Raw genomic sequence first — 57,671 nt, 5'->3', positions numbered from 1 at the left:
GGCTGCACCAGGGTGATCGCCTTGTGCAGCGTCGTGGGCGCGTCGATGGTTCCGGGGTTGTCCTCCGCGCCGTCGGGGGCGACGTAGAGGTCGTCGCCCGAGGGCGGCTGATCCATGCCGCCGACGCCCGTCGAGGAGCTGGCGCCGGAGGAGACGGCCGGCGATCCGCCCGTTCCTGCGGAGGTGGCCGCCCCGCCCCCCTGTCCTGCGGTGGTCGCCCCCTGGCCGCCGCCTCCCGTGACCGCGGCGGGGCCCGCGCCGCCGGTCCCGCCGGAGCTCGCTCCTTCATCTTCAGCGCCGTCGCTCGCGCTGCTCGCGCTGCTACCGCACCCGAGCCCGGCCACAGCCACGCTCAGCACCGACAAGACGATCGTAAGCAATTTCATAAGTCGACTCCTTGCACGACCGCGCGCCGGCGCTGACCGTCCGGCATCGCGACACCGGGATCGCGCGTGGTCCCGGGCTTCCAAGCACGCGGGATGCCACGGCGCGCGCCCAGGACCGCGCGTCCTCGCTGCTCGACGCGACGGCATCATCGGTCGGCATCGGCACCTGGCCCGGCCGTGAGGCGCTAAGGGGAAAAATGCCCCCGCCCCGCGGCACCTCATGATCGGCGCCGCCGCCGGGCTGCACCTTTCGGGCGCCATCGACATTGCCGGCTTGAGCATTGAGACGGTCAGGGGACCCGTGAGGAATGCGGCGTGGCGGTCCGTGCAAGACCTCGCTGTCACGCCGCTGTTCGATCCGGTGCAGGGCGGCGCGATCCTGGGTCTTGCCGGCTCCCTGTGACGATCGCGCTCTCTGTGCGCGAGAGATGCGGAGCGTGCTTGGACACGGCTGTCTGACACCGGCCAGCTGTGCCCAAGTCGAGGCTACTTCACGGGCGCGACATGGGCGATGAGGACGCCCATGTTCTTGATGAAGCCCTCCACCGAGATGCCCGTCGGCGACTCCTCGGCCGGGTAGGTCGCCGGCGCCTTGGTCGGGTCGTAAGGCGAGGTATCGTTGCGATCGCCGACGTGCGTGGTGGCGTACGCGTCCTCGAGATAAGGCTCATCCGTGCCAGGGCCGACGTAGGGGTTCGTGATCATGGTGATCTTGGTCGGCCAGTATCCCTCCGCGTTGAGCTCTCCGACGAGCTTCAGCGCCTCCTCCTCGGTCACCGGCGCGGTCGTCATCGTGGCGCCCGCGTACAGGTCGTCGAGCTTCACCTCGCGCAGCGAGAAGTACCGCGGGAGCTCCACCGGCCCCGCGATCCTGAGGGGCGAGCCCGCCGCCAGCTCCTCGGGCGACATCGCCGCGAGCTCCTCGTAGCGGGCGCGCATGGCGTCCACGTCGAGCTTGCGCGCCTGCCCGTAGTGGCCGATGGGCTTCGCGGGGTCCTTGTCGAAGTAATACTCGCCGTTGACGACGTTCGAGCCGCGCCGGTGGACGTAGAGCGGCACGTCGGTCCCGATCTCGATGTACGTGGGGTGTGTTCGGTCGGGGAAGATCTCCACGAGCTCCGGCGGCAGCTTGACCTTGTCCAGCCAGTCCAGCGCCTCGGGCACGCGGGCGATGTACTTCTCGTCCCCGGTCAGGTTGTAGAAATTGAGCAGCTGCTGGATGTTGTTGGCCGTCGTGTGGGTGGTCAGCGCCTCCGGCTCGTAGGTCCGCGCCCCGGCCGGCTTGCCGTCCTGCGTGAACTGAAGGCCCCACGCAGGCTGCGGCGCGGGCTGCTGCAACGCGACGAAGTTGTCCATGGCGCGCTCGATGTTCCCGAGCAGCTGCGACTCGCCCAGCGCGAGGTTGCACATGATCAGGAACTTGATGTTCTCTCCGGCCACGTCGTCGTTGAAGGTGATGTAGCTCGTGTAGTCGGGCTGGCCGCCCTTGCCCATCAGCGGGAAGCGCTGCGGCCAGCCGCCTCCCTCGTACTGGCTCTCGGTGACGAAGCGGATCGCCTTGTAGAGGGGCTCGCGGAACCGCTCGTCCTTCTTCTCGAGGTACATGCGCAGGAGGAGCTGCGAGGCCACGGCGGTGCCCGCGTCGTCGAACGTCGCGTTGCCGTAGTAATGCTGGAACTCCTCGAGCCGCCAGCCGTTCTTGCCGATGGTGTCGTACCAGTCCTTGAGCGACTCCTCGCCCGCGAAGTCATAGATGTAGTTCCAGCCGCCGGCCTCGTGCTGGGCCTCGATCAGGGCGAGCGTGACCTGCTCGGCAGCCTTGTAATAGAGCTCGTCGCCGGTGGCGTGGTAGGCGTCCAGGTAGAGGTGCCCCATCGACGGCGTGCCGGGCGGCTGCACCCACAGCATGGTGCGCTTCGCCTCCATCTCGCCCCAGCTCCGCGAGAGATCCGGGAGGTAGCTCCAGACGTAACCGCCCTTATACGCGACCTCCTCGCTCATGAAGGTGGCCGCGCGCTTCATCGCGTCGACGTACGGCGCCATCTCGGCCGGCACGTCCGGGCCGGGGCCAGGACCAGGCTCCGGCTCGCTGTCCCCGCCGCACGCGGCCAGCGCGACGGGCAAGAGAATCGACATCGCGAACGTTCTGCGTTTCATAGGCTCCTCAATCGCACAGGGCCGCTGCGTCGGTCGCAGGGCCCGTCGAAAAGACATAGGATGTTCTTGGTGAACTGAAAGGCTGACCGGATTCCCGCGCTCAGGGCATGTACTCTTCGCGCGCGGGGGTGAACACGTCGAGCACGACAGAAGGCTCGAACGCCCAGGCCTGGTGCTCGACGCCCCCGCGGACCACGAAGCTGTCCCCGGACCGCGCCTCGAACTCCTCGTCTCCGCAGGAGAACTTGAGGTGTCCTGAGATGACGTAGACCAGCTGATCGTGGGGGTGGCTGTGGCGCGCCCCGGCCCAGCCGACCTCCATGTGGTGCTCGACGAGCATCAGGTTGGGGTTGTGGGCCAGCACCCGGCGCTTGAGCCCCGGCTCGGGCGTGAAGAACTCCACCGCATCGCCCGACACGCGAGCCAGGCTCGGGACATCGCTTTTCTTCAGAATACTCATGCTTCCTCCTGCGCCTCGCGGGCAGCCTCGCTCAGGCGCGCTCCTCGATCCCGGCCCGCGCGGACCGGACCACGGACAGGAACTCCCGTGCGCGCTCCGTGATGACCTCGTCGCAGCCCGCCTCGAGCGCGGAGGCGTCGACGAGCTCACCGCCAACGCCGAGCGCGACGGCGCCGGCCTCGATGAACTCGCGCGCGGTGGCGAGGTTGACCCCGCCGGTCGGCAGCAGCTTCACGTGCGGGAGCGGCCCCCGCAGCGCGCGCAGGTACTTCGCGCCGCCCATCGCGGAGCACGGGAACACCTTCACCGCGTCGGCGCCGGCGCTCCACGCGGCGATCACCTCGGTCGGGGTGAGCGCCCCGGGGAAGACCGCCTTCCCGAGCTCGCGCGCCGCGCGGATGACCTCGAGGTTGAGCCCCGGGCTCACGATGAACTGCGCGCCGGCCTCGATGCACCCGCGGGCTGCGTCCGCGGTGAGCACCGTACCCGCGCCGACGAGGACGTTATTCCCCATCTGCGAGGTGATCTCATGCATCACGGCGAGGGCGTCCGGGATTGTCATCGTGATCTCGAGGACCTCGATCCCTCCCGCGCACAGCGCGCGACCGGCGCGCACGGCGAGCGCGCCGCTCGACGCGCGCACCACGGGGACGACGCCGATCTCCTCGATGCGGCGGACGACGTGCTCTCGGTCCAGCGCCTGCTTCATCGATCGATCCTCGCGCTGGCCCCGCTCATCGCCCGCCGCACCTCGGCGAGCGACGCCATCGACGTGTCTCCCGGCGTCGACATCGCGAGCGCCCCGTGCGCGACGCCGCACTGGAGCGCCCACTCCGGGCTCTGCTCCGAGAGGAGCCCGTAGATGATCCCCGAGGCGAACGAGTCGCCCCCTCCGACGCGGTCGAGGATCTCGATGTCTCGCTGGGCGACCTCGTGGAACTCGCCCTTGCAGTACAGGATGCCGCCCCAGCCGTTGACGCTCGCGCTCCTGGCCGTCCTGAGGCTCGTGGCCACGACCGAGATGTTGGGGTACGTCGCGACGACCTCCGAGATCATCCGGCGGAACCCCGTCGTGTCGAGCTGGCGATAGCCCTCATCGACGCCGGGCACCTCGAAGCCGAGCGCCGCGACGAAGTCCTCCTCGTTGCCGAAGAGGCAGTCGACGTACGGCATGAGGGCGCGGTTGACCTCGCGCGCCCTCGCCTGGCCGCCGAAGTTCTTCCAGAGCGAGGGCCGGTAGTTGAGATCGTAGGAGATCCGCACGTCGTTCTCGCGCGCGGCCTCCATGGCCTCGCGCGCCACGCCGGCCGTGCTCTCCGAGAGCGCGCAGAAGATGCCGCCCGTGTGGAACCAGCGGGCGCCGCGCTCCCCGAAGACGGCCTTCCACGGGAGATCGCCGGCCTTCAGCCTGGAGGCCGCGCTGTGGCCGCGATCCGAGCACCCCACGGCGGCGCGCGGCCCGAAGCCGCGCTCGGTGAAGTTGAGGCCATTGCGTGCCTCGCGGCCCACACCGTCGTAATCGACCCAGCGCACGTGGGAGGTGTCGACCCCGCCCTGGAGCATCAGGTCCTCGATCAGCCGCCCGACCGGGTTGTCCGCGAGCGCCGTGACGATGGCTGTCCGGAGCCCGAAGCAGCGCCGGAGCCCCCGCGCCACGTTGTACTCCCCCCCGCCCTCGCCGATGTCGAACGCCCGCGCGGTGTGGATCCGCCGCTCTCCCGGGTCGAGGCGCAGCATCACCTCCCCGAGGCTCACCTGGTCCCACGCACAGCTCTTTGCATTTCGGATCTTCATCTTCACGCTCCTCAACGGCTCATCCACCCGCCGTCGACGACCAGCACGTGGCCGTGGACGTACCTGCTCGCCTCCGAGCACAGGAACAGCGCAGCTCCCGCGATGTCGCTCGGCTCGCCCCAGCGCCCCGCCGGGATGCGATCGAGGATCTGCCGGCTGCGCGCCTCGTCGGCCCTGAGCGCCGCCGTGTTGTCCGTCGTGATGTACCCCGGGGCGACCGCGTTCACGTTGACGCCCCTCCCGGCCCACTCGTTCGCGAGCGCCTTGGTCAGCTGCGCGATCCCACCCTTGGACGCCGCGTAGGCCGGCACCAGGATCCCGCCCTGGAACGAGAGCAGCGACGCGATGTTCACGATCCTGCCCGACCCCTGCTCGAGCATCTGCTTCCCGGCGAGCTGCGACAGGCGGAACGCGGACGTCAGGTTGACCTCGATCAGGAGGTCCCAGTCCTCCTCGGCGTACTCGACGGCCGGCGACCTCCGGATGAGACCTGCGTTGTTCACGAGGATGTCGATGCGCCCAAGCTCGGCCTTCGCCCTCCGGACGAGCTCGGCGTGTGAGGCGCGATCCGCGAGATCCGCGGCCATGCCGGTGGCGCGACGCCCGAGCTTCCGCACCGCCGCCATGGTGGCCTCGCCCGGCTCGTCCTTGCCGTGACACGCGATGTCCGCGCCCGCCGCCGCGAGCGCCGTCGCGATCGCGGCGCCGATGCCCGTGGCCGAGCCCGTCACGAGCGCGACCTTGCCGTCCAAACGAAACGGATCGTTCGTCATTGTCTTATCCCTGCTGGAGCCGCGCGGGCTCGAGCCGCGGCACGAGCGCGTGAATGATGGCGAGCGCGAGCACGTAGGCAGACGCCGCCATGATGAACAGCGTTGAATAGCTCCCGGTGAGCTGGAGGACGCGGCCCGCGATCTGCGCGATGAGCATCCCGCCGATGGCCCCGGCCATGCCCCCGAACCCGACGGCCGACCCCACGGCCTGCGACGGGAACATGTCCGTGGTGAGCGTGAACAGGTTCGCCGAGAAGCCCTGGTGCGCGGCGGTCGCGAGGCCCAGGAGCAGCACGGCGACCCACAGCGAGTCGGTGCGCGTCGCGAGGAAGACGGGCGCCACGCCGAGCGCGCAGGCGAGCATCGCGGTCTTGCGCGCCGCGTTCGCCGTCCAGCCGCGGCGCATCAGCATCGAGGAGAACCAGCCGCCGGCGATGCTGCCCACGTCGGAGAGCAGGTAGATCGTGACGAGCGGCGGGCCGATCTGGAGGAGGTTCAAGCCATGCTTGCGGTTCAGGAAGTCGGGGACCCAGAACAGGTAAAGCCACCAGAACGGGTCGGTCATGAACTTGCCGATCGCGAACGCCCACGTCTGGCGGTGCGGGATCAGGCTGAGCCAGCCCACCTTGCCTGGCGCGGGCGACGGCTCACTCGTGATGTAGGCGCGCTCCTCCGGCGTGACGCGCGGGTTCTCCGCGAGGGGGCGATACAGGATCATCCAGGCGACGATCCACAGCGCCCCGATCGCGCCGGTCAGCGCGAAGGCGGCGCGCCACCCCCAGGCCACCGCGATCCATGGGACCACGAGGGGGCACACGATCGCGCCGATGTTCGTGCCGGAGTTGAACAGGCCGGTCGCGAGCGCGCGCTCCTTCCTGGGGAACCACTCCGCGATCGTCTTGAGGGCGCCCGGGAACATGCCGGCCTCGCCGATGCCGAGGGCGAACCGCGCCGCGGAGAGCCCCCCGGCGCTGCCGACGAGCGCGTGCGCCGCCGCCGCGAGGCTCCAGAACCCGACGGCGAACGAGAACCCGCGCCGCGTCCCGATGCGATCCATGAGGCGGCCCATCGTCAGCATCCCGATGGCGTAAGCGGCCTGGAACGACGTGACGATGTTGCCGTAATCGATGTCGTTGTAGCCGAGCTCCTTCTGCAGCGTCGTCTTAAGGACGCCGAGGACTTGCCGGTCGACGTAGTTGATCGTCGCGGCCGTGAACAAGAGGGCGCAGATCACCCACCGATAACGCCCGATGCCGGCCGAGAGCGACGCGGCGCCGGCGTCCGCGACGCGCGGCACCTCCGCGGGCGCGTCGGCGATGGCCGTCGTGGGCTCCGTGTTCATCACCATGAAGCTATCCTCCTGAGTCCGACCCGCCTGACGCTGGCCGACTCCCCCATTGCCTACTTGAGGCTCGCCTCGAGCCCGGAGCCGCGCTGGGCGAACTCCGGCTGGACGTTGACCACCCCGAACACCCGATCTTCGCGCTCGCGGTGCGCGGCCATGAGCCAGACGAAGTTGATGGAGTGCCCCGGCGCCGCGACGTTCGGGTGATACCCCGCCGGCATCAGCACGGCGTCGCCGTCCCGCACCACCGTGACGACCTCCGGCGCCTCGGGGGCCGTGTAGACGAGCTGCACGCCGAACGCCGGCGGCGGCATATCGAAATAGACGTACATCTCCTCGAGCAGGTCGGTGTGCTCGTGCGGCGGCCAGCTGGTCCAGTGCCCCGGCGCCGAGCGCGTGAAGCCCGCGACGATGCGGCCGGCCTGCACGTTCTTGCCGAGCAGGATGCTGAGCTCGCGCGTCGTGGCGTCGCCGCCCGCCTTGAACTTGAGCGACGGGTTCTGCTCGACGTCCTTGTAGCGGACGATCTGGAGGGGATAGTCCCCTTCGACCTCGGCGCCGCACTCGACGAGATCGACCGACGAGCTCGTGCGCACCTCGACAGCCGACCCGCGAGGCACGTAGAGGGCGTCGTACCGGCCGAGCGCGATCACCTCCCCGCCGTTCACCTTCACGGCGCACTCGCCGGCCATGCAGAGGAGCCCTACCTCGCGTCCGGAGGTCTCGAACCGCGCCTCCGGCGTGGTCCTGTCGAGCAGGATCCGACCGTAATGGAGGCGCTTCATCGGGCCGTCTGCCGGCGTCACGGAGAGCTTTCGGCCCCTGTGCGACGCCGTCGCGCGGACCACGACCTGACCAGGGTTCACTGGCTTCATGGACAAAACCCTTCCCTTGCTTCGTTAACGGAATTTACGAATGGACGCGGTGAATCCCCGGAGCCCCGCGGCTGCGTCAGAACGCCGGGCTGGCCTTGATGTTCCACTCGACGTTCAGGCCGATGAAATGCTCCCACGTGCGCTGGCTGAAGACGTCATCCTGCGGATAGAGCGCCTTCGCGCCGTCGTCGCGCCGGGTCACGAGCCAGATGAACCGGAATTGCGGGCGCTTGAAATCACCCTTGCCTGCCACGTTCAGGAACGGCACGAGCCCGAGGCGCACGAGGCTCGCGCTGTGGTGGCTCGCCGCGGGGTGCGCTCCCGCCGCCGCGGGGTCGGCCGGCGGCGGGACCCTCCCCCGCCGCTGCGCCTGATACGAGGCCTCGACGGCGACGCCTCCCCAGTCGCGCAGGTAGAGATGCGGCCGCACGAGCAAGATGCCCTCGTCCAGATCGGCGAAGTCGAACGGCTCGCTGGCGTTGCGGAAGGAGCGCGCGTATCCCGCGGCCATCAGGCCGAGCGGCCCCGTCTCGTAGTTGCCGCTCAAGGTGAAGAGGAGCTCGTGCGCGCCGGTCGCGGTGCCGTCCGGCGCGGGCTGGGTGGGAGCGCCGAACTCGCCGTAGGCGGCGAGGCCGCCGGCGTACCGGAGGAACAGGTGCAGGTGCCCGTTGTTCACCCCGGTGAACGGGCTGATCTGCGCGCCGACGACGTACCCGGAGTCGCGCGGCAGGCGCTCGACGATGCCAGCCTCCGCCGTCTCGCGCGCGCCCGACGGCAGCTGGTGCAGCTCGCCATACAGGACGCCCTTGACGCCGCTCTTCTCCCCGACCGGGACGGTGTGGCTCGCCTTGACGCTCGAGATGAGCCGCTGGCGATCGAGGAGGTTGACGTTCGCCGCGCCAGGCTGGTTGAGCGCCGGCGGGCGCTCCACCGTCTGGAGGTAATACGGAGAGAGCGGCCGGTTGACGCCTGCGTGCGCCGCGAAGTACGTGCGCTTCGAGGGCAGGTCGTAGCGGACGCCCCCGCCCAGCGTGTTCAGCCAGTCGAGCGGCCAGAAATCGAGCAGCTCGGCGTTGTCACCGCGGTACAGGCGCGAGCCGACCCATACGGACAGGCCCTTGACGCCGAGGTCTCGCTCCTCGACGAACGCGTTGCGCACCGACATGTTGATGTTCCACGGCCGCGCGTTGTTGTAGTGGAGGACGGGGGCGTCCACGACCAGGCGGACGGCAACGCGCGTGGTGGCGCCGGTGGACTCCCAGTGATCCTGCCGCTCCAGGTCCATCTGGATGAACGTGGACTCGTCGAGGCGCGAGCCTCTCCAGACGATATCGGCGTCTCGCCCCGGCCCCATCTCGGCGTCCGTGGCCGCGACGACGCGGCCGACGCCGCCGAAGAAGAACCCGCTCTCCGGCACCGGCGTCGTGGTCGTGGGCGTAGTCGTGGTCGTGGTCGGAGGGGGCAGCGGCTGCCCGTTCACGACCGCTGGAGACACCCAGAGCGCCGCGCCGAGCAGGACGGCGACTACCCCGCGCCGCGAAGCGCGGCGGACATCGAGCTCATGGTCGTAAAAGAGATGGATGATGGGATTCAAGGTGCGCCGATCTCGTGGTGTGTTGGAGCCGCAGCAGCGCAAGCCGCGGCTTGTCGTCAGGGCGAAAGGAGCCCGACGAGCACGCTTGGCGTGGCTCGCTCATCGATTGGAATTCTCGCAGCGCTCGCGCTCAGGCGCGCTCGCCCGCGTCCGTCGACGTTCACAACGCTCGTCGATGTTCGTCAACGCTCGTCAACGTTCAAAGCAAGCGATGGGCCAGAGACGATCGGCTCGGTCGCAGCGCCACGATCCAGGCGTCCTCGCCGCGGCCAGAGTGCGAATCCCGATTCAGATCGGCAGCTGCCGTGGAGAGCCCGTAAACCTCGGGTTGACACGGTTGACGTGACCGACACCGGCGGTGGACGCGCGACTCCCGCGAGGAGCCCGCGCGGGCCGTTCGCACGAGCAAGGCGACGTGGAGCGATGCGCGCCTGTGGCATGGAGTCGTGATGGTCGCGGGCGAGCGCCGGCGAGCCCGTCGTTTCCAGACGGACCGCGCCGTCGCGAGCGGAGGCTGTCAACCCGACGTTGACCGCGTGGACATCGGTTGTTGCGCGACCGCCGCGCGGCGGGGGGGGCACGCCGCGGCGGCTCCTCGAGCGGGGCGCGCCCGCCGCGGTGGTGGTCGTCGAGCCTCCGGATCTCGTGCGCGGCCTGGCGCCAAGGAGCCGGGGCGGCGCGGGAGGTCAACGTCTTGCGTTGCCATGGCCTTCGCGGTAAGGGGGCGGCAATGAGTGGTCCCGAACTCGGCCGCCTCATCGACGAGGTCGATCGCACGGTGGACGTCCAGTTCGCCGCTGCCGGCGATCTCGATGAGCTGAACCGCCTGTATGCCAGCCTGCTCGGGCGCCGCGGGTCGCTCAATGCGCTGATGAAGCAGCTGCCCGGCGCGGCGCCCGAGGAGCGCAAGGCGCTCGGCCAGCGCCTCAACGCCGTCAAGGGCCGCGTGGAGCGCGCCCGCGAGGAGGCGACGGCGAGGATCAAGCGCGCTGCGCGCGATCGCGAGCTCTCCGCGCCGCCCCTCGATATCACCCTGCCCGGCCGCTGGCGCGCGCCCGGGCGGCCGCACCCGATCATGCGGACCCTCGATGAGATCGTCGATATCTTCGTCGGGCTCGGGTTCGACGTGGCCGAAGGGCCGCAGATCGAGCTCGCGCGCTACAACTTCGATCTCCTCGGGTTCCCGGCGGATCACCCGGCCATGGACATGCACGACACGTTCTACATGGCCGGCGATCCTGGCCAGAACGTGCTCCTCCGGACGCACACGAGCCCGGTCCAGGTGCGCGAGATGCTCTCCCACCCTCCGCCGGTGATGATCGTCGCGCCCGGGGTCGTGTATCGCCGCGACGACGACGCGAGCCACAGCCCCATGTTCGTGCAGATCGAGGGGCTCGTGGTCGACCGCGACGTGTCGCTCGCCGATCTGAAGGGCCTGCTCGAGGTCTACAGCCGCCGGATGTTCGGCGAGGCCACGAGGACGCGCTTCCGGCCGAGCTACTTCCCCTTCACCGAGCCCAGCGCGGAGCTCGACGTGTCCTGCCTCGTCTGTTTCGGCGAGAACCGCGCCTGCCCGCAGTGCAAGGGGACGGGCTGGCTGGAGGTGCTCGGGTGCGGCATGGTCCACCCGACGGTGCTCCGGAACGTCGGGATCGACCCGGAGGAATACACGGGGCTGGCGTTCGGCATCGGCGTGGATCGCACGGCCAACATGAAGTTCGCCGTCGACGATATCCGCGCCTTCTACGAGAACGACGTCCGCTTCCTCGGAAGCCTCTAGGCCACTGCCCCTCGCCCGCAGCCCCGATTCCCCATGTTGATATCCTACAAGTGGCTTCAAGAGATCCTCGGCGCCGATCCCGGCGTCGACGCGGTGACCTCGGCGCTCGGCCGCGGCGGGCTCGAGGTCGACCGCGTGACGCACGTCGGCGCCGCGCTGCGCTCCGTGGTCCTCGCGAGCGTCGTCGCGACGCGGCCGCACCCGGCGGGCAAGAAGGGCCTGACGGTGGTCCGCGTGGACGCGGGCGGAGGCGGAGAAGGCGTCGAGGTCGCGTGCGGCGCGCCGGTCATCCCGGCGGCTCCGGCGCTCGTCTGTTATGCGCCCGTGGGAGCGCAGGTGCTCGACCGCACCGGCGCGCTCGTGACGTTGACCGAGAAGGCCGTCGCCGGCTTCACGTCGCCCGGCATGCTCTGCGCCGAGGACGAGCTCGGGCTCGGGTCGAGCCACGAGGGTCTCCTGACGGTGGAGGGCGGGCGTCCGGGGCAATCGCTGCTCGACTGGGAGCCTCGCCTCGAGGACTGGATCATCGAGCTCAGCGTCACCCCGAACCGGCCCGACGCGCTGGGGCACCTGGGCGTGGCGCGGGACGTGGCCGCGGTGCTCGGCCTACCGTTCCGTCCGCCCGCCGTCGCCGCGCCACGGGCGAACGGCGCCGGAGCGCCCGCGGCCGTGCAGACACGCGCCGCCGTGGAGGTGCGCGACGGGGACCGCTGCCCCCGGTATGACGGGCAGGTGATCGAGGGCGTCGGCGTCGGCCCCTCGCCGCTCTGGGCGCGGGTGCGGCTCGGCCGCCTCGGCGTCCGGCCGATCACCAACATCGTCGACGCGACCAACCTGGTGATGCTCGAGCGGGGGCAGCCGCTCCACGCCTTCGATCTCGACGCGCTGCGGCTCCCGATCGAGATCCGGAGGGCCAAGCCGGGCGAGGTGTTCGTCGCGCTCGACGGGCAGAAGCTGTCCCTGGACGAGGACGACCTGGTCATCGCCGACGCGGACCGCGTGGTGGCCCTGGCGGGCGTCATCGGCGGCGCGGACAGCGGCGTCACCGCGACGACCCGGAGGGTGTTCCTCGAGTCGGCGTACTTCGAGCCGCGCGGGATCCGCAGGTCGGCGCGCCGGTACGGCTTCCACACCGAGGCGTCGCACCGCTTCGAGCGGGAGGTGGACCTCTCGGGGGTCCCCCTGTCGCGCGACCGCGGGAGCGCGCTCATCTGCGAGCTCGCGGGCGGCGAGGCGGCGGGCGAGCCGATCGACGTGTACGTGGCGCCGCGCGCGCCGCGCCGCCTGACGCTGCGGCTCCCGCGGTACCAGCGGATCATCGGGGCCGAGGCCCCGGCGCGGGCGCGGGAGATCCTGGAGACGCTGGGGCTCTCGGTGCTGGAGCAGAAGGCGGACCGGCTCCTCGTCGAGGTGCCGGAGCACCGGCCCGACATCGCGGAGGAGATCGACCTCATCGAGGAGGTCGCGCGCATCGCTGGCTACGACCAGATCCCGAGCCGGCTGCCGCGCGTCGGGGCCGCGCCGGCGGGCGCCCGCGGCGATTACCGGCTGCGGCGCAGGGTGCGGCAGATCTGCACGGGGATCGGCCTGCACGAGGCGGTGACGTACTCGTTCCTGTCGCCCCAGGAGCTGAAGGCGGCGCGCTACGACGACGGATCGCTCCTGCGGCTGCTCAACCCGCTCTCCGAGGAGAAGTCGGTGATGCGGCCGTCGCTGGTCCCTGGGCTGCTCACGGTGGTGCAGCGCTCGCAGCGGTACAACGTGCCTCGGGTGCGGCTGTTCGAGGTGAGCCAGGTGTTCCTGCCGTGGCAGGGCGAGGCGAGCGGCGCGAGCCAGCTGGCGCGGGTCGAGCGGCCGCCGGTGAACGAGCCGACGCGGCTCACGATCTTCCTGGCGGGGCCGCGCGACAGCTACCTGACGCGGCCCGAGGACGTCGATTTCTACGACGGCAAGGGCGCGGTCGAGGCGGTGCTGGCGGAGCTCGCGGGCAGCGTGACGCCGGCGTTCGACCTCTCGGGCGAGGCGCCGCCGTGGGCGCACCCGAAGAAGGGGGCCCGCGTCCTGCTCGACGGCCGCGAGGTCGGGTACGTGGCGGAGCTGCACCCGGACGTGCGCGAGGCGCTGGAGATCACGAGCGGGGCCGTCGTGGCGGAGCTGGATCTCGCGGCGGTGGCTGCGGCGTACAAGGCGCCGGTGGCCGCGAAGCCGAGCCGGTTCCCGGCGATGCGGCACGACGTGGCGCTGCTCTTGCCGCTCGACGTGCCGGCGGGAGAGGTGCTCGAGGTGCTGCGGACCACCGCGGGGGAGCGCTGCGAGAAGGTCGAGATGTTCGATCGGTACCGCGGCGAAGAGCTCCCGGCGGGGACGCACTCGCTGGGGTTCGCGCTGTGGTTCCGGTCGGCCGAGCGGACGTTGACGGACGACGAGGTCGACAAGTGGACGAAGGCCGCGGTGGACGCGGCGAAGGCGCGGTTCGGGGCGCAGCAGCGCTGAGGGCCGGCGGCGCGCCCGCTACTTCAGCGTCGGCTTGATCTTCCCCGCCGTGCGCTCGATCAGCTGCTCCTGCTCGCGCTTGCTCCGCAGCGCCTCCTCGCTCGCCAGCGCCTTCTTGAGCGTGTCCTCCGTTCTCCGGATTTCCTCGAGCTGCTCGGTGATCACCGTGTTCTGGCGCGTCAGCTTCACGATCCCCGCCCCCGCCGCGACCACCAACAACGAAAGCGCCGCGATGATCCCGGACACGAGGCGCCGCCTCCCGCGTTGCTGCTGGTCGGCGAACCGGAGCACCTCGTCCAGATAGAGCCTCTCCCGCTCCGGCAGCTCTCCGCGGTAGCGCTCGCGAAAGCCGCGCGCCTCCTCGGCGACCTTGCCGCGCCAGAGCGTGTCCGCGGCGCGACCGCTCGCGTCCCAGAGCCTCGCCGCCGCGCGCAGCCGGTCCAGGAACGCGGCGTCTTCCTGGTTCTCGTCCAGCCAGCGCCGGAGCGTCGGCCACCGCTCGATGAGCGACTCGTGCACGATCTCCACCGTGCTGCCCGCGCGGTCGCTCCCCGTCTCGATCGCCAGGAGCCGCGCGTCGGCGAGCAGCTCCACCACCCGCTCGATCTCGCCTCGCTCCCCGGGCAGCTCGCACAGCTCGCCCAGGCTCGCCACGGCCCGCGTCCGCTCCGGCGTCACCAGGCGCTCCAGGACCACCCGCGCGTGCTTCGCCCGGTGCCCGCTCATTCCGGCCAGCACCGTGTCGGCGTGGCTCGCCAGCGCGCCCGCCACGCCCCCGAGCGCCTCGTAGCTCGCCCGCGTGAGCAGCTTGCGCCCCCGATCGCGCATCTCCCACAGCCTGGCCGCGGTGAACTGCAGGAGCGGCAGCGCCCCGCGCGTCGTCTGCAGCGCGTCGAGGATGCCCTCGATCATCGCGGGATCCTCGATCTCGTGCCGCGCCGCCTCGATTGGCCTCATCAAGGCCTCCCGCAGCCCGTCGCGCCCCATCGGACGGAGGAACACGAGGCCTCGCGTCATGATCGCCATGAAATGCTCGTGCTCGGCCATCCGCTCGAGGAAATCGGACCGCACGGACAGGACGACCCGGAGCGGCGAGGAGGCGTCGTCGGCGATCCCCGCGAGGCACGCGAGAAACGCCGCGCGCTCGACGGCCGGGGCGCCGAGCGTGAAGAGCTCCTCGAACTGATCGATGAACAGCACGAGGCGCCTCTGCGCGCGGCTCGCCCCCCCGCGCAGCGCGGCGCCGAGCAGGCCGGGCTCGGCGCGCAGCCGCTGGATCAGGGCCCCGCGCATCGCCGCGCCGCCCTGCGGGGAGAGCGCCTTCAGGTCGGTGTTGAGGGTCACGGCGGGGTGGTCGAACAGGTCCGCCAGCACGGCCATCGGCTCGCGCCCGGGCCGCACGACGAGCGCCTCCCAGCCCTCGCCGGAGCGCTTGAGCGCCGGGATCACCCCTGCCCTCACGAGCGACGACTTCCCCACGCCCGAGGCGCCGGCAATCGCGAGCAGCGGCTGGCTCCGGAGGCGCGCGACCACGCCCGCGAGGTCCTGCGCGCGGCCGAAGAAGCGGTCGGCGTCGGCCTCCTGGAACGACGAGAGCCCTGCGAACGGGCTCTCGTCGGCGCCGAGGAGGATCTCCCGGCGCCCGGGCAGCAGCGGCAAGAGCTCGACCAGGAGCTCCTGCGCGGACGCGAACCGCTCGGACTTCCGCTTGCGCAGGCAGCGATCGACGATCGCGCCGAGCGCGCCGATCTCCGGGTGGCGCGCGCCGACGGTGGGCATCGGCTCGTCGAGGGCCGCCACCGCGAGGAGGTCCATCCGGCCGCACGGGGCGAGCGGGTGCGCGCCGAGCAGGAGCTCGTGGAGCATGATGCCCACGGCCCAGACATCGCTCGACGGGCCGACGTCGAACCCTCGCCACTGCTCGGGGGACATGTACGCCAGCGTGCCGATGATCGCGCCGTCGCGCGTCAGGCCCGCGTCCCCGGCGACGGCGCGATCGCCCGAGAGGATCACCTCCTCCTCGAGCAGCTTGGCGATGCCGAAATCGACCACCTTGATCGCGCCCGACGCGTCCAGCATGACGTTCTCCGGCTTGAGGTCGCGGTGGACGATGCCGGACGCGTGCGCGCTCGCGAGCGCGCGCACGATGGGGACCACCATGTCGACGGCCAGGCCGGGCGGCACCGGCGCCGTGGACACCGCCTCGCCCGCGTCCGCGGGCCTTCGCTGGTTCATCCAGGCGCGGAGGCTCTGCCCCTCGATGTACTCGAGCACCATGTACGGGGATCCGTCGTGCTCGTTCACCTCGTGGATCGTCACGATGTGCTCGTGCTTGCAGCGCGCGGTGGCCTGCGCTTCGACCAGGAAGCGCTGGACCCCGGCGCTGCTCAGCATGGTGAGGAGCTTGATCGCGACGAGGCGAGCGAGGCGGGTGTCGCGCGCCAGGAAGACCACGCCCATGCCGCCCCGGCCGAGCTCGCGCAGGAGCTCGTAATGGCCGATGCGGGCGCCGGCCGAAGGCGCCGGCCTGGCCTGCGCCAGCAACGAGGGGGGCGGGTCGGCCGTCGTGGTCATCGCGTGGCGCTGCGCCTCGCGGGTGCCCGCGACCACGCCGTCAGCCGTGGCCGGCTCCATGGCGGACAGCCCGGCCGCGGGGGGCGCTGCTCCGGCGATCACCGTGATGGCGTAGCCCGCATCCTCTGGCGAACTGCCGCTCATCGCGGGATGCTTCTCGTCATCGTGGGGCGCCGCACCGCCTTGCGAGCATAGCCGTGTCCGAGTTCACCAGCACAGCCTTTGCGCCGGCGGCTCCGGCCCGCCTCTCTGCGCCGCGGCCTCCTCGTGGCCGCCGGGCGTCCCGGGTATCCAACAGCACCCATGGCGCCAGCCACTTCACAGGAGGACCAGCACGGGTGTAGCCTGAACCACGACGTCTGCTCGTCGCGCCCAGGGCGACCGGCGCGAGCGCGCTCGAAGCTCAGCAGCGCTCCGGAGGAGAGGCACTTGGCTGTCACCACGACGACCCGCAAGCGACCCGCTCGGGTCGGCGTCTCCTGTGTGAAGCACCTCGTGCCCATCGCCCTCGTGGCCCTGTGCGCCGCCCCTGCGGGAGCGCAGGCAACGCCGCCAGCGGCGGAGTCGTCATCGCCGTCGGCGATGGGGGCTCCAGCGCCGCCAACGGCGGAGTCGCCCCCATCGCCGCCGACACCAGCGCCGTCGCCAACGGCGAAGTCGTCATCGCCGCCGCCATGGCACCGAGGAGTCTCCGAGGATCGGAAGCAGAGAGCCCAGGCGCTGTTCGAGGAAGCGCGGGAGCTGCAACGGCGCATGATGCTCGCGGAGGCGCGGGCGAGTACGAGCAGGCGCTGATTTCCTGGGAGCACCCCGAGCTCCGGCTCTACCTGGGACGGGCGCTCGCGAGCATCGGTGTGCCGTTGCTGGCCTACGACAATCTGCGCATGTCGCTGCAATGGGGCCCGGGAGCGCTCGATCCCGAGACGGAGCAGGAGGCGCGCGCGGCGATGCGCGCGCTCGTGGAGCAAGAGCTCGCGGTCATCGAGATTCGCTGCGACGAGCCGGGCGCCGCCCTGCTGGTCGACGGCAAGCCCTGGTTCGTCGGCCCTGGCACCCGGCGCCGGATCGTGACGCCAGGAGAGCACGTCGTCACGGCGAGAAAGACTGGCTACTTCACGGTCGTCAAGCCGATCGTCGTGCTCGCCGGCAAGGAGGCTTCGGGCCAGCTCGCGTTGAGCCCCGATACCGTCGTCACCAGCCAGAGGTGGCCCGCATGGATGCCCTGGGCCACGCTCGGGGCCGGCGCCGCCCTGGGCTCGGCCGGCGCCGTGCTGAAATGGCACGCTACGACGGCTCACGATGAGGCGGATGAGCGCTTCCAGACCAGCTGCACGCCGTCGTGCGCGCCGTCCGCCCGCGATGAGTACGAGGGCAGCGTCCTCGAGGACCGACTCGCGATCGGCGCGCTCATCGCCGGCGGAACGACCGCGATCACGGGCGCGGTCCTGCTCCTCATGAACAGCCCTCAATCGTACCGCACCGACGACCGCGGCGGAGTGAAGCTCGAGATCCTCCCCGCCGCGTCGCTCGACGCTGCGATGCTGTGGGCCCGTTTCGTGCTCTGATTCAGTTGCGCGAGAGCGCACCTCGTGCGGCGAGCCGCCCAGGCGCCGCGTCCGTCCGGCGTCTGCCTCGGCGCAGCGCACGTCGCGGCGATGTTCCCCTCCCCGGCCCGGAACCTTCGCGCCCAGCGCCTGTCTGGAGCGGTATCCAAGGAGGTACTCGTCATGGTCGAAGCCTTCCACATGGGCGGCTGGGGGATGTATCCCACGCTCGTCTTCGGGCTCCTGCTCCTCGCCGCATCCGTCCGATACGCCATCTCCCCCGAGCGGCGGTTCGTGCCGCTCCAGGTGAGCCTCGGTATCCTCACGCTGGTGTCCGGCGGGCTCGGGTTCGTCACCGGCTTCATCAAATCCCTCACCTACATCGGCGCCGTGGCGCCCGACACGCGCTGGATCTGGCTGGTCGGCCTCGGCGAGTCGCTGAACAACATCGGGCTCGCGCTCTCGCTCCTCGTCCTCTCGTCCATCGCCGCCACCGTGGGGGCTTATCGCTTCTCGCAGATGGAGCCTGCTCGCTGACGCGAGAGCGCCTGGCGGCGATGCCATTCTCATCCAGGTGACCACGACGTCGGCGCCGAGGCGCCACAGGCGAGCTCGAGCGCCGCATAGCGCCGTGACCCGCGGCGCGACGACTACGAGCGCCCCGTAGCCACCAGCGCGACGCGCCGCTCGATCCCGAGGAACAGCAGCGGCAGCGCCACCGTGAACACGATCGACAGCCCCGCGACGACCGGCATGCCATCGAGACGGTGGTCCGGCAGCTCGTGGAGCATCCTGGCCGCCGCGAACGCAGCGATCGCGGACGACATGTGCTGCACGGCCGACTGCATCGAGGTGAAGCGCGCCCGCTCGGCGGGGCGCGGCACCTTCGACGTCAGCGTGTTGTACGAGACGTTGCGGAACGTCATGCCCAGCATGAAGACGATGAAGATCGCGAGCACCGGCAGCCCCGGCGTATACGAGACGAACCCGGCGTAGAGGACGCCCGCGAGCACCGCCGCCCCCACCGAGCCCGTCTGAAACGCGCCGAAGCGGTCCACCAAGGGTCCCACGGCCCGCATCGCGGCGAAGCTCACCAGGCCTCCCACGAAGTAGAGCAGCCCGAGCCGCTCGCGCGGATACCCGAGGTTGTACTGCACGTAAGCCGAGATGTTGGGGATCACCAGGAACGACGCCACCGTCAGGATCGCCGTCGTCGCGTACGAGAGCAGCACGATCGGCCGGCCGAGGAGCGCGCCGAGCTCGCCGAGCGCGCTGCCCGACGGCGGCGCGCCGGTCAGGTGATCCCGCATCGACGGCAGGAGGAAGATCGCGAGCCCGGCGACGAGCAGCCCGAGCGCCGCGACCGCGAAGAACGGCAGCGGAAAGCCGCCGCGGCGGGCGAGCTCCAGCCCGGCGGGGACGCCGAGCACCGAGGCGACCGAGAACGAGCCCATCACGACGCCCATCGCCTTGCCGCGCCGCTCGGGCGGGATCACGTCGGCGACGATCGAGAACGCGACCGAGGTCGCGGGCCCGCCGAACGCCCCGGCGAGCACGCGCGCCGCCATGAGGCTCGGGAGCCCCGTGGCGAAGCCCCCGGCCGCCGTGCCGGCGACGAGGCCGAGCATCGCCACGGCGAGCGCGCTGCGCCGGTCGAAGCGGTCGAGGAAGAACGCGCCCGCGAGGCCCGAGACCGCGGCCGCCGCCGTGTAGCTGCCGCCGATGAAGCCGATGCTGGACATCGGGATGCCCAGCGCGACCGCGAAGTCGGGCCCGAGCGGCATCACCATCACGAAGTCGAGGATGTTGATGAACTGGACCGCAGCGACAAGGAAGATGATGCTCGATTCGGAGCGCCGTTTGGACACGAGGCTCGACTCTAGTCGACTCCAGGCGCGCCCGCCCCGCCTCCGCACGAAAAAGCGCCGCGCTCACGCCCAGACGCGCCCCTCACCGCTCCCCTGCTCTACCCGGCCCGCGCGGCGGCTCGCACGTCGCGCGCGTTGCTGCCGGCGCAACGCCACGTTGCGCGCTCGCACCGTTGTCCCTCCATGAGGTCCACCTTACGATGAGACGATGAGCCCCATGGATCGCCGCACAGCCCTCGGCGCCCTCGCCGCAACGCCCGTCGTCGCCGCGTGCGACCCCTCCACGCCCTCGCCCGGTCGTGGCGACGAGGCCGCGCTCGCCGCGGAGGACGTCGTCCGCGACGTCGCGCCGCTCGGGTTCCCCTGGGAGACGCTCGATCCCTTCCTGTTCTGCGTCCACCACGACGACGCGTACCCGGCCGGCGACGAGCGGATGGGTCCGGCCGCCTCGCTCGCGGGCCGCGCCATCGGGCGCGACTTCGCGGGCAAGGACGGCTGGCGCATGTACCACGGCGACGTGGTCCCCGGCTTCCCGCAGCACCCGCACCGCGGCTTCGAGACCGTGACCGTCGTGCGGCGCGGGCTCGTCGATCACGCGGACTCGCTCGGGGCGGCCGCGCGCTACGGCCGCGGCGATGTCCAGTGGCTCACGGCGGGGAGCGGCATCGTCCACGCGGAGATGTTCCCGCTCGTCGAGAAGGACGGGCCCAACCCGCTCGAGCTCTTCCAGATCTGGCTCAACCTGCCGCGCGCCGACAAGCTCGCCGAACCGCGCTTCGTGATGATGTGGGGCGACACGATCCCCAGGCAGATCGCGCGCGACGCCGCGGGCAGGACGACCGAGATCACGATCGTCGCCGGCCGCCTCGGCGAGCTCCGCCCGCCGGCACCGCCGCCGAGATCGTGGGCGGCGCGCGCCGCGTCCGACGTGGCGATCTGGACGCTCAAGATGGCCCCGGGCGCGCGGTTCACGCTGCCGGCCGCCTCCCCCGGCACGAACCGCGCGCTCTACTTCTTCCGCGGCGCCGAGCTGCGCGTCGGCGCCCGCCGCGTCCCCGCGGCCCACAGGATCACGCTCCGCGACGGCGCCACAGCGCTGCTCGAGAACGGCCCCGACGAGGGCGAGATCCTTCTCCTCCAGGGCAAGCCGATCGGCGAGCCCGTCGCGCAGCAAGGCCCCTTCGTGATGACCTCGATGGCGGAGGTCCAGCAGGCCTTCCTCGACTACCGGCGGACGGGCTTCGGCGGATGGCCGTGGCCGAGCGACGGCCCGGTCCACGGGCGCGCGGAAGGCCGCTTCGCGCGCTACCCCGACGGCCGCATCGACAAGGCGGGCTGAGCCCCTCACCTCGCGTCGAGCTCGGGCTCCTCGCTCCAGCAGTCGTTCGCGCTCGCCCGGTGCCGCGCGCGGTACTCCGAGGGGCTGACGCCCTCGGAGCGCCGGAACTGCTCGGCGAAGCGCGACGCCGAGTCGTAGCCGCAGGCCGTCGCGACCTCCAGCACGCCGTGGCGCCCCGAGCGCAGGAGCCCCTTGGCGAGATCGAGGCGCTCCTTCCACAGGAGGGCCCTGAACGAGACCCCCTTCGCGCCGAGCCGGCGGCGCAGCGTCGCGTCGCTCACCCCGAGCGCGCGCGCGACCTCCGGGGCCGCCCACGGGCGCGCCGGATCGCGGCGCACCAGCGCCCGCACCGCGAGCGTCGGATCGAGCGCCAGCGTCGAGGAGGCGGCGCGCGCCTCGTCGAGCTGCTCCCGGTGCTGCAGGAGCAGGGTCAGGATGAGATCCTCCAGCCGGTGCTCGATGAGCAGCGCGTGCGCGCCGGGCAAGAGGAGCGTGTTCACGAGGTGGATCAGCGCCTGGATCGACGGCATCGCGGAGCGCAGGAGGTGCGGCCGATCCGCCTCGAAGCCGCCGAGCCCCCGCTGGACGCAGAGCGTGGGATACCGGCGCTGGAGCCGCTCGTCGACCTCGCTCAAGAGCTCGATCGTGAACGAGCGGTACGCGCCGCGCTCGGGATCGGGCTCGTTCACGAGCTCGAGGGGGATGCCCTGCGGCACGAGCAGGATCTGCCCCTCCCGGGCGACGAGGCGCGTGTTGCCGTCCGGGCCGTCGAGGAAGATCCGCTTCGCGCCGTCGAGGATGAGCACGACGAGCGGCCGGGAGAGCCGCTGTATCGTTATCCGATCGCGCGTGCGGGTGAAGACGCCGACCCACCGGGCCAGGCCGGCGCCGCTCGCCGAGGACGTGCGCTCCAGGCGGGAGATGGCCTCTCTGAGCGCGCCCCAGGCCTGGGCTTGATCGGTGGGCTCGAGCAGTCGGGTGAGCTGGGTCTTCATCGTCGCTCCTGATGGAAAAGGGCGCGTCTCTCGCCGCGGAGACACAGCGCGGGGCCGGCCGGGGCGGCGCAGCGTAACCGCGCCGCCCCTGGGCCCAAAGCGCTGTTCCGCCGGCTCACTTCACGTCGAGCAGGACGATCTCGCCGTCGTTGAAGAGCGGGACGAGCAGGCGATTCCTGGCGCGGTCCCAGCCGAGATCGGCGGGGCTCGGGAGATCCTCCGCGAGCGTGGAGACGCGCGGCGCCGCGTCCCCGGCGGGGTCGATCTCGAAGACGGCGCCCGCGTCCCAGCTCGACACGAGGAGCCGGCCGTCATCAAGGCGCACGAGGCCGTCCAGCGTGCCAGCCGGCAGGGAGATCTCGCGCCGCGGCTGCGCGGAGACGTCGAGCGCGTCGAGCGCGTCGACCCGCGCCGCGCCGAGGTAAGCCACCCAGATCTCGCCCTCCGCGCACGCCACGCCGTTCGGGTGCGGCAGCGCGGGATCCGCGATCAGCCGGGAGACCTCCCCGCCCGGATCGACCGCGACGAGCGCGTCGGTGCCGATCGGGGTGAACCCGCCCTCCCCGATGGCCACGCCGGAATCCGAGACCACGATCGACCCGTCGGGCATGGCCGCGACGTCATTGAGCAGGCCGGCGCCGGCGACCTCGATGTCCTCGATGGGCGCGCCGTCGCTCGCGTCGAAGACGCGGATCACGTCGATATCGGCCACATAGAGCCTGCCGCCCGCGATGGCCATGCCCTTCGGGGCGCTCAGCGTCACGCCCTCCGACGCGCCGTCGATCCATGTCAGGTCGAGGATCTCGCCGTCCGGCGAGACGCGCGAGATGAACGCGCGGTCGTCCTTCTCGACGGGTGAGCCGACGATGTTCGAGACGAGGTAAACGTCGCGCTCCTCGTCGTGGAGCACCGACTCGGGTGTGCTGAAGCCGGCGACGCGGCGGAGCTCCGGCGCGGCCGGGGCCTCGCTCTCGGCGCACGCCGGGAGGACGGCAGCGAGGCAGGCGAGGACCGCGGCGAGGCGTTTCGGTTGCGTTTTCATTGTGCGCTCTCTCGTGTGAACGGGCCGGCGACGCGCCGGCTGGTGCGCCTACCCTGCGCCCGCGCGCCGCGCGGCGCGCGCCTGCGGCGCTCATTGGTACGCCCGAAACGCTCACGCGCCGCGCTTTGCGCCGCAGCCGGCCAAGACACAAGGCCTCGCGCAGGCGGCGGGGCCACCCCCGGCCATGGCGCGTATCGACCAGGGAAGAGCCGATCGTTCAAGGCGCCTCCGTGGTCCCACTCGACCGGGAATCGAGAACCGCGAGACAACGAATCTCACGTCCACGCCGCTTCATCGGCCACGCGCAACGCACAATCATCGTCCGCGTTGTACGAGGTAGATTCCCGCCCTCCGCAGATCCTGTCCTGACAAATGAGCACGGGTCCAGCTTGAACGGCGCGTCAACGACGGGTAAACGGCGCGTCAACGACGGGTAAACGGCGCGTGACGGCGCGTAACGGCGCGTAACAGCGCGTAACGGCGCGCGCTCGCCCTCCGCACGGGCGAGGAACGTCTTGGTCGACATCCACGGGACCTGCCGGCCCACACCGGCGACACGCGGTGAGTCGACAACGGACATCGAGCGCTTGACAAGTGTTGCGCCCCCGACAATCATGCGGCCACCGTGGCCCGGCCGACGCGTGGTACCCTTTAATGCAGTGTCTTTCAGACCCAGATAGCGAGACGTCGCTGCACGAGCAGGTCGCGGCGCTCCGCAGGCGCGTCGCGGACCTGGAGCAGGCCCTGGCCGAGGCGCAGCGACCGAGCTCGGTCGTACGCGAGGCGCGGCCCGCCGCACGGGAGCATGAGCTCCTGGCCAGCTTCTTCGCGGCGGAGGCCTCGGGGTACGCCGCGATGCTCGACGCGATCCCGGCGATGGTGTTCTTCAAGGCTCGGGACCACCGGTACCTCGCCGTCAACAAGGCTTATGCGGAGCACTATCGCCTCTCGAGCGACAGGATCGTCGGGAAGCGCGACGAGGAGATATTCGTCGACGAGGTCGCGCGCAGCTACCGCGAGAACGACGAGATCATCATGTCCGAGGGGATCCCGCGGATCAACGTGGAGCTCCGGTGGAAGCTCGAGGACGGGAGCGACGGCTGGACGCTGGAGAACAACGTCCCGTTCCGCGACGCGAGCGGGCGTGTGATCGGGATGGTCGGGGTCGTGGTCGACATGACCGCACGAAAGAGGACGGAAGAGGCGCTGCGGAGCACCGAGGCCGATCTCCTCGCCATCCAGTCGCGCCTCCTCGAGACGATAGCCGCGCTCTCGACGCCGGTCCTGCCCATCGACCACGGGGTCATCGTCGTGCCGCTCATCGGCAATCTCGACACGATGCGGGGCACCCAGCTCATGGCGGCGCTCCTGCAAGGCGTGGAGCGCCACGACGCCGAGTTCGTGATCGTCGATCTCACCGGCGTCCCGATGATCGACAGCGCCGTCGCGCTCCACCTCCTGCGCGCGGTGCAGGCCGTGGGCCTGCTCGGCGCCGAGAGCGTCCTCGTGGGGATGTCGGCCAGCACCGCCGCGGCGCTCGCGAGCCTCGGCGAGACGCTGGAGGGCATCGTCCTCCTGAGAGATCTCCGGGCCGGCGTGCGTTACGCGATGGCGCGGCGGAGAAAGTTGACCGGCGCGCAGCCGATGGCGCCACCGTAGACGTCAGGCGACGCCGAGCGGCGCCGAGAGACCTCTCCTCCTCCCCCTCGCACCTTGTTCCACACAGCGGGCGACCTCACGCCCTCTCGAAGTGCTCACGCACCCAGGTCTCGCTTGACCCTCCGGCGAGGCACCCGCTAAGTTCCGTTCAGCCTTTTAGCGCTGCATTCCCGGCTGATGTAGAGACGGTCGGTTCACCACTTCACCACACCTCAGCGAGCTCGACGCGCCCGGTGTCCCCTGCGCGTCGAACGTCCAGACCAGCGATGACGCCGCGTATCCGCCCGTTGCCCCTCGACCAGGTCCGCCCCGCCACCACCGCCCTCCTCGTCATCGACATGCAGCGGGACTTCGTCGAGGAGGGCGCGCCCTGCGAGGCGCGCGGGGCGCTCGATATCGTGCGGAGCGTCAACGCACTCGCCGCGTGGGCGAGAGGGCACGGCCTGCCGGTCGTCTTCACCCAGGAGATGCACAGGGCCGATCGGTGCGACTTCGGCATCGAGCTGGAGTTCGAGCCGCTGCACTGCCTCGAGGGATCCCGCGGCGCCGAGATGGTCGATGGGCTGCGGATCGAGCCGCAGGATCATCGGATCTTCACCAAGCGGCGCTACGACTGTTTTCTGGGCACCGACCTCGACCTGCTGCTCCGGTGCAAGCGGGTGGAGAACCTCATCTGCTGCGGCGTGTGCACCAACATCTGCGTGCTCAGCACCGTGCTCACCGCGAGGAACCTGGATTACCGCGTGCTGCTCCCGGTCGACGCCGTGGCCGGGACCTCACGGGAGCTCCACGACGCCGCGATCCTCTGCATGAGCAACGCGTTCGCCTACGTCACCGAGAGCGCCGCGGTGATGCAGCTCTTCGGCTGACGGATGCCCGGCGACCGAGCGCCGCGAGCCCCGTCGCGACAGTGCGAGCGACCACCGTCGCGCTGGCTCGCGCTCGGCCGCCCCGTTCCCGCCCGGGTCCGTCTCGCGCTCGGCGCGGCGAGCTTCCTCGCCACCCTCGCGGCGTACGCCGGGCTCGCGGGCCGCGACGGGGTGAACACCGCCCTCGCTCCCACGCTCGCGAGCATCGGGCGGGCGACGGCCGACGCGCTCGGCTCGGCGGAGCTCTGGCTCGACGTCCGCCATAGCTTCCTGCGGGTCACGGCCGGGTTCGTGGCCGCCGCGCTCCTCGCGGTCCCGCTCGGCGTGCTCGCCGGCGCGTTCCGATCGATCGCCGCGCTGATCGAGCCGCCGACCGAGTTCCTCCGCTATGTCCCCGTGCCGGCGCTGATCCCGCTCGTCATGATCGCGGCGGGCATCGGCGAGGGCGCGAAGGTCCTCCTCATCTTCCTGGGGACCTTCTTCCAGCTGCTGCTCATGACCGCGGACGAGGTACGGCGGGTCCCGGCGCCGCTGCTCCAGGTCAGCCAGAGCCTCGGAGCCACCCGGCGGGAGATCGTCTGGCGCGTGCTGGCCCCGGCCGCCCTCCCCGGCATCTGGAGCGCGCTGCGCATGTGCAACGGGTGGGCGTGGAGCTACGTCGTCGTCGCGGAGCTCGTGGCCGCCACCGAGGGCCTCGGCTTCCGCGTCCTCAGGTTCTATCGCTTCATCCAGACGCCCAGCATCTACGCGTACCTGGCGGTGCTGGGCGCGATCGGCCTGGGGCTCGACTGGGCGTTCGGCGCAGCGCACCGCCGGCTCTTCCGCTGGGCCAGGGGGCGCGACGCGTGACGCTCTCCGTGCGCGGCGTCAGCAAGGCGTACGCCGGCCGCCGCGGCGAGACCAGCGCGCTCTGCCCGCTCGACCTCGATGTCGGCGAGGGCGAGTTCGTGAGCCTCGTGGGCCCCTCCGGGTGCGGGAAATCGACGCTGCTGCACATCGTCGCGGGGCTCGAGCCGGCGACCACCGGGGCCGTCACGCTCGGCGGCGAACGCGTCCTCGGCCCCGGCGCCGAGCTCGGCGTCGTGTTCCAGCAACAGACACTCTTCCCGTGGCTCAGCGTGCGGGAGAACGTCCGCTTCCCGCTGACGCTGGCCCGCCACCGCGGCCGGGCGCGGCAGGCCGGCTCCGAGCGAGAGGCGGACCGCGTCGAGCGCCTGCTGCGCCTCGTCGATCTGTGGGACTTCCGCGACGGCGCGCCCGCGGAGCTGAGCGGCGGCATGCAGCAGCGCGCCGCGCTGGCGCGGGCGCTCGCCGCGCAGCCGGAGGTGCTGCTGATGGATGAGCCGTTCGGCGCCCTCGACGCCCAGACACGTGAGGAGATGCAGGGGCTCCTGCTCCATGTGATCCGACATCACCGGATCACGACGCTCTTCGTCACCCACGACGTGGATGAGGCCCTGATCCTGTCCGATCGCGTGGTGGTCTTCTCCGAGCGCCCCGGCCGCGTCGTGGCCACCATCGACGTGCCGGTACCCCGGGCGGATCGCTCGCCCGACCTCAAGCTCGACGAGGCGTTGCTGCGCCTCAAACGGGATATTCTCTCGCTCCTGCGGGGGAAGGCCCGCCCCGAGGAGCAGCGCCGCCGTTTGCTCCTCGGGCTCACGCATACGCCGAGGGGAGAGGATCCATGAACCGAAGGACCGTCGTGCTAGAGCTCGGGGCAGCGCTCGCCTGCCTCCTCCTGTCGCCAGGCTGCTCGAAGAAGGACGAGCCAGCGCGCGAGATGCCCGCCGCCGCCGCGCCGGGCGAGAAGCCCGGGGCCGCGGCGAACGCGCCGGTGAAGCTGACCGTGGGACACGACCTGTGGATCGGTTATGCGGGCGTGTTCATCGCGAACGAGCTCGGGCTGTTCAAGCAGGCTGGCCTCGACGTCGAGCTCAAGCCGTTCTCGAACCCCGGGGACACGCTGCCGGCGCTGGCCGCGGGGAAGCTCGATATCGGCCTGACGACCCTGCAGAACCTGGCCGTGCTGAGCGGCAACGGCGACACGGATATCGTGGCCATCGCGCTCATCGACAGCTCGAACGGCGCGGACGCGGTGGTGGCGAAGGAGGGGGTCGCGTCCATGGCCGATCTCAAGGGCAAGACGGTCGCGCTCACCCTCGGCGAGGTCAATCACATGCTGTTCCTCGCCGGCCTGAAGAAGTCCGGGCTCTCCACGGACGACGTGAAGCTCACGAGCATGAGCGCAGACGATGCCGGGGCCGCGTTCGTGGCGGGGAAGGTCGACGCCGCGGTCACCTGGGAGCCGTGGATCACCAAGGCGACCAAGGGCGGCGGTCGCGTGATCTTCTCGAGCGCCAGCGTCCCCGACACCATCATGGACGCGGTGGCCGTGCGCCGATCGCGGCTCGCCGAGTCCGGCGACGCCTGCTCGAGGTTCATCGGCGCCATCGATCAGGGGGTGCGCGTCCTGCGCGGCGAGCCCGACAAGGCGATTCCCATCGTCGGCAAGTACTTGAGCGCTCCGCCCGAGGACGTGAAGGGCATGCTGGGCGGCGACAAGATCTACGATCTGGCCGACAACAAGCAGCTCTTCGGCACGGCGGAGAAGGCCGGCCCCGTGTACGCCTCGATGAAGGCGGTGGTCGACTTCGCGGTCGAGTCCAAGCTCGTCAAGAAGGCGCCGGCGCCCGAGTCGCTGCTCGACCCGAGGCTCGTCCGATGAGCCGCGACGAGGCGCGCATGGCGCGCGCGCTGGAGCTCGCGCGCGGCGCGCAGCGCGCGGGCGAGCCGCCGTTCGGCGCCCTGGTGGCCGCCCCCGACGGCACCGTCGTGGCCGAGGCGACCGACGAGGTGAACGCCCAGCGCGACTTCACGTGGCACGCCGAGGTCGGCGCCGTCCGCCGCGCCTGCGCGGCCGCCGGGCCGGACCTCACCGGCTACACGCTGTACACCACCGTGGAGCCCTGCCCGATGTGCTTCACCGCGGCCTGGCTCGCCCGGGTGAGCCGCGTCGTCTTCGGCTGCACGATGCAGGAGGTCACGGCGGCGACGGGCGGCGCGCAGCGCGAGCTGGCCGTCCCCGCGCGGTGGATGAACGAGAGCTCCGGCGCGCCCGTCGATCTCGTCGGCGGCGTGCTCGCCGATCGGTGCCTCGCGCTCTTCAACGAGTCGTGACGCGCTCGCCGACGTCGAGTCCCGGCGAGTGGACGCGAGGCTCGCCGGCGTCCGCGCGTCGTCGAGGGCGCGGAAGGTCTAGAACACGTGCGCCGGGGGCGTCGATTGGACCTTGGTCCCATGGCGGCCCGCCGGGAGCTGATGTAATGCGCCGAGCATCGCAACGAAGCGCGTGGAGATCGGTGCCGGGCGAGTCAAACGGCTGGGGAAGACCTCGCTTCCCTACTTCAGCAAGAGTGCGGGAGAGCCATTTTTACTGACGCTCTACAGGGTCCAGCGAACGGCAGTCAGGTCACGGTGTCACGTGAGACCCGGCGTCCTGTCGGTCGCACGCTACATCACACTTTAATGCGGTCGCCCTCGCCTGGAGCCGACTCTTGTACTCTGATTTGACGCTCTTTAAGGCTGAGCGGGAAATGAAGGCTTCGCTCTGGCAGGTTCATGGTTCCGTGCTTTTGTGGGCGCATGAGCTCGCGGCGCTGGTACGAGCTCGCGTGCGGACTTGTCCGCGCGCCGAGCCACGTCCTGGAAGAGTGTTTTCAGATGAACAAGCAGACCGGTGCCATCTGCGCGCGATTGCACGGCTGCACCCCTGCCGGAAGCCGGCGACGCTGCAGCGCCGGCTGCTGCGGGCGATAACGCGCGCACCCTCGACGAGGTCGTCGCCGAATAGGCGTCGTCCAGAAACCTTGCAGCCGCATTCGGCCGACCGCTGATCGTAAGGGATCAGGGGCCAGGGTCGCCAGCGCCGGTGATCCGGCTTCCGCCGGCCGGCGCCTGTTCTCCGCGCTCGGCCGCGACCAGCCGCGCGCCGAGCGCGCGGACCCGGAACTCCTCGGCCAGACCGCGCACCTCCCGGATCCACGGCGCGAGCCGCGGATCCTCCGCCTCGAGCGCGGCGAGCCGCTGCAGGAGATCCTGGAGGCGACCCCGCTCGACGAGATCGGCGAGGCGCGCGAGCTCCTCCGGGGGCGGCGAGGGTACCGCGCCGTGCAGCGACGCCCCGTCGCCGGCGCCGCCAGCGACGTCGGCGACGCCGTCCACGCCGCGTGCGCGCTCGGGCGCCGCGCGCACCCAGGTGAGCGCGAGGCGGCGCTCGAGCTGCTCGAGCAAGGCGCTGAGATCGATCGGCTTCGGAAGGAAGCCGTCGCAGCCGGCGGCCTCGCTGCGCGCGCGCTCGGGCGCCTCCACGCTGGCCGACGTGGCCACGATGGGCAGGCCGGCGAGCCCCGGGATCCGGCGGATCCTGCGCGCGGCCTCGTCGCCGCCGAGATCGGGCAGGCGCAGGTCCATCAGCACGAGGTCCGGCCGGCGCTCCGCCGCGAGCGCGACGGCCGCCTCGCCGCCCGCGGCCTCGACGACCTCGAAGCCGAGCGGCACCAGCACGTCCCGCAGGAAGGCGCGGTTGTCCTCGTGGTCGTCGACCACGAGGATCGCCCGGCGCGCGCCCTCGTAGCCCGTGATCGCCCCGTCCCCGCGCCGCTCGCCGGCCGGCGCCGCGCCGGCGAGCACGGGCAGGTCGAGCGCCACGGTGAAGGTGCTGCCCTCGCCGGGCGCGCTCTCCACGTCGATGCAGCCGCCCATCTGGTCGACGATGTGGCGGGTGATCGCGAGCCCGAGGCCCGCGCCCTCCACGCGCGCGCGAAGGTCGCCGGCCTGCTCGAACGGCTCGAAGATGCGGGCGAGATCCGCCGCCGCGATGCCGGGGCCGGTGTCCTCGACGCGGAAGAGCACGCCGCCGGGCGCCTGTCCGTCGCGCGGCGCGACCCGGAAGGTCACCCGCCCATCGCGGGTGAACTTGATCGCGTTGCCGAGCAGGTTGAGCAGCACTTGCGTGAGCCGCTTCTCGTCGGCGCGCACCCACGCCGGCGTGCCGTCCGCGATCTCGAGCACGAACGCGAGCCCCTTCGCCGCCGCGCGCACCTTGCACAGCTCCGCGACCGTGCGCGCAAGCGACGGCAGGTGGACGTCGCCCGGCGCGAGATCCAGCCGCCCTGCCTCGATGCGGGCGAGGTCGAGGACATCGTCGATCAGGGTGAGCAGGTGCTCGCCCGACCGGCGCACCACGTCGACGCCGGGTCGATCCTCCGGGGCGAGCCGCGCGGAGCGCTGGAGCAGCTGCGCGTAACCGAGGATGCCGTTGAGCGGCGTGCGCAGCTCGTGGCTCATGCTGGCGAGGAAGGTGGTCTTCGCCTGGTTCGCGGCGTCGGCGGCGTCCCTGGCGGCCGTGAGCTCGGCGGTGCGCTGCTCCACGAGCGACTCCAGCTCGCGCGTGCGCCGCCGCAGCGCCCGGAGCCGCAGGCGCATGCCGGCGTAGGCGAGCCCGGAGAGCGCCGCGGCGTAGCCGAGGTACGCCCAGGTCGTGCGCCACGGCGCGGGCCGGACCTGGAAGGCGACGCTCGCCGGGCCGGCGACGTTGCCGGCGTGATCGCGGCCCCACACCTGGAAGGTGTACCGGCCGGGCGCGAGGTTCGTGTAGCGCGCGCTCGCCTCCGCGGTCCACGCGCTCGGCGCCGCGTCGAAGCCGACGAGCTGGGTGCGGTAGCGCGTGCTGCGCTCGTGGAAGAGGCTCAGCAGCGTGTACGCGAACGAGGCGGTGTTCTCGTCCCACGCGAGCGACGCGCCGGGGGAGAGGGCGAGCGCGCCGCCCGCCGCGCGCGCCTCGAGCGCGAGCGGCTTCGGCGCGGCGTTCGGGATCTCCTCGGCCGGATCGAGCACCGCCACGCCGCCGGTCGTGCTCGCCCAGACGCGGCCCCGGCTGTCTACGAGCGAGCCGTTCTGGTTGCACTCGTTGCTCGGCAGCCCGTCGTCGGTGGTGAAGGTGTAGGCGGCGAGCTCGGCGGGATCGTCGGGCGTGGGTGCGCGCGGGGTGAAGCGGGTGACGCCCTGGTCGGTGAAGGCGTAGACCCGGCCCTGCGCGTCCGAGCGCACGCCGTAGACGATGCCGTCCGGCAGCGCCGGCCGGGACGGTTCGTTCAGCGGATCGAGCCACGCCTCCGCGTCGAGGTCGTAGCGCGAGATCCCGCCCTGGGCGCCGATCCAGAGCACCCGCGCGCCGCGCGTGTCCCTGAGCTCGGCGAGCGCGCCGATGGCGTCCGAGGCGAGCGGCGCGCTCGCCGCGGTGTAGCTCCGCCACTGCCCGTCTTCGAGCCGCGAGAGCCCCTTCATGGTGCCGAACCAGGTGGAGACCTTCCCGCCCGCGCCCGCGGTCTCGAGGATGCTGGTCACGTGGTCGTCCGCGAGGGGCACCCGCGCCTTCGTGAAGACCTGCCACGCGCCGTCCACATCGAGGCGCGCGGCCCCGCCGACCGTCCCGATCCAGAGCGCGCGCCCGTCGCGGGACTCGGACAGCCACCAGATGCCGTTGTGAGGGAGCGGCGAGCTCTGCATCGTGTACGTGGTGAGCTGCGTGCCGGTCCAGCGGTGGAGCCCGGTGGTGTCGCTGCCGATCCAGACCACCCCGGGCTCGCGCGAAGACGGCAGGAGGAAGCTCACGAGGTCGCCGAGCTTGCCGGCGAGCTCGGGGGCGTCGAGCGGCGAGAAGCCTTGCCCCGAGGACCGCGCCACGGTGTTGTTCAGGGCCACCCAGAGCTCGGGAGGGCCGCCCTGGGCTCCCGGCGCGCGCACCTCGGCGAGGGACGTGATGCTGCCCGACAGGCCCGCGCTCCGCTGCGTGAACCCGACCCATCCGTCGTGCCGCAGGCGCGCGAGGCCGCCGGCGTTGGTGCCGATCCAGAGCGTACGCCCGCCGTGCGCCTCGGAGGTCGCCGCGAGCGCCATCACGTGGTCGTCCGGCAGGGTCGAGTTCGTCTTCGTGAGCGACGTCCACGTCCCGCCCGTGAGCCGCGCGAGGCCGCCGCCGTACGTGGCGGCCCAGAGCGTGCGCGCGCCCGTGCCGCTCACCGTCTCGGCGAGCGCCCGCACAGGCTGCGCCAGCGCCGGCACGCTCGCCGGGGTGACGCTCTCCCACCGCCCGCCCGCGAGCCGGGCGACGCCTGCGCGCGTGCCTGCCCAGAGCACGCGGCCGCCCGCTTCCCCGGCGGTCTCGAGCAGGCTCACGACCGTGTCGTTGGGCAGCCCCTCCGCGGTCGTGGCAAAGCGGGCGCAGCCGCGGTCGCCGCAGCGGAAGAGGCCCGCGCCCGTGCCGGCCCAGAGCGCCGGCTCCCCGCCGGGGAGCGCCGTCGGGTGCAGCGCGCGCACGTCGGGGTGCTCGAAGCCGGGGCCGAGGTCGATGCGCGTGAACCGCTCGCCGTCGAGCCGGTAGAGGCCGTCCGTCGTCCCGGCGAAGAGCGCGCGCCCTCGGCCCGTGGGCGCCTCGAGGAGCGTCCGGATCGGCCTCTCGGACGCGAGCCCCTCGGCGGCCCCGAAGCGCGTGAAGCGCCCCTCGGCGTAGCGGAGGATCTGGCCGGTCATCATCCCGAACCAGACGGCGCCGTCCTGCCCCGTGGCGACCGCCTGCACCCAGCTCGACCCCCCGCCGGTCGGCAGCGGAAGCGGCGTGAAGCGGCGCCCGTCGTAGGACGCCGCGCCGCCCTGGGTGCCGACCCAGAGGCGGCCGCCGGGCTCGAAGGCGATGGAGTTGATGGTGATCTGGGGGATGCCGTCCTCCGCGTCGAAGACGCGCATCCACGGCACGCCGCGCGCCCGGAGGTCGCCCGCGGCGGGCGCGGGCGCGCCGCCGGCGGCGAGCGCGGGTGACGACGCGACGGCCATGCCGAGCCCGAGCGCGGCGAGCAGGCGCCCACGTGATGAGGGAGACCGGCCAGCCATGTGGCCGCATACTAGGATTTTCGCATAGGACCAAGATCCCCGGTAGCTCGGCAGCCTGGTGAAGGAAGCGCCGCTGGCCGACAGGAGGCTACATCTCTGCCAGCGCCGCCTCGAGCTGCGGGTACATCGCGATGAACACGTCGAGGCGCATCTTCCTGAAGTCGTTCGCGACCACGATCTGCTCGCCGAGCTTCAGGGTCTTGTCCTGCCGGAGCCCCCCTCCCGTCGTGTGCTTGGGCCACGTGACCTCGCCCGCGGGCGTGCCGTTCTCCGCGAAGGAGAACCAGTATCCGCTGACCTTCTGGGACATCGCCCGATCGGCCGCGGTGAACCTGTCCCTGATCCCCCCGAACGGGAAGAGGATCTCGCCGCCGTGCGGGACGCCGAAGGGCTGGTCGGCGCGGTCGATCTCGGGGACGTAGCTGAAGTAGTACCACCGGCTGTCGGCCACGCCGGAGTGTTTGTCCGCGATCCACCGGGCCTGCATGGTGAACAGCATGTCGCGCAGCACCAGGCCCGCGAAGCGGCTCGGGTCCTCGAGGTCCTCGTCGGTCACCTCGGGGTCGCTGCGGTAGAGGCTCTTCAGGTACGCCAGGGCCTTCTCGGCGTCCTCCCCTCCCTTCTCGAGGATGGCCGCCATGATCGCCGCCGGATCCATGTTGAACGCGTCGAGCACGCTCGTCTCATGGCTGTTGCTGCCGATGACGAGCGGCCGGCGCGCCTGCTCGCCGGCCTCGAACGTGGCCCTGATCCCCGTCGGCAGCACCACGTCGCCGTGCACGGGGCTCGGCCCCAGGAACGGCACCTGGCCCCGCGGGTTGTCCGGGGTCGGCATGAACTTCGCGGAGAACTTCTCCGCCGGCACCGCCCGCAGCTCCTCTGCCGTCGCATGCTCGCCGTTCAGCTTGAACAGCCCCCTGGCGATCTTGACCCCGAGCTCGTTCGCCTTCTCCCGGCTCTGCTCCGGGATCGCATAGGGGCTCTGCGCGATGCCCTTGTGAAACAGGGCCGGCTCCCTGTTCCTCGTGAGGGGCGAGGCGAACAGGGCGAGGACGCTCTCGCCCCCCGCCGACTGGCCGAAGATCGTGACGTTGCCAGGATCGCCGCCGAACGCCGCGATGTTGCGCTGCACCCACTCCAGCGCGGCGATCTGATCGAGGATGCCGAAGTTGACCGGCCCCAGGCGACGCTCCTTCTCCAGGCCCGGATGGGCGAAGAACCCGAGGAGGCCCACGCGGTAGTTGAAGGTCACCACCACGGCGCCCTTCCTGGCCAGGGCAGCCCCGCGGAACATCTTGTCGCTGCCGACGCCGATCTTGAAGGCGCCGCCGTGGATCCACACCATCACGGGCTTGAGCGCGCCGGGCTCCACGCCGCTCGTCCAGACGTTCAGGTACAGGCAGTCCTCGCTCTGCGGCCCCACGGAGCCCGCGCCATCCATGGAGGGATACGTGGGCTGGAGGCAGGCCTTGCCGAAGGTGTCGGCCTTGCGGGTCTCCTTCCAGGGCTCGACCGGCTGGGGCTCCTTCCAGCGCAGGGGGCCCACCGGCGGCGCGGCGTAGGGGATGCCCTTGAACACGAGGATTTCGCTCTCGACGACGCCCTGGACCGGGCCCTCTGTCGTGGTGATGACCGGCGTGCTGTTGGTTGTCATGGATTCGTCTCCTTTGGTTTTCTTGATGCTCGTCTGGCGCGCCGGAGCGCGCCCCGGGAAAAGCTGAAGAGAGATGGCGCGATGAGATCGGCGCCCCGCGGCCCGCGCCGCGCGCTCATCGGGGACTGGCTGTCTGCTCCTCCTCGACGTCCTTGAACCGCTCCTCCAGCCACGTGGTCAGGCTCGGGAGGTCCGTGTCCATCAGGCCGAAGTGGAACCCGAGCTCGACGGGATCGTGCGTCGACGAGACCTCCTCGTACTCCTTGTAGGTCACGTTGGCGGGGCCGTTCAGCGCGGCGAGCTGGTGGTGGAGCGTCCTCGTGAAGTCCGCCCGGATGCGGGGATCCTTCGCGCCCTGGGAGATCCGGATGGGGGCGAGGATCCGGAGGGCCGGGTTCATGAGCTCGAGCTGGTCGAAGAACGCCTTCTTGCTGGGGTTCGGGCCTGGGTTCAGCTGCTCGGTCCCCTTGAGCCCGCCCCAGGAGTCCTCCTTGGCCAGCTCGATCCGCGCCTTCTCGTGGATGTGGGGCCACACGCTGTAGGCCTTCACGGTGAGGAGCTCCTCCGGGTTGATGTTCGGGTTGCCGGCGATGGCACCCGCCAGGAACAGCGCGGTGAAGGCGAAGCCCGGCTGCGCGTAGTTCAGGGTGGTGCCGGCGGCGACGAGGAGGTGGACCCCCGAGGCGGGGGCCATCGCCGCGACGCCGCGCAGGTCGAGCTCGGGAGTCCAGATGGGCGCGTGGTACCCGCCGAACAGCGCCGCCTGGCCGCCCTGGGAGTGGCCCACGATCGCGAGCTTCTTCGAGAGCTCCGCCGGGTAGAGCCGCCGCGCGGCGCGCGCGATGTCGAGGATGCCGTGCGCCTCGGACTCGCCGAGCAGGTACGGGTGCAGCCCGCCTGTGCCGAGCCCCTCGTAGTCGGTCATCACCACGGCCCAGCCCCTGTCCAGGAACGCGGTGAGCAGCCCGTGCGGGTGCTCGTTGAAGGGGTGCGCCGGCGACGTGATCGTGTCGCGCGACGGCGCGCACGTGTCCGCGCAGCCGACCGTCCCGTGCGCCCAGCTCACGATCGGATAGCCGCCCTCCGGCGGAGCCTTGTGAGGCAGCGCGATGATGCCGGAGACCGCGATCGCCTTGCCGTGGACGTCTCTGGAGCGGTAGAGCACGAGCTGATTGACCCGCGCCTTGGCGAGCGCCGCCGGGCCCGTGAGCGGCCGCGACCAGATCACCTCGCCGTGCTCGCCTTCGAGCGGCAGATCCGGACGGTAAAATGTGTCGTCGTCGGGGACGGTCACGCTGGACGTCATGGATTCTCTCTTTGCAAGTGGATTGTTGATGCCTCCGCGCATCGCCGCGAGGCCCGCCGGTTGTAGCCCCGGGTCATGGCCCTCGCTATGGGACCTTGGTCCCATGGCCCCCGCAGCCCGCATGGCAAGAAGTAGGACCAAGGTCCCATAGGCAGCGCCGACGCGCTGTTGTAATCCGTTCACCTCGGCTCGCCGCAGGGCTCCGGTCTTCGTTCCGGGAGCGACGCCGGAAGGTTCGACGCCTTGCGAGGCCGATCCCAGGCGCCGACCTCTACCTCATTCACATCGTGTTTTCCTTTTCAAAGGCACCGGAGGACCCGTATGCATAACCGACACCTCGTTCCACTCCTCTTAGGCCTTCTTCTCGGCGTCGCCGCCTGCGGGGATGACGTGGAAGCACGAGAGCGCCACGATGGCGTTCGAAGCGTCCGTCGTGAACCGATGACGTGCGTCTGAGGCGCCGCCTGGGCCCACGTCGGGAAGAGTGCACAGAGATTGAACCGCATCATGGATAGGTGACGATGAGGAAGGCGCCGAGTCTGGGAGAAGAATTGCAGACGCCCATCGTGGGGAAGGGTCCTGAGACCGAATCCGTATCGTGCTCGACACGAGCCGGGATTCACGCCGTTTGGGTCCGCGGGAGGGCTCTGCGACCCCAATGCCAGGCCGGTGAAGCTGGGCTCACGCGATGACGCCCCCGAGGTCCGGCGCCGGACCACGAAGGACGCGCTCCTGTTCGATAGTGGGGACACAAGCCTGTAAGGCTACGCTCAAGAACGGCAAACATGCTGGAAATTGTTTAATCGCTATGCCCTGCGGGACACATAGCGCACCCTGCGAGAGCGCGGGCATGGTCGCACCGAGGCAGCCGAGTACCATCTCAACTTGATTTATAGTTTGGGGAGCAATCATCTTGACGCCTCCCAGGAGTGGAACTAAAGAAGATCACGAGTCGGGCCGCTCGACTGACGTGCGAGACGAGCCAAGCATCGACTCACCCCGGCGCGTGACGGCGGCACGGATTTGCCCCGTCCGTATTGAAGTGCCTCCGGCCGGCGCCGACGGCTGCGATATCTCTATCCAGGCAGAGAGGTAAGTATGGCAAAAGGTGCACTTGGTTATTCGAGTCAGTTCGACAACGCGAAGATCATCGATCCACCGGACAGTGTGCCATTGAAGTTTCCCGGCGACCCGCTGACGGCGCGTGTCTGGGGAGTGGTCGTCAATGGTACAGACAGGGTCGTGCGGCTCTATCCTTACGATGGCTACCCCGACAGACAATGGGACAGCAACACCGATGTCGTCTATCCGGGCCAGGAAGTACGTGTGAAGCCGTTCCGCAGTTTCTGGTTCGAGCCCGATACCAACCTCGCCTTCACCTACACCGACGCAAAGGGGGTGCGGCAGACCGTGGCAGGTACCCCTCCATCAGGTAGGATCCAGGTGACAGCCGCGCCGGCTCGGCCTCCTTTCGAGAATCGCACCGGCTACACCGTGCGTCTCTACGCACCGTACAGCTACGAGATTCCGACGAGCCAGCAAGAGCAAGAACGGAATCCGAGCTTTGGCAGGGGCTCGGGAGAGGCCTGGTGGGACATTGCGCCTGGAGGGTCCTACACCTCGAATTTTCCCGTAGCCAGCTTCGAATTCCTTCGCGTGGACCTACAGGTTTCTGGTCAGATTGTCGAAGCGATCAAAGTCGAGCGGTAGCCGTAAGCCGAACAGCGCCCTCACGCGTGTCAACCGTTTCATGAGCGCCTGTTCCTGCCGCGACAGCTCCACCGGCGGCGTCGCCGGCCGAGAGGCGCTCCTGCGCCGCGTCCAGCAGCCGGCGTTCCTCCACGAACGCGTCCTCCCGCTCGCCGGCCAGCGGCGCCGCGCGCGCGGCGCCGCGCGCGCGGCGCTGCAGATCGGCTGCCCTGCCAAGAGCGGTTCCGGTCTCGGAGGGCAAGCCAGCTACCCCGTCCAGACCGTGTCCGGTGCCTTGAGGGCAGCGCGGCAGCCTTGCCCGGACCGTGTCCGGTGCCTGGAGGGCAGCGCGGCAGTCCAGGCCAGCCGCGCGATCGCCCCCGGACGGGCGGCTCCGGACGGCGCCGCACACCGGCGAGAACCACCGCATTGCGGGCTGCGCCCGCGCTTGACGAAGCCCGCGGGCTCGCTCGTCGCGTGCCTCGCCGGATCGACAGGGAACCTCCTCACCCGTGATCCAGTCGAGCATGGGTGCGGCTCTCTTCGCTCCCATCGCCAGGCGCACACCCCACATCGACAACAGCGTCTCGCTCATGCTGCAACCCGTGGAAACGTCTATCGCCCATCAGGTGCACGAGAAGCTGGTCCTCGGGCCCCTCCCACGACGGGACGGACACGCGCACGCCGCTCTGCATCCTCCGCCCGGATTGATCCCACCGGCACGCGCGGCCGCCGGTCCATGGGACCAAGGTCCTATAGCGGATGGCGCCAGCGCCGGTTAGGGTACGGTCCTCGGTAGCAACGGCGGCAATCGCCGCCGGCAACCTTGATGGCGGGCTCGGCGGCGTCAGGCTGAAGTTCCATGGATGACCGCGCCCCATCAGGGATCTGCCTGGACGAGTGAAGCATGGAAGGTATGCCAAACCATGGAGGGCAGGAGCACATCGCGCCATCCACGGACTGCCCAGTGATGAGCGAGCCGTCATAGGCGACCACCTTCCAGGCGGCGCCCCTGGTCCAGGCCAACCGAGGAGAGGCGCTGGCCGCGCTGTCACAGATCAGGGATCAGGGCCCTGGAGCCGGTCCACGAGCCGCACGAGCTCCGCCACCGACGCCACGCCGAGCTTCTCCATCACCCGACCGCGATGCACCTTGATCGTCTTCTCCGCCGCGCCGAGCTCCTCGGCGATCTGCTTGTTCATGAGGCCCCGCGCCACGCGCAGGCAGACCTCGCGCTCGCGCTGGGTGAGCGCATCGAAGCGCGTCCGGAGCGACTGCTGCTCACCCCGCGCCGCGCGCACCGCGGCGTCGCGTGCGATGGCGCGCTCGACGGCCGCGAGCAGGACGGTGTCGTCGCAGGGCTTGGTGAGGAAGTCGATCGCGCCCGTCTTCATCGCCCGCACCGAGCTCGACACGTCGCCGTGGCCAGTCAGGAACACGATCGGGAGCAGACATCCCCGGCGCACCAGCGCTTCCTGCAGCTCCAGCCCGCTCAAGCCGGGCATGCGCAGATCGACCACCACGCAGCCCGGTTGCTCCGAGGGCGCGCCCTCCAGGAACGCGGCGGGCGACGCGTGCGCCTCCACCGCATAGCCCGCCGCGCGCAGCAGCCGGTCCATGGCGCGCAGCACCGAGGCATCATCGTCCACCACAAACACCGTGGGTTCGGTCGCGATCATGGCCGCGATCGTATCCCATCCACGGTCCCATGAGGGCGTCCACGGCAGGCGGGCATGACGCAGGCGAAGAGCATGACGCCTCCGACGGCGCGCTGTCCTCTGCTCCCGCCAAGGCCCTGGACCGCCCCGCGCTCCTCTTGCTCGTGGACGACGACCCCGGCAGCATCGGGCTGCTCTCGGAAGCCCTCGCGGGTCAGCCACTCTCCATCGCGGTGGCGATCGATGGAGAGATGGCGCTCCGGCAGGTCCGATGCGAGGTGCCGGATCTCGTCCTGCTCGACGCGGTGATGCCGGGCCTGGACGGGTTCGAGGTCTGCCGGCGCCTGAAGGCGGAGCCGGCGACACGCGAGGTCCCGATCCTCTTGATGACCCTGCTCGCCGACACGGCGAGCAGGGAGCGCGGGCTCGGGCTGGGCGCGGTCGATTGCGTGACCAAGCCGTTCGTCCGTGAGGAGCTCGTGGCCCGCGTGCGGACGCAGCTCTTGATGCGCGCAGCCACGAGCGCGCTCTCCGCCGCGGAGAGCGCGCTCTCAGAGAAGAACGACGAGCTCACGCGCGCCCGGGCCTCGATGGATCTCGCGGCCTCGCTCGCGCACGAGCTGAACCAGCCGCTCACCGCCGTCCTGAGCAACGCGCAGGCGGCGCAGCGGCTACTCTCGCGCACCCCGTCGAATCTCGCCGAGGTGCGCGCCGCGCTCGAGGATATCGTGGCGGACGATCGCCGCGCCGGGATGCTCGTCCATCGGATGCGCACGATGCTCCGCAGGCGTGACGTCAGCGCGGCTGCGCTGGACGTCTGCGAGCTCGTCCGCGAGGTGACCCGGAGCGTGTCGAGCGGCGCGCTCCTCGCGGGCGCGACCGTACGAATCGAGCTCGCGCCAGACCTGCCGCGTGTGCGAGGCGATCGCATCCAGATCCAGCAGGCGCTCATCGACGTCCTCGTCAACGCGCTCGACGCGGTATCGCGCCGCCCGCCCGAAGCGCGCCTCGTCGTGGTGCGAGCGCGGCTGGGCGCCGCAGGCCTCATCGAGCTCTCCGTGGCGGACTCCGGCGAGGGCATCCCGACGACGGACCTCGAGCGGATCTTCGAGCCTTTCTTCACGACGAAGACCCAGAGGCTCGGCCTGGGCCTTGCCATCAGCCGCTCCCTCGTCGAGGCGCACGGAGGCCGCCTCTGGGCCGAGTGCCGGCCCCGCGAGGGGGCGACGCTGCGCTGCACGTTGCCCGTGTGGGATGAGGGCGCGCGCCCCGCGAGGTGATCCCAAGCCGGCGGGGACGTCAACAGCGGACAGGCGGACGGCACCGAGCCGCTTGACGCGCCGCGCGTCGCGCACTCCCCTGTTCTGACCATGGCGCCGGCCCGCCCCGCGCTCGTCCTGCTCGTGGACGACGACCCCGCCAGCCTGAAGCTCCTCTCGGAAGCCCTCGCGGGCCTGCCGCTCACCCTGGCGGTGGCGACCGCCGGGGACATGGCGCTCCGGCAGATCCGGCGCGAGCTGCCCGATCTCGTCCTGCTCGACGCGGTGATGCCGGGCCTCGACGGCTTCGAGGTCTGCCGCCGGTTGAAGGCGGCCCCGGAGACGCGTGACGTGCCGGTCCTCTTCATGACCGTGCTCGCGGACACGGCGAGCCGGGTGCGCGGCCTGGAGCTCGGCGCGGTCGATTACGTGACCAAGCCGTTCGTCCGCGAGGAGCTCGTGGCCCGCGTGCGGACGCAGCTGTCGATCCGCGCGGCGGCCAGCGAGCTCTCCGCGGCGGTGCGGGCGCTCTCGGAGAAGAACGAGGAGCTCGCGTGCGCCCGGGCGTCGCTGGAGATCGAGGTGGCGCGGCGGACGGAGGAGCTGCGCGCGCAGAGCCGGCGCCTCGAGCGCGAGCTCGAGCTGAACCGAGCCGCCGAGATCAAGGTGCAGACGGCCCACGACCAGCTCGCGCACCTGAACCGGGTCTCGGCCGTGAGCGAGCTCGCGGCCTCGCTCGCGCACGAGCTGAACCAGCCGCTCGCCGCCATCCTGAGCAACGCGCAGGCCGCGGAGCGGCTGCTCGCGCAGACCCCGCCGGGCATCGCCGACGCGCGCGCGGCGCTCGCCGACATCGTGGCGGACGATCGCCGGGCCGGGCAGGTCATCCAGCGGATCCGCGCGATGCTCCGCAAGGGCGAGCTCAGCGTGGCCGCGATGGACCTGAGCGAGCTCGCCCGCGAGGTGGTCCGGCTCGTGGCCAGCGCCGCGCTCCTCGCGGGCACGACCGTGCGGCTCGATCTCGCGTCGGGCCTGCCCCACGTGCGTGGCGACGGGATCCAGGTCCAGCAGGTGCTGCTGAACCTGCTCGTCAACGCGCTCGACGCGGTCTCCCGCCGTCCCCCCGAAGCGCGCCTCGTGGTGGTGCGCACCCGCCCGGCCGACAGAAGCCACGTCGAGCTGTCGGTCGCGGACTCCGGCGATGGCGTCGCGCCCGAGGATCTCGAGCGCATCTTCGAGCCCTTCGTCACGTCGAAGCCCCACGGGCTCGGCGTGGGCCTCGCCATCAGCCGCTCGATCGTCGAGGCGCACGGTGGGCGGCTGTGGGCGGAGTGCAGGCCCGGCGAGGGGGCGACGTTCCGCTGCGCGCTCCCGGCCTGGGATCAGGGCGCGCGCCCCGCGGGGTAGTCCTGAGCCTGAGGGGAGCGGGACGTCTCGCTGTGGGACCATGGTCCGATTGCAGGCGGCGAGGGCTGCTGTCACAGATCCAACGAGGCTCGGTTCCGCCATGGCAGCACGACCATCCCACGCTCAGATCGGTGAGCGGAGCGACGGCGGCGGCGCGCTGGATGCGCCCGCGAACCCGCTGGCCTCCGGCGCCAGGCTGGCGGCGGCCCGCCCCGCGCTCGTCCTGCTCGTGGACGACGACCCCGGCAGCCTCGAGCTGCTCTCGGAGGCCCTCGCGGGCCAGCCGTTCGACATCGCGGTGGCCGGCGACGGGGAGGCGGCGCTCGCGCAGATCCGGGGCGAGGTGCCTGATCTGGTCCTGCTCGACGCGGAGATGCCGGGCCTGGATGGCCTCGAGGTCTGCCGCCGGCTGAAGGCGGATCCGGCGACGCACGAGATCCCCGTCCTCGTCATGACCGCTCTTGCAGATACGGCGAGCCGGGCGCGCGGGCTGGAGCTCGGCGCGGTCGATTGCGTGACCAGGCCGTACCTGCGCGAGGAGCTCGTGGCCCGCGTGCGGACGCAGCTCGCCCTGCGCGCGGCGGCGCGGGCGCTCTCGGCGATGGGCGAGGAGCTCGCGCGGGTCCAGTCCTCGCTGGAGAGCGAGGTGACGCGGCGGACCGAGGCGCTGCGCGCGGAGGGCCGGCGCCTCGAGCGCAAGCTCGAGCTGAACCGGGCCGCCGAGCTCGAGGCGCAACGGGCCCAGGACGAGCTCGCGCACCTGAACCGGGTTTCGGCGATGAGCGCGCTCGCGGCCTCGCTCGCGCACGAGCTGAACCAGCCGCTCGCGGCCATCCTGAGCAACGCGCAGGCGGCGCTGCGGCTGCTCGCGCAGACCCCGCCCGACATTGCCGAGACGCGCGCCGCGCTCGACGATATCGTGGCGGACGACCGGCGCGCCGCGAAGGTCATCCAGCGGATGCACGCGGTGCTCCGCGAGGGCGAGCTCAGCGTGGCCGCGCTGGACCTGAGCGAGCTCGTCCGCAAGGTGATCCAGCTCGTGGCCAGCGCCGCGCGCCGCGCGGGCGCGACCGTGCGGCTCGAGCTCGCGCCGGGCCTGCCGCGCGCCCGGGGAGACGGGGCCCAGCTCCAGCAGGTGCTCCTGCAGCTGCTCGTCAACGCGCTCGACGCGGTGTCCCGCCGCCCGCCCGGCGCGCGCGTCGTGGTGGTGCGGGCGCAGTCGGGCGGAGCGGGCTGCCTGGAGCTCTCCGTGGCGGACTCCGGCGAGGGCATCCCGCCCGAGGACATCGAGAGGGTCTTCGAGCCGTTCTTCACGTCGAAGGCGCAGGGGCTCGGCGTGGGCCTCGCCATCAGCCGCTCGATCATCGAGGCGCACGGAGGCCGCCTGTGGGCGGAGTGCAGGCCCGGCGAGGGGGCGACGTTCCGCTGCTTGCTGCCGGCCTGGGACGAGGACGCGCCTCCCGCAGGGTGAGCCCGGCGGGCCGCGTCGGCGCCCTGGCGACGGCGGGCCGGGGGTTCAAACATCCCCGGCCCGCCGGACGTGACCACGACCTACCTTTCCAGCGTCACCACGGCGCGTGGTCGGGCGCGGCTCCTCACGGGAGCGCCACGATCCAGTCGTTCCACACGCGGGTCGCCTGGAAAGCGGCCATGTGCTTGTGCTTCGCCGGCACGAAGTCGGTTTTGAGCTCGATCGTCTCCCCCAGGAGCAGCGTCCTGTCCTGCCCCTCCTTGTGCTGCTCCCAGGCCGGGTTCCCCGCGCAGCTGGGCGTACCGGTGCGGGCGAACTGGAGCCAGTACTTGCTGACGCGCCGCGAGAGCTCTCGGTCCTTTTCCGTGAGGAGTCCCTGCGTGGGCGGGCATAGGTCGCCCGTGCCGAGGACGATCGTCGGCCACTCGCAGGGAGGTCAGGCCGCGCTGTTCGGTGCGCACCACGCGCCCATCTGGACACCCGAGCTCGATCTGCGCGGCGTCGCGGCGCTGGCCCCTGCCTCCATGCGCCGCTGATATCTGCGACGGATCGCGCCATGTGGTCCTGAGCTGCTTGTCTTTCGTCGCCTCGACTTTCGAGGTGGGGGCGCGCGGTGCTGGCGTATCGCTGGCACGCGGAGCTGGGCGCCGCGAGGCTGCTGTCGAGGGAGCCGCTGCGCGCCCGGATCCGTGCGCGACACGATGGTCTGAGTGTTGCTGAATGAGTGTTGCTGAAGAAGCAGCCGCGCTGAATCGGTGCTCGATTCCGAGCAACGCGCGGGGGGAGCGCGCCGGAGAGGCGCCGAGATCAGCGGTCAAGGAGCGACATCGGGGCAGCGGCGTCAGGGCACGCAGGTTGCAGAGTGCCGCGCGCCAACAAGGCCATCGTTCTCACACCGGCGACATCGGCGCGCCCTTACCCTCTTTACCCTCTCCGGAGTCTTTCATGACTGACCGTATCGCTCGTCTCAAGGCCTCGCCCTCCGTGGCTGTCAAGGAGAAGCTCGATTACCCCGTCATCGACACGGACATCCACACCAACGATTACTCGCCGGCGCTGGAGGATTTCGTCGCCACGTACGGAGGCGCCAAGCTCGTCGACGACCTGCGCAAGGCGCTGAGCTCCCGTCGCCGCAACGCCGAGAACAGCAGCGGCAAGGACTGGTACAGCCAGACACCCGAGGAGCGGCAGCACTATCGCACCGTCAGGTCGCCGTGGTGGGCGCGGGTGACGCGCAACACGCTGGACGTGGCCACGTATCACCTGCCGGAGCTGCTCGCCGAGCGCCTGGAGGAGCAAGGCTCCGATTACTCGGTGCTGTTCCCGAACAACACCCTCGCGCCGCTCGCCGTGAAGGACCCGGGCGCGCGGCAGGCGCTCCAGCGCGCGATCAACCACTACCACGCGGAGCTGTTTCGCAAGTACAGCGACCGCCTCACCCCGGTCGCCGGCATCCCGCTGAACACGCCCGAGGAGGGGATCGAAGAGCTGGAGTTCGCCGTCAAGAAGCTGGGGCTCAAGGCGATCAACATCGCCGGCGGCGTGCGCCGCCCCATCAAGGCGATCGCGGAGAAGTACCCGCCGGCGCACCACCCGGAGATCGCGAAGTACGCGACGTACATCGACTTCTACGGCATCGACAGCGAGTACAACTACGATCCTTTCTGGGCGAAGGTGGTCGAGCTCGGCGTGCCTGTCCTCACCCACTACGGGAGCCAGGGCTGGACAGGGCGCTCGTCGATCAGCAACTACATGAACAACCACGTCGGCCACTTCGCCGACGGCTCGGAGGCGTTCGCCAAGGCGCTGTTCTTCGGCGGCGTCACCCGCCGCTTCCCCGGGCTCCGCATCGGCATGCTCGAAGGCGGGGCGGACTGGGGCGCGCGGGTCTACATCCACCTGGTCGACCGCTTCCAGAAGCGCGGCCCGGAGGGCCTCAAACACTACGATCCCGCGGCGACCGATCGCGCGCTCTTCACCGAGCTCTTCCGGCGGTACGGCGCGGATCTCGCGAAGGGGCGATCCATCGAGGGCGAGCAGCTGATCGCCGACACGCTGGGCGCCGGGTACACGAGCGACGCCCGCCAGCCCGCGCCGGAATACCGCAACGACTTCGCGGCCGCGGGCATCGAGAAGATCGAGGACATCCGCGACCGCTGGGTGAACAACTTCTTCTTCGGATCCGAGTCGGACGACCGCACCATCGCGTCTGCGTTCAACGCCAAGGCGAACCCGCTCGGCGTGAAGATCAACGCGATCTACTCCTCCGACGTCGGCCACTGGGACGTCCCCGACCTGACCGAGGCGCTCGCGGAGAGCTTTCGCCTCGTGGAGGAGGGCGTCCTCAGCGCCGAGGACTTCAAGGCGTATGTGTTCGAGAACCCGTACAAGCTCTACACCGAGGCCAACGCGAGCTTCTTCAAGGGCACGCGGGTCGAGGAGAAGCTGAAGCGGAAGCAGGCGGTGAGCAGCGCCGGCGACGAGCGGCGCGGCCCGCAACCGGGCGCGAAGAGCGAGGGTCTACCCGGCAAGCCGGTCGAAATACGCGCGTAGCGCCGCTCCGTCGAGCCCCGCCCCGAGCGCGAACATCAGCGCGAGCCTCGCCTTGGGCCCCGAGAGCGCGCCCGCGGCGATCACCCCGAGATCCCGGAGCCGCCGCCCGCCGCCGGGCGCGCCGTACGTCGGCGTGACCCGCCCGCCGGGGCAGCGCGAGCTCAGCACCACCGGCGTGCCGGCCTGTACCAGCGCGCCGATCGCCCCCTCCCAGCTCCCGCAGACGTTCCCCGCGCCCGAGCCCTCGACCACCACCCCGCGCGCCCCGGCCTCGAGGATCGCGCGCAGCAGGAGATCGTCCATCCCGGACGCCATCTTGACGAGGTAGACCCGCGGCTCGGGCGGCGCGAGCGGCAGCGTCGGCGTCCTCGCGGGGCGCGCGTGGACGCGGACGCCCTCGCCGTCGACCCAGCCGAGCGGCCCGACGCCCGGCGAGGCGAACGCGCCGAGCGCGGTCGTGTGGGTCTTCATCACGCACCGCGCGGCGTGGAGCTCGTCGTTCAGCGCGACGAGCACGCCGAGCCCACGCGCTGACGGCTCGACGGCGATCCGCGCGGCCGAGACGAGGTTGCGCGGGCCGTCGGTCCCCGCGGTGCTCGCGTCCCGCATCGCGCCGGTGAGCACCACCGGGGTGTCCCCGTCGAGCAGCAGATCCAGCGCGAACGCCGTCTCCTCGAGCGTGTCCGTGCCGTGGGTGACGACGACGCCGGTCACCTCGGGGTCGCCCTGAAGATCGCGCACGGCGCGCGCGAGCGCCGCGATCCTGTCCGGGCCGAGGTTCCAGCTGCTCTCGAGGCAGAACTCGGTGACCGCGATCTCCGCGATGCGACCGAGCGCGGGCACGTCGGCGACGAGCTCCTCCGCGCGGACGGCGGGCACGGCGGCGCCCGTCTTCGGGTCGACGCGGCTCGCGATGGTGCCGCCGGTGGTGACGAGGTGAACACGAGGCATGGGGTGGCTCCGTGGCTGGACGTGGCTCCGTGGCTGGGAGATCAGCCCCGCGATCCGACGGAGCGCAAGCCCGACCGATAGCAGCGCGCGAGCGCCGCCTGGACGTCGCGCACCGTACAGACGCCTGACAGATCCACGCCGAGCGACACGAGCGACGTCGCCACCCGCGGCGGGACGCCGGCCAGGATGGCCTCGGCGCCGAGGAGACCGGCCGCGCGGACGAGGCGCACGAGGTGGCTGGCGGTGCTCGTGTCCATCCTCGAGACGCCGGTGACGTCGAGGATCACGTGGGCGGCGTTCCCTGCGGAGATCGCGGACAGGACGCGATCCATGATGGATTCCGCGCGCGCGTCGTCGACGCCCCCGATGAGCGGAGCCATGAGCACCCGGTCGCCGAGCTTGATGAGCGGCGTGGACAGCTCGTCCGCGAGCTGGGAGAGCAGCAGCTTGCTGCGCTCGAGCTCGTCGTTCCTCTCGCGCAGCTCGGCGGTGCGCTCCTCGACCTTGCGCTCGAGCGTCGCATAAAGCAGCGCGTTGTTGATCGACAGCGCTGCCTGCGCCCCGAGGAGGCTCGTGACGTGCAGCCGATCCGGGGTGAACGCGCCGGTCGTGAGGTTGTTCTCGAGGTACACGAGCCCGACGAGCTCGCCCCGGTCGAGGAGCGGCGCGCAGAGGAGCGAGCGCGGGCCGGCGGCCGCGCCGAACGTGCCGGCGAAGCGCGGATCCGCGGCGGCGTCGTCCACGACCAGCGGCTCGCGGGTGCGCTCCACGTAGCTCGCCACCGCGGCGGAGTACCCGAGGGCCGGATCGCCCTCGCCGACCCGGAGCGACGCGGCCACCGCGAGCTCGCCCCCCCGCGGCAAGAGGAGCAGGCCGCGCTCCGCCCCGGTGTTCTCGAGGAGCACCCGCATGAGCTGATCGAGCAGGCGATCGAGGACGATCTCGCTCCCGATGGCGCGGGCCGCCTTCAGGATGGAGCCGACGTCGAGCTTCGGCGACAGCGGCTCCGTGGTGACGTTGCCCGCCGTCGCCGGGCCCGGCGCGGCGCTCGGGGGCACGACGCTCGTCGAGCGCCGCCGCAGCAACGACGCGTACGTCGCCTGGAGCTGCTGGACCTTGGCGCGCGCGCCCCAGCGGCGATATCCGTGGAGCGCCTCGATGAAGTACGGCTGCGCGAGCCGCGCCTTGCCCAGCGCGAGGAGGTGCCGCCCCGCGAGCTCGCAGGCGAGCGCCCCCTCCGGGATCTGCCCGCTCGCCCCGGCCCTCTCGATGCTCCGGTCATACAGATCGAGCGCCGCCCAGTGCTCCCCGGAGAGCCGCAAGCGCTCCGCCTCGACGAGGTCGTGACGGTGGCCAAAGCTCTCGGCGGCGTTCGCGGCCCAGGCGCCGAGCTGCCGCTGGCTTTCCGCGACGCGCTCGAGCCACCCGGGCCGCTCCGCCGCGCCCGCCGCCTCGGCCCTGCGCAGAAAGGCGAGCGAAGCATACGTGTTCGCCGTGACGACCGGCAGGAAGCCGGTGATGAACGGGGCGAGCTCGGTCGCGCGCTCCGCGTGGCGACAGGCATCCTCCTGGGCGTCCAGGAGATAGCAGAGGACGAGCTTGTAGATATGATAGTAGGCGAGCGCCATCTGGTTCTGGCCGATCTGCGCCAGATACGCTCGCTCCGAGAAGCCGTCTCCGTCGAAGGAGGCGACGCACCCGTCGGGCCTCCCGAGCGCCGCGACGAGCCGGGCGAAGACGACGAACGCGCCGAACGCATGGCGATTGTTCGTCTTCTGCACGAAGGCGAGCGCCCGCTCCGCCTCCTCCTGGACGTCAGTGAGCCGGGCGCCGCTCTCGTAGGTCGCGCCCAGCGTGCTGAAGAACGTGTAGCCCGCCATCTGGACGTTCCCGCTCTCGAGCAGCGAGGAGAACGCCTGCCGCGCCACGGGCAACGCGTCCGAGAGGGGGCGAGACCAATGGCTCGTGAACAGCGCGTAGATATGGGCGCAATTGCCTTGATCCAGCCCATCGGAGAGCCGCGCGGCGAGATCCATCCCGAAGCGCGCCGACAGATCCCCGGTGCGGTAGTCGTTCCGCAGGAGATAGTACATGAGCGTCGTCGTCGCGATCGGGAAGCCGAGGCCGCGGCATGGGCCCGCGTCGAGGACGATGTTCCACGCCAGGAGGCCGAGGACGCCGTTGTACAGCGGGTCCACGAAGAAGCCGGTCGGGCACATGGCTCCGCAGATCGTCGCCGCCTTGCGGATGCGCTCGTCCTCCACGGCCGGTGCGTCGAGCAGCGCCTGGAGATCGCGGCCCCGGAGCCGCTCCTCGAGCCGCCCGAGATCCCGCTCGAGCTCCGCGGCGGTGACCGACTCGGGCAGATCGAACCCGAGCGCGCCGAGGATCGTCCGCCCGGCGACGAGCGCGTCGACGTACCGGCCCTGCATCGTCCGCTGCATGATGTGCAGGTAGTAGGCGTCCGCGAGGGCGACCGGCGAGGGCTCGCGCGCGAGCAGAAGCGAGAAGATCGCGTCGGCGCGCTCGAAGCGCGCCGTCAGGAACTCCGCCTCCATCAGCGCGCGGTGCAGCGCGGAGGCGAGCTCCGGGAGCGCCGTCCAGGCGTCCGCGGGGAGCAGCGCGGCGCCGCTCGATAGAAAGACGCGCGCCTGCTCCGGGGCGCCGGCGTGCAAGGCGCGCTGCCCGGCGGCGAGCTCGATCCGCGCGACGAGGAGGCGCTCCTCGGGAGCGTCGATGAGGTCGATCGCCCGTCCGAGGTGGTCGGCGGCGTCGAAGCTCGCCGGTTCACCCCTGTCACCCCGCGTGTCTGCGAGCAGCAGCCGCCCGAGCCTGAGATGCCACCTTCGCTGCTCCTCCTCGGCGAGCAGGCAGCGGGCGGCCTGCTGGATGCGGTCGTGGGCGAAGCGCACCTCGCCCGAGCCTGCGCGCAGGAGCCCCTCGCGCTCCGCGGCGCAGAGCGCCTCGTCGATCTCGGCGGCGGAGCACGACAGCGCCGCCCCGAGGAGCGGCAGCGGCGCCCGATCCCCGACGCACGCCGCGACGGCCAGGACCTCGCGCGCTCGGGCGGGGAGCTCCGCGAGCTTGCGGGCCAGGAGCTCGAGCACGCTCTCCGTCACGGCGAGCCGATCGAGCGCCGCCGCCTCCCACGTCCACCCGCCGCCGCTGGACGAGAAGCGGATGCACCCCGCGCTCATGAGGTCCCGGAGCGCGCAGCGCACATGGAACGGGTTGCCCTGGGTCCTCCGGTGGAGCTCCGCGGCGAGCTGCTCGACGTCGGCGCCGGCCGCCCACGGCGCGAAGGTGTCGGCGAGGAGCGCGCGGACGTGCGCGGGGTCGAGGTCGCGGAGCGCCACGGTCCGTACCGGGACGCCGCGCCGCTCGAGGTCGTCCAGGGCGACGCGGAGCGGGTGGGATGCATCGACCTCGTTGTCGCGGTAGGCGCAGAGCAGCATGAGCCCCGGCGGTCGGTCCTCGCCGAGCACGTGCTTCAGCAGCCCGAGCGACGCGGCGTCGATCCACTGGAGATCATCCAGGAACAGGACGAGCGGCCGATCGGGGCTGAGCAGCGCCCCTAGCAGGCGGGAGAAGAGGAGGTTGAAGCGGTTCTGGGCCTCCTGACCGGACAGCACCGGCGCGCCCTTCGGCTCCCCGAGCAGCGGCGCGAGGCCTGGCATCACGGCGAGCAGCACCTGCCCCAGATCCCCCACCGCGGCCCGCGCGGCCTCCTGCGTTCGCGCGTACTCCTGCGCGGGCAGGCCGAGAGCGCGCGCGGAGATCGCCGCCATGGCCCGGACGAAGACGCCGTAGGGCGCGGCGCGCGCGTACTGCTCGCACTTGCCCGTGACCAGCGCGCCGCCGGCCGCCGTGACCTCCTCGCGCAGCTGCTCCACGAGCGCGGTCTTTCCGATGCCGGAGTGGCCGGCGATCAGCACGACCTGGGCCGAGGCAGCGCTCTGTTCGAAGGCGGCGCGGAGCGCCGAGAGCTCCTCGTCGCGCCCGTACAGCCGCGGCGGGGCGCTCAGCGCGAGCGCGGGATCGGCGCGGCGCAGCGGGAACGGCGCGATCGCGGAGCGCGCGTCGAGCTGCTCCAGGCAGCGGCTCAGATCGTGAACGACGCCCTCGGCCGACTGGTACCGCGCGTCCGGATCCTTCTCGATCAGCGCCATCACGAGCTCGCTGAGCGGCGCTGGCAAGGAGGGATCGCGCTGCGCAGGCGGCGGCGGGCGCTCGGCGAGGTGTCGGTGGAGGAGATCGAGCGGATCCTCCGACACGAAGGGCGGCTCACCCACGAACAGCTCGTAGAGCAGGATGCCGAGCGAGTAGAGATCCGCGCGGTGATCGAGCCTGTGCCTGGTGCGCCCGGATTGCTCGGGGGCCATGTACTCCAGCGTCCCGCCCGGCTCGAAGAGGCCGCCTTCGAGCGCCGCGCCGCGCACGCCCAGGCCGAGATCGATGACGCAGATCTGCCGGGTGTCCGGCGCGACGAGGACGTTTGCGCCGCTCAGATCCCGGTGGATGATGCCTGCCTGGTGCAGCCCGGCCAGCGCGCGCGCGATCGACGCCGCGATCTCGACGCGCTCGCGGAGCGCCGGGCGGCGCTCGGCGACGAAGCGCCTGAGCGTGAGCCCGTCGAAGAGCTCCAGGTACAGGACCGGCTTGCCATCGACGATACCGCGCCCGTACACCCTGCGGATCCCGGGCACGGAGAGCCCGCGCAGGAGCTCGAACTCGTTGTCGAGCGCCGCCTCCTGGCGCTCGGTGACGAGCTCGCCGGCCGGCTGCTTGACCGCCACCTGCGCGCCGAAGGGGGTGCCGCTCGCAGCGTGCACCGTGAAGCCTGCACCCAGATGAAGGACCGTTGATTCCATGTCAGATCACCCCGGCAGAACGACCGCGCGGCGCGAACTTCCGTGTTCGCGGGAGCAGTCGTGTGCAGCGACATCGCACCTCCGGTCGCTTCCTGGTGGATGCTTCCAGCGTCGCACCGGCGTCACGCCTGGAGCAAGATATTTCTAGGCGCGGTGGAGGCCTGCGACTGAGCCCCTCGGCTCGGCCGCGGCGCGCTGCCCCTCCGCGGGAACCCGGTGGTGGGCGACGAGGTCTACTCACCCACAGGGAGAGCCTTTTGCATGAACCCGATCACCGCATGTGCGCGAGCGGGAGCCCCGCCACGGGCGCGCGGAACGTGAGGAGGTGGGGCATCGCCAGCGACCCCATGTAGCACGTGCGGAGATCGGGGCCGCCGAACGCGATGCTCGTGGGCAGCTGCAGCGTGTTTCCCGCGCATGCGCCGAGATCGGCCGGCTCGATGGTGCCGTTCCTCTGCTTCAGGGTCATCGTCTCGAGGACCGCAGGGCGCGGATCCTCGAAGACGGTCTGGTAGCTGCCGTCGGGGAAGATCACCCCGAGGCCGTTGCGACAGACGGCCACCACCCAGATGTTGCCCTCGGCGTCGAAGGCGAAGCCATCCATGTACCCGCCGATGCCGAGGTTATCGGGCCCGAACTGCTCGGGATCGCCGAGGCTGCCGTCGTCGCGCACCGGGAACCGGAGGAGGCGGCCGGGGACGGTCTCGACGGCGTACAGGAACCGCTCGGCGGCGTCGAGGCGCACCTCGTTCGTCAAGCTGAGGCCGTCGGCCACGATGCGGGCGCCCTTCTCGTCGACGAGCACGATGTACCCGTCGCGGATGCTGCCCACGACCGCGGGCCACCACGGGAGATGCCGTGTCGTGACGGAGATCCAGAGGCGATCCCGCGAGTCGATGAAGCAGAAATTCACGGCGCCGAGCGGCTTGCCGTCGATGGAGTCGAGGAGGACCTCGGACCGGCCGTCGCGGTGGAGCTTGTGGATCTTGCCGCCGGACATGCTGGCGACGATGAGGTTGCCCTGCCGATCCATCGCCATGCCGTTCGGCTCGGGCACCTCCGGGCCGAGGGTCGCCTGCCTGCCATCGGGCTCGATGCGCGTCGCGATGCCGCGAGCGTCCGAGGTCCAGAGCGTGCCGCCGGGCTCGACGATCACGCACTCCGGCCGGACAAGGCCTTGCCCGACGTACTCGATCCGAGACAGCTCGAGGGTGAAACCCCTGACAGATGACATCCAGCGACCTCCCGGCACGGCGCCGCGCCGCGCCTTCTCGACGCGCGCGAGCATAACATCCCCCTCACCGACGGGGACATCTCGAGCAGCCGCGCCGCCCCGGGCCGACAGGCTCGGGAACGAGACGCTCAGGAGTTCGCCTTGAGCGCGGTGAACTCGCCTGGATCGTGGATGGTCGGGGGATTGACCCCGCCGCCGATGAAGTCTTCCGTCCGGTCGTACATGCCGAAGTGGGTCACCGGCCCCGAACCGCCAGGTGCCGGGAAACCATCCGCGCCTGCCTTGACCCCGAGGGCGTTCATCAAGCTGCAGAAGTACTTGTTAATGGGCGCGTTGGCGAGCGACGGATCGGTCCCCGTCTCCTGGGAGATCGCGTCGACCTCGTTCGAGGTGCCTTCGGTACACGTGATCTCGCTGTTGCCGGTCGTGAGTTCGGGCGAGCCGTCATCGACGTTCACGGCCCAGCCGGTCTTGAAATAGCCGCCGGCGCTGCCGGCCTGGACGATCGGCAGGTTGTTGAGGTTGCGGGCGCAGCCGTCCGACACGTCCTGGAACCAGACGGCCGCGCAGCTGTCGAGGAGCGTCCCGTCGCCCTCCTCGATGCGGCTCAGCTGCTCGACGAGGTGGGCGAATTTCCTCGCATAGTAGTCGTCGATCGTGAGGAGCATGTCGATCGCACCGGGGAGACAGGTGCCCGTCATGCCCGCATTGTCCAGGCGGCGCGAGAGGCTGGCGCTCTCGTGCTTCACGCCGAGCCCATTGAAGACGTAGTTCCCGGGGTATTTCAGGAAGATGACGGGGTTCGCGTTGCACGCCGCTGCCAGGACGGCAAGGTTCGAACAGAGGTCCGCTCCGTCCAGAGTGTCCGAGATTCGCCGCGTCAGCCTGTCGTCGCCGCTCGGGGGCGTGCCCCACAGGTTGATGTTTTCTTGCGTCGCGCCGAGCGCCGTGGCGAGCGCCGTGTCGCACTGCGCGGAAGCCACCACGTTCCCTGTCGAGTTGATGAGCTCCTTCCAGGATGCGAGCTTCTGCTTGTCGGCACGGCTCATGTCGAACCGCTCGAGCCTCTGCAGATCATCCTTCACGATGTCGAGGACGCTCTTGCCGCGCATCGCCGCGTAGGTGTCCGGAGACGTCGGCTTCCCCGGCTCGAAGATGCCCGTGAGGCTGCTGAAGACCTGCGACGCGTTGAGGCCCCTGAACGGTGTCTCGGCGGCGGAGTAGGAGATCGCCGACTGAGGGTTTTCATTCTGACCAACCGTGTTCAAGAGCAACGGAGTCCCTTGCGGGCTGAGCTGTCGTGCGATGACGTGGTCCAGCGAGGGACCGGTCGGTTTGGCGTTGAACTTCGTGTCGGCGTTGAAGCTGAACGGGTCGTCGCTGTTGGGAGTGACCGGGTGGCAGGTGAAGTACGACCCGACCACCTGCGTGTGAGGATCGTTCCCCTGCCCCCGCTCCAGCGTCGCCGTCCACTCGTTCATCGCGCGGATGCCTCGGGGCATGAGGAGCTTGTCGACGTGAGGCGCCAGGTGCTTGAGCGTCGTCGACTGGAGGTCCGCGGCGGTGAGCGGGCCGTGTGACTTCTTCGGGAACCACCTCGTCGTGATGCAGCCATAGGGCGTGAACATCACGATCAGCCGCTTCGGTGGCGTGGCCGGCTGCGCCATCACGGAGCGGTCGAGGATCGAGCCGAGGAACGGCGCCGCGACGCAAGCTCCGCCCAGCCCCCGGAGGAAAATTCTTCGGTTCATGCGCTTTGACATGGTCGTACTTTTCCTACCTCAATGGACGCAGACGCCCGGCGTGCCACTCGCAACGCCCTCGGATGCCCGAGTTTGCCTCGGCTCCACCATCCCCATAATCTCCGGGGGTCCGTGAACGTATTTGGAATTCGCTCGGCCGGGCGCGTTGGTCGACCGAGCCTCACGTCGGGCTGCGCGAGCGGCTCACGCAGCGCCGCGGATCCTCGGGGAGCGCCGGCGCACGCGCAGGGCAGCGAGCCCCCCGGCGAGGACGAGCCATGTGGGTGTCCCCTGGATTCCGGGCCCCATCTGGCAATGCCAACCACCGCTGCCGCTGCTGGGCGAGCCGCCGCCAGCGCCGCTCTGCGCGCCGGTGTCACCGGCGCTACCCCCCTCGCCCGTCCCGCTGTTGGCGCCAGCGCTCGTGCTCGTGGTGCCGTCGCTGCCTCCAGCGCCGCCCTTTCCACCTGCGCTCTGCAAGCACACGCCAGCCTGGCACACCCCGCTGCTGGGGCGCTGCCCAGGAACATAGAGGTGAACGAGGGGGGACGGGTAGTACCCACTGCCGAGCTCGCCGCCCACCATCAGAACGCGTCCGTCATCCAGCCGCGCGGGCACGCGGTCGGCGATCGGGAGATCCATCGGAGGCCCCGGCGACCAGATGTCCGTCGCCGGATCGTAAAGCTCGACCGAATCGTCGAGCGAAGACTGACCATCCAGATTGCCCGCCAGGAGCACCCTGCCGTCGGCAAGGAGCACGGCCTTGGTTACAGACCGCCAGGCGGTCATCGCCGCCGCTGGCGTCCAGGTGTCGCTCGCCGGATCGTAGAACTCGGCCGTCGCGAGGGAGATGCCCTCGGAGGTGCCCCCCACGACGAGCACCCTGGCGTCCGGGAGCAGCATGGCCGTATGCGCCGAGCGTGCCTGGCTCATCGAAGCCACAGGCGTCCAGACGTCGGTCGCCGGGTCATACACCTCCGCGCTCGCCCCGTGGTCGCCGCCGCCCGTGACGAGCACTCTGCCGTCCTGGAGCAGCGTCGCCCTGTGATGGAATCGCTGCTGGTTCGTGGCCCCATTGGAATATGCTTGCGAAGGATGCGGCGCGACCCGGCCGTGTGCCTTCATGCGCGTCCACGACCACGAGACGGAGGCGGACTATTTGATGAGGTGCAACTCCGCCTGCTGGAGATCGAGGTCGGTCTTGATGCGGTTGAACACGGTGTTGTAGTTGAGCCTCTTCGCCTTGAGATCCACCGCGTCGCTCACTTTCTTTACCTCGTAAGGGCAGATTTTATAGGCCACTCCACCGATTCTCTCTATTTTACTCGACCTGATGACCTCGACCCGTCTTCCGATCTTGGTTTTGTACAATCTGGTCACTTCGCTCTCGGCTTTGCCTACGACTTTGCTGGCACTGTTTCCTTTGACCACAGTGTCGCGGTTGCCGAAAATCTCGGTGACGACCTTACCGGTGATGTTCGTGGTGCTCCCGCCAGCATGAATCGTGACTTCTCGCCCTGCGAAGAAGTCGGCCGTGGCTTTCCCGCGGACCGACTTTTTTTCCGTGAGCGTAACCTCTGACTCGAGGGGCCCGAAAATCTTCGTTTTATTCAGTCCGTGGACCGTCGTCTCTCGCCCTTCGAAGAATTCGCTCTCATCATGGCCGTTGATCTCGGTAGCGCGCTTCCCATCGACGGTCAACTCGCTGTCGCCACGGATCGTGACGCTGCGATCGGCCTTGAGCTCGGTCGTGTCTTTGCCAACGATGGTCGTCTCTCGGGTCCCCGCGATGAGGGTTTTTCGGTTTCCAAGCACGCGCGTGGATTCATTGCCCTTGATGAGCGTGTCGCGCCGGCCCCAGATCACGTTGGTGGCCCATCCAGCGATGAAGTTCCCGACGTACCCTCCGGTGAAATTCAGGCGAAAGCCCGCCACCACGCTCTCGGAGGCACCCAGGGTAAACGAAAATCGGTTGCCAAGCACCGTGCTCGTGCTCGCGCCTCCGACGGTCGAGCCAAAGTCGCCGCCCGTCTTGAGCTCGAGGTTGGCCGAGTTGGGCGCCCCCATTCGAATGTAGGTGTTCGAATGGGGCGTCGACAGCGTGATCCGCTCTTGCCCCGCCTGGTCCTCCAGCTCGATTCGATTCCGCCCGCCCGTCTGGATCACGTTCCGTGTGCTGTTTCCGGCCGTGACCGGGCTCGGCGTCAGCGCGTTGGGCGCGACCCCGACGATGGACGGCCTGTCGGGATCGCCCCCCGCAAAGGCGCACATGACCTCGACGCCAGCTCGCAGCGGGAAGTGGAAGCCCTCGACGCCGCCGCCATGGGGCTGAAGCATCCGAACCCAGGTCGACGCCTTCCCCCCGCTCAGGTCGCTCTC

At 70.8% G+C, this 57,671-nt stretch carries 42 protein-coding genes (2 of these 42 only partly in view); 18 read left to right on the top strand and 24 right to left on the bottom strand.

Annotation, left to right across the window (positions count from 1 at the left end; all coding sequences use genetic code 11):
* On the bottom strand, window positions 1–386 hold the 5' end (the start) of the coding sequence (locus WMF12_RS18110; protein ID WP_437872810.1) for a right-handed parallel beta-helix repeat-containing protein. 1,108 nt of this gene lie to the left of the window's left edge; the window shows 386 of its 1,494 coding nt (coding positions 1–386); its start codon is at window positions 384–386; its stop codon lies off the left edge, out of view.
* Between the two features lie 220 nt (window positions 387–606).
* On the opposite strand from WMF12_RS18110, the gene WMF12_RS18105 reads away from it, so the two are divergent.
* Complete coding sequence (locus WMF12_RS18105) at window positions 607–789, top strand: hypothetical protein (RefSeq protein ID WP_437872809.1); 183 nt, start codon at window positions 607–609, stop codon at window positions 787–789.
* 83 nt (window positions 790–872) lie between these two features.
* Here the strand turns inward: WMF12_RS18105 and WMF12_RS18100 are convergent, their stop codons facing one another.
* The 8 genes from WMF12_RS18100 to WMF12_RS18065 form a co-directional block, all read right to left on the bottom strand.
* On the bottom strand, window positions 873–2,543 hold the full coding sequence (locus WMF12_RS18100) for a pectate lyase (protein ID WP_437872808.1): 1,671 nt from the start codon (window positions 2,541–2,543) through the stop codon (window positions 873–875).
* Between the two features lie 100 nt (window positions 2,544–2,643).
* Window positions 2,644–3,003 carry a cupin domain-containing protein gene (locus WMF12_RS18095; protein WP_437872806.1) on the bottom strand — a complete coding sequence of 120 codons (360 nt, stop codon included), beginning with the start codon at window positions 3,001–3,003 and terminating at the stop codon, window positions 2,644–2,646.
* 31 nt (window positions 3,004–3,034) lie between these two features.
* On the bottom strand, window positions 3,035–3,712 hold the full coding sequence (locus tag WMF12_RS18090; RefSeq protein ID WP_437872805.1) for a bifunctional 4-hydroxy-2-oxoglutarate aldolase/2-dehydro-3-deoxy-phosphogluconate aldolase: 678 nt from the start codon (window positions 3,710–3,712) through the stop codon (window positions 3,035–3,037).
* Window positions 3,709–4,797, bottom strand: a complete 1,089-nt coding sequence (locus WMF12_RS18085; protein WP_437872804.1) for a PfkB family carbohydrate kinase — start codon at window positions 4,795–4,797, stop codon at window positions 3,709–3,711. The genes WMF12_RS18090 and WMF12_RS18085 overlap by 4 nt, the downstream gene beginning before the upstream one ends.
* Before the next feature lie 11 nt (window positions 4,798–4,808).
* Window positions 4,809–5,570: a 2-dehydro-3-deoxy-D-gluconate 5-dehydrogenase KduD gene (kduD, locus tag WMF12_RS18080; RefSeq protein WP_437872803.1), complete on the bottom strand. Its 762-nt coding sequence runs from the start codon at window positions 5,568–5,570 to the stop codon at window positions 4,809–4,811.
* A gap of 4 nt (window positions 5,571–5,574) precedes the next feature.
* Complete coding sequence (locus tag WMF12_RS18075; RefSeq protein WP_437872802.1) at window positions 5,575–6,918, bottom strand: MFS transporter; 1,344 nt, start codon at window positions 6,916–6,918, stop codon at window positions 5,575–5,577.
* Between the two features lie 53 nt (window positions 6,919–6,971).
* A complete protein-coding gene (locus WMF12_RS18070; protein WP_437872801.1) occupies window positions 6,972–7,790 on the bottom strand; it encodes a 5-deoxy-glucuronate isomerase in 819 nt (272 codons plus the stop codon).
* Between the two features lie 76 nt (window positions 7,791–7,866).
* On the bottom strand, window positions 7,867–9,384 hold the full coding sequence (locus WMF12_RS18065) for a carbohydrate porin (RefSeq protein ID WP_437872800.1): 1,518 nt from the start codon (window positions 9,382–9,384) through the stop codon (window positions 7,867–7,869).
* 730 nt (window positions 9,385–10,114) lie between these two features.
* On the opposite strand from WMF12_RS18065, the gene pheS reads away from it, so the two are divergent.
* Together pheS and pheT are read left to right on the top strand one after the other, a co-directional pair.
* Window positions 10,115–11,164 (top strand): phenylalanine--tRNA ligase subunit alpha, encoded by a 1,050-nt coding sequence (gene pheS, locus WMF12_RS18060; protein WP_012236022.1) that lies wholly within the window; start codon window positions 10,115–10,117, stop codon window positions 11,162–11,164.
* A gap of 33 nt (window positions 11,165–11,197) precedes the next feature.
* Window positions 11,198–13,657 (top strand): phenylalanine--tRNA ligase subunit beta, encoded by a 2,460-nt coding sequence (gene pheT, locus WMF12_RS18055; protein ID WP_437872799.1) that lies wholly within the window; start codon window positions 11,198–11,200, stop codon window positions 13,655–13,657.
* Between the two features lie 18 nt (window positions 13,658–13,675).
* On the opposite strand, the gene WMF12_RS18050 is transcribed toward pheT, so the two are convergent.
* On the bottom strand, window positions 13,676–16,375 hold the full coding sequence (locus tag WMF12_RS18050) for an nSTAND1 domain-containing NTPase (RefSeq protein WP_437872798.1): 2,700 nt from the start codon (window positions 16,373–16,375) through the stop codon (window positions 13,676–13,678).
* Window positions 16,376–17,085: 710 nt separating this feature from the next.
* Here WMF12_RS18050 and WMF12_RS18045 point away from each other — a divergent pair.
* Entirely contained in the window at window positions 17,086–17,796 is a 711-nt protein-coding gene (locus WMF12_RS18045) for a hypothetical protein (protein ID WP_437872797.1), read from the top strand.
* A 162-nt stretch (window positions 17,797–17,958) separates the two neighbouring features.
* Window positions 17,959–18,312: a hypothetical protein gene (locus tag WMF12_RS18040; protein ID WP_437872796.1), complete on the top strand. Its 354-nt coding sequence runs from the start codon at window positions 17,959–17,961 to the stop codon at window positions 18,310–18,312.
* Window positions 18,313–18,425: 113 nt separating this feature from the next.
* Here the strand turns inward: WMF12_RS18040 and WMF12_RS18035 are convergent, their stop codons facing one another.
* Complete coding sequence (locus WMF12_RS18035) at window positions 18,426–19,643, bottom strand: MFS transporter (RefSeq protein ID WP_437872795.1); 1,218 nt, start codon at window positions 19,641–19,643, stop codon at window positions 18,426–18,428.
* A 208-nt stretch (window positions 19,644–19,851) separates the two neighbouring features.
* Between WMF12_RS18035 and WMF12_RS18030 the strand changes: the two genes are divergently transcribed.
* A complete protein-coding gene (locus tag WMF12_RS18030; RefSeq protein ID WP_437872794.1) occupies window positions 19,852–20,982 on the top strand; it encodes a pirin family protein in 1,131 nt (376 codons plus the stop codon).
* 5 nt (window positions 20,983–20,987) lie between these two features.
* Here the strand turns inward: WMF12_RS18030 and WMF12_RS18025 are convergent, their stop codons facing one another.
* Window positions 20,988–21,977 carry a helix-turn-helix transcriptional regulator gene (locus tag WMF12_RS18025; protein ID WP_437300456.1) on the bottom strand — a complete coding sequence of 330 codons (990 nt, stop codon included), beginning with the start codon at window positions 21,975–21,977 and terminating at the stop codon, window positions 20,988–20,990.
* 115 nt (window positions 21,978–22,092) lie between these two features.
* Window positions 22,093–23,019 (bottom strand): SMP-30/gluconolactonase/LRE family protein, encoded by a 927-nt coding sequence (locus tag WMF12_RS18020; RefSeq protein WP_437872793.1) that lies wholly within the window; start codon window positions 23,017–23,019, stop codon window positions 22,093–22,095.
* A gap of 654 nt (window positions 23,020–23,673) precedes the next feature.
* On the opposite strand from WMF12_RS18020, the gene WMF12_RS18015 reads away from it, so the two are divergent.
* The 6 genes from WMF12_RS18015 to WMF12_RS17990 all read left to right on the top strand — a co-directional run bounded on the left by WMF12_RS18015 (window position 23,674) and on the right by WMF12_RS17990 (window position 28,727).
* Entirely contained in the window at window positions 23,674–24,678 is a 1,005-nt protein-coding gene (locus WMF12_RS18015) for a PAS domain-containing protein (RefSeq protein WP_437872792.1), read from the top strand.
* 266 nt (window positions 24,679–24,944) lie between these two features.
* Window positions 24,945–25,547 carry a cysteine hydrolase family protein gene (locus WMF12_RS18010; RefSeq protein WP_437872791.1) on the top strand — a complete coding sequence of 201 codons (603 nt, stop codon included), beginning with the start codon at window positions 24,945–24,947 and terminating at the stop codon, window positions 25,545–25,547.
* A 3-nt stretch (window positions 25,548–25,550) separates the two neighbouring features.
* Entirely contained in the window at window positions 25,551–26,396 is an 846-nt protein-coding gene (locus WMF12_RS18005; RefSeq protein ID WP_437872790.1) for an ABC transporter permease, read from the top strand.
* The gene (locus tag WMF12_RS18000; RefSeq protein ID WP_437746877.1) at window positions 26,393–27,238 is read left to right on the top strand and encodes an ABC transporter ATP-binding protein; all 846 of its coding nucleotides are present in this window, start codon (window positions 26,393–26,395) and stop codon (window positions 27,236–27,238) included. The genes WMF12_RS18005 and WMF12_RS18000 overlap by 4 nt, the downstream gene beginning before the upstream one ends.
* Window positions 27,235–28,275, top strand: coding sequence for an aliphatic sulfonate ABC transporter substrate-binding protein (locus WMF12_RS17995; RefSeq protein WP_437872789.1), 1,041 nt, complete (start codon window positions 27,235–27,237; stop codon window positions 28,273–28,275). The genes WMF12_RS18000 and WMF12_RS17995 overlap by 4 nt, the downstream gene beginning before the upstream one ends.
* Complete coding sequence (locus WMF12_RS17990; protein ID WP_437872788.1) at window positions 28,272–28,727, top strand: nucleoside deaminase; 456 nt, start codon at window positions 28,272–28,274, stop codon at window positions 28,725–28,727. Before WMF12_RS17995 ends, WMF12_RS17990 begins: the two co-directional genes overlap by 4 nt.
* A 726-nt stretch (window positions 28,728–29,453) precedes the next feature.
* Here WMF12_RS17990 and WMF12_RS17985 read toward each other — a convergent pair.
* The 3 genes from WMF12_RS17985 to WMF12_RS17975 form a co-directional block, all read right to left on the bottom strand.
* Window positions 29,454–33,497, bottom strand: a complete 4,044-nt coding sequence (locus tag WMF12_RS17985) for an ATP-binding protein (RefSeq protein ID WP_437872787.1) — start codon at window positions 33,495–33,497, stop codon at window positions 29,454–29,456.
* A gap of 88 nt (window positions 33,498–33,585) precedes the next feature.
* On the bottom strand, window positions 33,586–35,151 hold the full coding sequence (locus WMF12_RS17980) for a carboxylesterase/lipase family protein (protein ID WP_437872786.1): 1,566 nt from the start codon (window positions 35,149–35,151) through the stop codon (window positions 33,586–33,588).
* A gap of 115 nt (window positions 35,152–35,266) precedes the next feature.
* Window positions 35,267–36,457 (bottom strand): lipase family protein, encoded by a 1,191-nt coding sequence (locus WMF12_RS17975; protein WP_437746867.1) that lies wholly within the window; start codon window positions 36,455–36,457, stop codon window positions 35,267–35,269.
* Between the two features lie 1,098 nt (window positions 36,458–37,555).
* Between WMF12_RS17975 and WMF12_RS17970 the strand changes: the two genes are divergently transcribed.
* Window positions 37,556–38,167 carry a hypothetical protein gene (locus WMF12_RS17970; RefSeq protein ID WP_437872785.1) on the top strand — a complete coding sequence of 204 codons (612 nt, stop codon included), beginning with the start codon at window positions 37,556–37,558 and terminating at the stop codon, window positions 38,165–38,167.
* 1,037 nt (window positions 38,168–39,204) lie between these two features.
* On the opposite strand, the gene WMF12_RS17965 is transcribed toward WMF12_RS17970, so the two are convergent.
* A complete protein-coding gene (locus tag WMF12_RS17965) occupies window positions 39,205–39,825 on the bottom strand; it encodes a response regulator transcription factor (RefSeq protein ID WP_437872784.1) in 621 nt (206 codons plus the stop codon).
* 29 nt (window positions 39,826–39,854) lie between these two features.
* Between WMF12_RS17965 and WMF12_RS17960 the strand changes: the two genes are divergently transcribed.
* From WMF12_RS17960 to WMF12_RS17950, 3 genes are all read left to right on the top strand, one after another.
* Window positions 39,855–41,084 carry a sensor histidine kinase gene (locus WMF12_RS17960; protein ID WP_437872783.1) on the top strand — a complete coding sequence of 410 codons (1,230 nt, stop codon included), beginning with the start codon at window positions 39,855–39,857 and terminating at the stop codon, window positions 41,082–41,084.
* 90 nt (window positions 41,085–41,174) lie between these two features.
* Window positions 41,175–42,470 (top strand): hybrid sensor histidine kinase/response regulator, encoded by a 1,296-nt coding sequence (locus WMF12_RS17955; RefSeq protein WP_437872782.1) that lies wholly within the window; start codon window positions 41,175–41,177, stop codon window positions 42,468–42,470.
* 100 nt (window positions 42,471–42,570) lie between these two features.
* Complete coding sequence (locus WMF12_RS17950; RefSeq protein ID WP_437872780.1) at window positions 42,571–43,941, top strand: hybrid sensor histidine kinase/response regulator; 1,371 nt, start codon at window positions 42,571–42,573, stop codon at window positions 43,939–43,941.
* 124 nt (window positions 43,942–44,065) lie between these two features.
* Here the strand turns inward: WMF12_RS17950 and WMF12_RS17945 are convergent, their stop codons facing one another.
* Window positions 44,066–44,356 carry a carboxylesterase family protein gene (locus tag WMF12_RS17945; protein ID WP_437873867.1) on the bottom strand — a complete coding sequence of 97 codons (291 nt, stop codon included), beginning with the start codon at window positions 44,354–44,356 and terminating at the stop codon, window positions 44,066–44,068.
* Between WMF12_RS17945 and WMF12_RS17940 the strand changes: the two genes are divergently transcribed.
* Both WMF12_RS17940 and WMF12_RS17935 read left to right on the top strand, forming a co-directional pair.
* Window positions 44,343–44,477, top strand: coding sequence for a hypothetical protein (locus WMF12_RS17940; protein ID WP_437872779.1), 135 nt, complete (start codon window positions 44,343–44,345; stop codon window positions 44,475–44,477). The genes WMF12_RS17945 and WMF12_RS17940 overlap by 14 nt on opposite strands.
* A 409-nt stretch (window positions 44,478–44,886) precedes the next feature.
* A complete protein-coding gene (locus tag WMF12_RS17935; RefSeq protein WP_437872778.1) occupies window positions 44,887–46,494 on the top strand; it encodes an amidohydrolase family protein in 1,608 nt (535 codons plus the stop codon).
* On the opposite strand, the gene WMF12_RS17930 is transcribed toward WMF12_RS17935, so the two are convergent.
* The 6 genes from WMF12_RS17930 to WMF12_RS17905 all read right to left on the bottom strand — a co-directional run.
* A complete protein-coding gene (locus tag WMF12_RS17930) occupies window positions 46,462–47,445 on the bottom strand; it encodes an asparaginase (protein ID WP_437872777.1) in 984 nt (327 codons plus the stop codon). The two genes, WMF12_RS17935 and WMF12_RS17930, sit on opposite strands and share 33 nt — an antisense overlap.
* Window positions 47,446–47,486: 41 nt before the next feature.
* On the bottom strand, window positions 47,487–52,316 hold the full coding sequence (locus WMF12_RS17925; protein WP_437872776.1) for an AAA family ATPase: 4,830 nt from the start codon (window positions 52,314–52,316) through the stop codon (window positions 47,487–47,489).
* A gap of 271 nt (window positions 52,317–52,587) precedes the next feature.
* Window positions 52,588–53,550 carry an SMP-30/gluconolactonase/LRE family protein gene (locus WMF12_RS17920; RefSeq protein WP_437872775.1) on the bottom strand — a complete coding sequence of 321 codons (963 nt, stop codon included), beginning with the start codon at window positions 53,548–53,550 and terminating at the stop codon, window positions 52,588–52,590.
* 128 nt (window positions 53,551–53,678) lie between these two features.
* The gene (locus tag WMF12_RS17915) at window positions 53,679–55,301 is read right to left on the bottom strand and encodes a DUF1552 domain-containing protein (RefSeq protein ID WP_437872774.1); all 1,623 of its coding nucleotides are present in this window, start codon (window positions 55,299–55,301) and stop codon (window positions 53,679–53,681) included.
* Between the two features lie 195 nt (window positions 55,302–55,496).
* Window positions 55,497–56,417 (bottom strand): Kelch repeat-containing protein, encoded by a 921-nt coding sequence (locus WMF12_RS17910; RefSeq protein ID WP_437872772.1) that lies wholly within the window; start codon window positions 56,415–56,417, stop codon window positions 55,497–55,499.
* Window positions 56,418–56,447: 30 nt separating this feature from the next.
* On the bottom strand, window positions 56,448–57,671 hold the 3' portion of the coding sequence (locus WMF12_RS17905) for a type VI secretion system Vgr family protein (RefSeq protein ID WP_437872770.1). It continues 1,194 nt past the right edge of the window; the window shows 1,224 of its 2,418 coding nt (coding positions 1,195–2,418); its start codon lies beyond the right edge, outside the window; the stop codon is at window positions 56,448–56,450.

The organism is Sorangium sp. So ce363, assembly GCF_051520435.1.
In the GTDB taxonomy this organism is placed as follows: Bacteria; Myxococcota_A; Polyangia; order Polyangiales; family Polyangiaceae; genus Sorangium; species Sorangium cellulosum_B.
Note: the sequence above shows the minus strand (reverse complement) of the source record. Positions and strands in the feature narration are given on the sequence as shown.

What these genes read in the sequence shown, in the direction of transcription:
- WMF12_RS17965 (WP_437872784.1), bottom strand. Translation starts at nt 39,825, where the DNA reads ATGATCGCGACCGAACCCACGGTGTTTGTGGTGGACGATGATGCCTCG.
- pheS (WP_012236022.1), top strand. Translation starts at nt 10,115, where the DNA reads ATGAGTGGTCCCGAACTCGGCCGCCTCATCGACGAGGTCGATCGCACG.
- WMF12_RS17935 (WP_437872778.1), top strand. Translation starts at nt 44,887, where the DNA reads ATGACTGACCGTATCGCTCGTCTCAAGGCCTCGCCCTCCGTGGCTGTC.
- WMF12_RS18050 (WP_437872798.1), bottom strand. Translation starts at nt 16,375, where the DNA reads ATGAGCGGCAGTTCGCCAGAGGATGCGGGCTACGCCATCACGGTGATC.
- WMF12_RS18075 (WP_437872802.1), bottom strand. Translation starts at nt 6,918, where the DNA reads ATGGTGATGAACACGGAGCCCACGACGGCCATCGCCGACGCGCCCGCG.
- WMF12_RS18020 (WP_437872793.1), bottom strand. Translation starts at nt 23,019, where the DNA reads ATGAAAACGCAACCGAAACGCCTCGCCGCGGTCCTCGCCTGCCTCGCT.
- WMF12_RS18005 (WP_437872790.1), top strand. Translation starts at nt 25,551, where the DNA reads ATGCCCGGCGACCGAGCGCCGCGAGCCCCGTCGCGACAGTGCGAGCGA.
- WMF12_RS18015 (WP_437872792.1), top strand. Translation starts at nt 23,674, where the DNA reads ATGCAGTGTCTTTCAGACCCAGATAGCGAGACGTCGCTGCACGAGCAG.
- WMF12_RS17960 (WP_437872783.1), top strand. Translation starts at nt 39,855, where the DNA reads ATGAGGGCGTCCACGGCAGGCGGGCATGACGCAGGCGAAGAGCATGAC.
- kduD (WP_437872803.1), bottom strand. Translation starts at nt 5,570, where the DNA reads ATGACGAACGATCCGTTTCGTTTGGACGGCAAGGTCGCGCTCGTGACG.
- WMF12_RS18025 (WP_437300456.1), bottom strand. Translation starts at nt 21,977, where the DNA reads ATGAAGACCCAGCTCACCCGACTGCTCGAGCCCACCGATCAAGCCCAG.
- WMF12_RS17930 (WP_437872777.1), bottom strand. Translation starts at nt 47,445, where the DNA reads ATGCCTCGTGTTCACCTCGTCACCACCGGCGGCACCATCGCGAGCCGC.
- WMF12_RS17915 (WP_437872774.1), bottom strand. Translation starts at nt 55,301, where the DNA reads ATGAACCGAAGAATTTTCCTCCGGGGGCTGGGCGGAGCTTGCGTCGCG.
- WMF12_RS17990 (WP_437872788.1), top strand. Translation starts at nt 28,272, where the DNA reads ATGAGCCGCGACGAGGCGCGCATGGCGCGCGCGCTGGAGCTCGCGCGC.
- WMF12_RS18010 (WP_437872791.1), top strand. Translation starts at nt 24,945, where the DNA reads ATGACGCCGCGTATCCGCCCGTTGCCCCTCGACCAGGTCCGCCCCGCC.
- WMF12_RS17980 (WP_437872786.1), bottom strand. Translation starts at nt 35,151, where the DNA reads ATGACAACCAACAGCACGCCGGTCATCACCACGACAGAGGGCCCGGTC.
- WMF12_RS18090 (WP_437872805.1), bottom strand. Translation starts at nt 3,712, where the DNA reads ATGAAGCAGGCGCTGGACCGAGAGCACGTCGTCCGCCGCATCGAGGAG.
- WMF12_RS18030 (WP_437872794.1), top strand. Translation starts at nt 19,852, where the DNA reads ATGAGCCCCATGGATCGCCGCACAGCCCTCGGCGCCCTCGCCGCAACG.
- WMF12_RS18095 (WP_437872806.1), bottom strand. Translation starts at nt 3,003, where the DNA reads ATGAGTATTCTGAAGAAAAGCGATGTCCCGAGCCTGGCTCGCGTGTCG.
- WMF12_RS17985 (WP_437872787.1), bottom strand. Translation starts at nt 33,497, where the DNA reads ATGGCTGGCCGGTCTCCCTCATCACGTGGGCGCCTGCTCGCCGCGCTC.
- WMF12_RS17995 (WP_437872789.1), top strand. Translation starts at nt 27,235, where the DNA reads ATGAACCGAAGGACCGTCGTGCTAGAGCTCGGGGCAGCGCTCGCCTGC.
- pheT (WP_437872799.1), top strand. Translation starts at nt 11,198, where the DNA reads ATGTTGATATCCTACAAGTGGCTTCAAGAGATCCTCGGCGCCGATCCC.
- WMF12_RS18100 (WP_437872808.1), bottom strand. Translation starts at nt 2,543, where the DNA reads ATGAAACGCAGAACGTTCGCGATGTCGATTCTCTTGCCCGTCGCGCTG.
- WMF12_RS17970 (WP_437872785.1), top strand. Translation starts at nt 37,556, where the DNA reads ATGGCAAAAGGTGCACTTGGTTATTCGAGTCAGTTCGACAACGCGAAG.
- WMF12_RS17955 (WP_437872782.1), top strand. Translation starts at nt 41,175, where the DNA reads ATGGCGCCGGCCCGCCCCGCGCTCGTCCTGCTCGTGGACGACGACCCC.
- WMF12_RS18085 (WP_437872804.1), bottom strand. Translation starts at nt 4,797, where the DNA reads ATGAAGATCCGAAATGCAAAGAGCTGTGCGTGGGACCAGGTGAGCCTC.
- WMF12_RS18105 (WP_437872809.1), top strand. Translation starts at nt 607, where the DNA reads ATGATCGGCGCCGCCGCCGGGCTGCACCTTTCGGGCGCCATCGACATT.
- WMF12_RS17920 (WP_437872775.1), bottom strand. Translation starts at nt 53,550, where the DNA reads ATGTCATCTGTCAGGGGTTTCACCCTCGAGCTGTCTCGGATCGAGTAC.
- WMF12_RS17925 (WP_437872776.1), bottom strand. Translation starts at nt 52,316, where the DNA reads ATGGAATCAACGGTCCTTCATCTGGGTGCAGGCTTCACGGTGCACGCT.
- WMF12_RS17975 (WP_437746867.1), bottom strand. Translation starts at nt 36,457, where the DNA reads ATGACGTCCAGCGTGACCGTCCCCGACGACGACACATTTTACCGTCCG.
- WMF12_RS17910 (WP_437872772.1), bottom strand. Translation starts at nt 56,417, where the DNA reads ATGAAGGCACACGGCCGGGTCGCGCCGCATCCTTCGCAAGCATATTCC.
- WMF12_RS17950 (WP_437872780.1), top strand. Translation starts at nt 42,571, where the DNA reads ATGGCAGCACGACCATCCCACGCTCAGATCGGTGAGCGGAGCGACGGC.
- WMF12_RS18070 (WP_437872801.1), bottom strand. Translation starts at nt 7,790, where the DNA reads ATGAAGCCAGTGAACCCTGGTCAGGTCGTGGTCCGCGCGACGGCGTCG.
- WMF12_RS18040 (WP_437872796.1), top strand. Translation starts at nt 17,959, where the DNA reads ATGGTCGAAGCCTTCCACATGGGCGGCTGGGGGATGTATCCCACGCTC.